At 62.4% G+C, this 57,671-nt stretch carries 50 protein-coding genes (2 of these 50 cut by a window edge); 12 read left to right on the plus strand and 38 right to left on the minus strand.

Going from position 1 to position 57,671, the window contains the following annotated elements; genetic code table 11:
* Positions 1–721: the 5' portion of a cobaltochelatase subunit CobS gene (cobS, locus tag BLW80_RS07745; RefSeq protein WP_068729504.1), read on the minus strand. Its footprint begins 287 nt before the window's first position; only the first 721 of its 1,008 coding nucleotides appear in the window; its start codon is at positions 719–721; its stop codon lies beyond the left edge, outside the window.
* Between the two features lie 297 nt (positions 722–1,018).
* Here cobS and BLW80_RS07750 point away from each other — a divergent pair, with 297 nt between their 5' ends.
* Complete coding sequence (locus BLW80_RS07750) at positions 1,019–1,669, plus strand: DedA family protein (protein WP_089267860.1); 651 nt, start codon at positions 1,019–1,021, stop codon at positions 1,667–1,669.
* Between the two features lie 139 nt (positions 1,670–1,808).
* Positions 1,809–2,771, plus strand: coding sequence for an acetyl-CoA carboxylase carboxyltransferase subunit alpha (locus BLW80_RS07755; RefSeq protein ID WP_093757526.1), 963 nt, complete (start codon positions 1,809–1,811; stop codon positions 2,769–2,771).
* Positions 2,772–2,783: 12 nt separating this feature from the next.
* Here BLW80_RS07755 and BLW80_RS07760 read toward each other — a convergent pair whose 3' ends face one another.
* Positions 2,784–3,731, minus strand: coding sequence for a GlxA family transcriptional regulator (locus tag BLW80_RS07760; protein WP_093757527.1), 948 nt, complete (start codon positions 3,729–3,731; stop codon positions 2,784–2,786).
* Between the two features lie 122 nt (positions 3,732–3,853).
* Here BLW80_RS07760 and BLW80_RS07765 point away from each other — a divergent pair, with 122 nt between their 5' ends.
* On the plus strand, positions 3,854–4,660 hold the full coding sequence (locus BLW80_RS07765) for an SDR family NAD(P)-dependent oxidoreductase (protein WP_093757528.1): 807 nt from the start codon (positions 3,854–3,856) through the stop codon (positions 4,658–4,660).
* Positions 4,661–4,809: 149 nt separating this feature from the next.
* On the opposite strand, the gene BLW80_RS07770 is transcribed toward BLW80_RS07765, so the two are convergent.
* Positions 4,810–5,748, minus strand: a complete 939-nt coding sequence (locus BLW80_RS07770; protein WP_089267776.1) for a peptidylprolyl isomerase — start codon at positions 5,746–5,748, stop codon at positions 4,810–4,812.
* Between the two features lie 369 nt (positions 5,749–6,117).
* On the opposite strand from BLW80_RS07770, the gene secA reads away from it, so the two are divergent.
* Both secA and BLW80_RS07780 read left to right on the plus strand, forming a co-directional pair.
* The gene (gene secA / locus BLW80_RS07775) at positions 6,118–8,964 is read left to right on the plus strand and encodes a preprotein translocase subunit SecA (RefSeq protein WP_093757529.1); all 2,847 of its coding nucleotides are present in this window, start codon (positions 6,118–6,120) and stop codon (positions 8,962–8,964) included.
* Between the two features lie 203 nt (positions 8,965–9,167).
* Positions 9,168–9,875, plus strand: a complete 708-nt coding sequence (locus BLW80_RS07780) for an MgtC/SapB family protein (RefSeq protein WP_093757530.1) — start codon at positions 9,168–9,170, stop codon at positions 9,873–9,875.
* Between the two features lie 30 nt (positions 9,876–9,905).
* Here the strand turns inward: BLW80_RS07780 and BLW80_RS07785 are convergent, their stop codons facing one another.
* Both BLW80_RS07785 and BLW80_RS07790 read right to left on the minus strand, forming a co-directional pair.
* The gene (locus BLW80_RS07785) at positions 9,906–11,414 is read right to left on the minus strand and encodes a L,D-transpeptidase family protein (RefSeq protein ID WP_093757531.1); all 1,509 of its coding nucleotides are present in this window, start codon (positions 11,412–11,414) and stop codon (positions 9,906–9,908) included.
* Between the two features lie 400 nt (positions 11,415–11,814).
* Complete coding sequence (locus BLW80_RS07790) at positions 11,815–12,471, minus strand: J domain-containing protein (RefSeq protein ID WP_089267780.1); 657 nt, start codon at positions 12,469–12,471, stop codon at positions 11,815–11,817.
* Positions 12,472–12,608: 137 nt separating this feature from the next.
* Between BLW80_RS07790 and BLW80_RS07795 the strand changes: the two genes are divergently transcribed.
* Positions 12,609–12,881 (plus strand): BolA family protein, encoded by a 273-nt coding sequence (locus BLW80_RS07795; protein ID WP_089267781.1) that lies wholly within the window; start codon positions 12,609–12,611, stop codon positions 12,879–12,881.
* A gap of 164 nt (positions 12,882–13,045) precedes the next feature.
* Here the strand turns inward: BLW80_RS07795 and BLW80_RS07800 are convergent, their stop codons facing one another.
* From BLW80_RS07800 to BLW80_RS07840, 9 genes are all read right to left on the minus strand, one after another.
* The gene (locus tag BLW80_RS07800) at positions 13,046–13,273 is read right to left on the minus strand and encodes a formate dehydrogenase subunit delta (protein WP_068729526.1); all 228 of its coding nucleotides are present in this window, start codon (positions 13,271–13,273) and stop codon (positions 13,046–13,048) included.
* Positions 13,245–14,102 (minus strand): formate dehydrogenase accessory sulfurtransferase FdhD, encoded by an 858-nt coding sequence (fdhD, locus tag BLW80_RS07805; protein WP_093757532.1) that lies wholly within the window; start codon positions 14,100–14,102, stop codon positions 13,245–13,247. The genes BLW80_RS07800 and fdhD overlap by 29 nt, the downstream gene beginning before the upstream one ends.
* Before the next feature lie 15 nt (positions 14,103–14,117).
* The gene (fdhF, locus tag BLW80_RS07810; RefSeq protein WP_093757533.1) at positions 14,118–17,027 is read right to left on the minus strand and encodes a formate dehydrogenase subunit alpha; all 2,910 of its coding nucleotides are present in this window, start codon (positions 17,025–17,027) and stop codon (positions 14,118–14,120) included.
* An 11-nt stretch (positions 17,028–17,038) separates the two neighbouring features.
* Positions 17,039–18,610, minus strand: coding sequence for a formate dehydrogenase beta subunit (locus BLW80_RS07815; protein ID WP_093757534.1), 1,572 nt, complete (start codon positions 18,608–18,610; stop codon positions 17,039–17,041).
* Positions 18,607–19,098: a formate dehydrogenase subunit gamma gene (locus BLW80_RS07820; RefSeq protein ID WP_089267785.1), complete on the minus strand. Its 492-nt coding sequence runs from the start codon at positions 19,096–19,098 to the stop codon at positions 18,607–18,609. Before BLW80_RS07820 ends, BLW80_RS07815 begins: the two co-directional genes overlap by 4 nt.
* A 178-nt stretch (positions 19,099–19,276) precedes the next feature.
* Positions 19,277–20,176: a LysR family transcriptional regulator gene (locus BLW80_RS07825; RefSeq protein WP_068729536.1), complete on the minus strand. Its 900-nt coding sequence runs from the start codon at positions 20,174–20,176 to the stop codon at positions 19,277–19,279.
* A 277-nt stretch (positions 20,177–20,453) separates the two neighbouring features.
* A complete protein-coding gene (locus BLW80_RS07830; protein ID WP_068729538.1) occupies positions 20,454–20,660 on the minus strand; it encodes a hypothetical protein in 207 nt (68 codons plus the stop codon).
* Positions 20,661–21,131: 471 nt separating this feature from the next.
* Positions 21,132–23,129, minus strand: coding sequence for an O-linked N-acetylglucosamine transferase, SPINDLY family protein (locus tag BLW80_RS07835; RefSeq protein ID WP_093757535.1), 1,998 nt, complete (start codon positions 23,127–23,129; stop codon positions 21,132–21,134).
* 194 nt (positions 23,130–23,323) lie between these two features.
* Positions 23,324–24,853 (minus strand): porin, encoded by a 1,530-nt coding sequence (locus tag BLW80_RS07840; RefSeq protein WP_093757536.1) that lies wholly within the window; start codon positions 24,851–24,853, stop codon positions 23,324–23,326.
* A 194-nt stretch (positions 24,854–25,047) separates the two neighbouring features.
* On the opposite strand from BLW80_RS07840, the gene BLW80_RS07850 reads away from it, so the two are divergent.
* On the plus strand, positions 25,048–25,746 hold the full coding sequence (locus tag BLW80_RS07850; RefSeq protein ID WP_244528041.1) for a MarR family winged helix-turn-helix transcriptional regulator: 699 nt from the start codon (positions 25,048–25,050) through the stop codon (positions 25,744–25,746).
* Between the two features lie 42 nt (positions 25,747–25,788).
* Here BLW80_RS07850 and BLW80_RS07855 read toward each other — a convergent pair whose 3' ends face one another.
* From BLW80_RS07855 to BLW80_RS07905, 11 genes are all read right to left on the minus strand, one after another.
* Positions 25,789–26,931: an alpha/beta hydrolase family protein gene (locus BLW80_RS07855; RefSeq protein WP_244528042.1), complete on the minus strand. Its 1,143-nt coding sequence runs from the start codon at positions 26,929–26,931 to the stop codon at positions 25,789–25,791.
* A gap of 228 nt (positions 26,932–27,159) precedes the next feature.
* Positions 27,160–27,504, minus strand: a complete 345-nt coding sequence (locus tag BLW80_RS07860; protein WP_244528043.1) for a Rieske (2Fe-2S) protein — start codon at positions 27,502–27,504, stop codon at positions 27,160–27,162.
* The gene (locus tag BLW80_RS07865) at positions 27,494–28,198 is read right to left on the minus strand and encodes an ABC transporter ATP-binding protein (RefSeq protein ID WP_068729545.1); all 705 of its coding nucleotides are present in this window, start codon (positions 28,196–28,198) and stop codon (positions 27,494–27,496) included. The genes BLW80_RS07860 and BLW80_RS07865 overlap by 11 nt, the downstream gene beginning before the upstream one ends.
* Positions 28,191–29,003: an ABC transporter ATP-binding protein gene (locus tag BLW80_RS07870; RefSeq protein ID WP_093757539.1), complete on the minus strand. Its 813-nt coding sequence runs from the start codon at positions 29,001–29,003 to the stop codon at positions 28,191–28,193. Before BLW80_RS07870 ends, BLW80_RS07865 begins: the two co-directional genes overlap by 8 nt.
* A complete protein-coding gene (locus tag BLW80_RS07875) occupies positions 29,003–30,049 on the minus strand; it encodes a branched-chain amino acid ABC transporter permease (RefSeq protein ID WP_093757540.1) in 1,047 nt (348 codons plus the stop codon). The genes BLW80_RS07870 and BLW80_RS07875 overlap by 1 nt, the downstream gene beginning before the upstream one ends.
* The gene (locus tag BLW80_RS07880; protein ID WP_170849610.1) at positions 30,046–30,918 is read right to left on the minus strand and encodes a branched-chain amino acid ABC transporter permease; all 873 of its coding nucleotides are present in this window, start codon (positions 30,916–30,918) and stop codon (positions 30,046–30,048) included. Before BLW80_RS07880 ends, BLW80_RS07875 begins: the two co-directional genes overlap by 4 nt.
* 201 nt (positions 30,919–31,119) lie before the next feature.
* Positions 31,120–32,274: an ABC transporter substrate-binding protein gene (locus BLW80_RS07885; RefSeq protein ID WP_093757541.1), complete on the minus strand. Its 1,155-nt coding sequence runs from the start codon at positions 32,272–32,274 to the stop codon at positions 31,120–31,122.
* Positions 32,275–32,353: 79 nt separating this feature from the next.
* Positions 32,354–33,556 (minus strand): xanthine dehydrogenase family Fe-S subunit, encoded by a 1,203-nt coding sequence (locus BLW80_RS07890; protein WP_093757542.1) that lies wholly within the window; start codon positions 33,554–33,556, stop codon positions 32,354–32,356.
* Positions 33,553–34,386 (minus strand): FAD binding domain-containing protein, encoded by an 834-nt coding sequence (locus BLW80_RS07895; RefSeq protein WP_093757543.1) that lies wholly within the window; start codon positions 34,384–34,386, stop codon positions 33,553–33,555. Before BLW80_RS07895 ends, BLW80_RS07890 begins: the two co-directional genes overlap by 4 nt.
* Positions 34,383–36,764, minus strand: coding sequence for a xanthine dehydrogenase family protein molybdopterin-binding subunit (locus BLW80_RS07900; RefSeq protein WP_093757544.1), 2,382 nt, complete (start codon positions 36,762–36,764; stop codon positions 34,383–34,385). The genes BLW80_RS07895 and BLW80_RS07900 overlap by 4 nt, the downstream gene beginning before the upstream one ends.
* Before the next feature lie 51 nt (positions 36,765–36,815).
* Positions 36,816–38,093: an amidohydrolase/deacetylase family metallohydrolase gene (locus BLW80_RS07905; RefSeq protein WP_093757545.1), complete on the minus strand. Its 1,278-nt coding sequence runs from the start codon at positions 38,091–38,093 to the stop codon at positions 36,816–36,818.
* A gap of 161 nt (positions 38,094–38,254) precedes the next feature.
* Between BLW80_RS07905 and BLW80_RS07910 the strand changes: the two genes are divergently transcribed.
* Positions 38,255–38,749, plus strand: coding sequence for a MarR family winged helix-turn-helix transcriptional regulator (locus BLW80_RS07910; protein WP_244528044.1), 495 nt, complete (start codon positions 38,255–38,257; stop codon positions 38,747–38,749).
* A gap of 78 nt (positions 38,750–38,827) precedes the next feature.
* Here the strand turns inward: BLW80_RS07910 and BLW80_RS07915 are convergent, their stop codons facing one another.
* The 13 genes from BLW80_RS07915 to BLW80_RS07975 form a co-directional block, all read right to left on the minus strand.
* Entirely contained in the window at positions 38,828–39,163 is a 336-nt protein-coding gene (locus BLW80_RS07915) for a 2Fe-2S iron-sulfur cluster-binding protein (protein WP_093757546.1), read from the minus strand.
* Entirely contained in the window at positions 39,160–40,881 is a 1,722-nt protein-coding gene (locus tag BLW80_RS07920; RefSeq protein ID WP_093757547.1) for an FAD-binding protein, read from the minus strand. Before BLW80_RS07920 ends, BLW80_RS07915 begins: the two co-directional genes overlap by 4 nt.
* 83 nt (positions 40,882–40,964) lie before the next feature.
* The gene (locus BLW80_RS07925) at positions 40,965–42,128 is read right to left on the minus strand and encodes a M20 family metallopeptidase (protein WP_244528046.1); all 1,164 of its coding nucleotides are present in this window, start codon (positions 42,126–42,128) and stop codon (positions 40,965–40,967) included.
* 43 nt (positions 42,129–42,171) lie between these two features.
* Positions 42,172–43,755: a GMC family oxidoreductase gene (locus tag BLW80_RS07930; protein ID WP_093757548.1), complete on the minus strand. Its 1,584-nt coding sequence runs from the start codon at positions 43,753–43,755 to the stop codon at positions 42,172–42,174.
* A 203-nt stretch (positions 43,756–43,958) separates the two neighbouring features.
* Positions 43,959–44,129 carry a cbb3-type cytochrome oxidase assembly protein CcoS gene (gene ccoS / locus BLW80_RS07935; RefSeq protein WP_089267801.1) on the minus strand — a complete coding sequence of 57 codons (171 nt, stop codon included), beginning with the start codon at positions 44,127–44,129 and terminating at the stop codon, positions 43,959–43,961.
* A gap of 8 nt (positions 44,130–44,137) precedes the next feature.
* Positions 44,138–44,638, minus strand: a complete 501-nt coding sequence (locus tag BLW80_RS07940; RefSeq protein ID WP_093758164.1) for a FixH family protein — start codon at positions 44,636–44,638, stop codon at positions 44,138–44,140.
* 11 nt (positions 44,639–44,649) lie between these two features.
* On the minus strand, positions 44,650–46,098 hold the full coding sequence (ccoG, locus tag BLW80_RS07945; protein ID WP_093757549.1) for a cytochrome c oxidase accessory protein CcoG: 1,449 nt from the start codon (positions 46,096–46,098) through the stop codon (positions 44,650–44,652).
* A gap of 100 nt (positions 46,099–46,198) precedes the next feature.
* A complete protein-coding gene (ccoP, locus tag BLW80_RS07950; protein ID WP_093757550.1) occupies positions 46,199–47,074 on the minus strand; it encodes a cytochrome-c oxidase, cbb3-type subunit III in 876 nt (291 codons plus the stop codon).
* Positions 47,075–47,080: 6 nt separating this feature from the next.
* Complete coding sequence (locus BLW80_RS07955; RefSeq protein WP_068729582.1) at positions 47,081–47,245, minus strand: cbb3-type cytochrome oxidase subunit 3; 165 nt, start codon at positions 47,243–47,245, stop codon at positions 47,081–47,083.
* A gap of 12 nt (positions 47,246–47,257) precedes the next feature.
* The gene (gene ccoO / locus BLW80_RS07960; RefSeq protein WP_093757551.1) at positions 47,258–47,992 is read right to left on the minus strand and encodes a cytochrome-c oxidase, cbb3-type subunit II; all 735 of its coding nucleotides are present in this window, start codon (positions 47,990–47,992) and stop codon (positions 47,258–47,260) included.
* A gap of 9 nt (positions 47,993–48,001) precedes the next feature.
* On the minus strand, positions 48,002–49,633 hold the full coding sequence (gene ccoN, locus BLW80_RS07965; protein WP_093758165.1) for a cytochrome-c oxidase, cbb3-type subunit I: 1,632 nt from the start codon (positions 49,631–49,633) through the stop codon (positions 48,002–48,004).
* A 133-nt stretch (positions 49,634–49,766) separates the two neighbouring features.
* The gene (locus BLW80_RS07970; protein ID WP_093757552.1) at positions 49,767–50,477 is read right to left on the minus strand and encodes a Crp/Fnr family transcriptional regulator; all 711 of its coding nucleotides are present in this window, start codon (positions 50,475–50,477) and stop codon (positions 49,767–49,769) included.
* A 329-nt stretch (positions 50,478–50,806) separates the two neighbouring features.
* A complete protein-coding gene (locus BLW80_RS07975; protein ID WP_244528048.1) occupies positions 50,807–52,060 on the minus strand; it encodes an ATP-grasp domain-containing protein in 1,254 nt (417 codons plus the stop codon).
* Positions 52,061–52,235: 175 nt separating this feature from the next.
* Between BLW80_RS07975 and BLW80_RS07980 the strand changes: the two genes are divergently transcribed.
* From BLW80_RS07980 to BLW80_RS07995, 4 genes are all read left to right on the plus strand, one after another.
* Positions 52,236–53,450: an MFS transporter gene (locus tag BLW80_RS07980; RefSeq protein ID WP_093757553.1), complete on the plus strand. Its 1,215-nt coding sequence runs from the start codon at positions 52,236–52,238 to the stop codon at positions 53,448–53,450.
* A 62-nt stretch (positions 53,451–53,512) separates the two neighbouring features.
* The gene (locus tag BLW80_RS07985) at positions 53,513–54,166 is read left to right on the plus strand and encodes an ABC transporter ATP-binding protein (protein ID WP_093757554.1); all 654 of its coding nucleotides are present in this window, start codon (positions 53,513–53,515) and stop codon (positions 54,164–54,166) included.
* Positions 54,163–56,625, plus strand: coding sequence for an FtsX-like permease family protein (locus BLW80_RS07990; RefSeq protein WP_093757555.1), 2,463 nt, complete (start codon positions 54,163–54,165; stop codon positions 56,623–56,625). The genes BLW80_RS07985 and BLW80_RS07990 overlap by 4 nt, the downstream gene beginning before the upstream one ends.
* On the plus strand, positions 56,615–57,671 hold the 5' portion of the coding sequence (locus BLW80_RS07995) for a lipocalin-like domain-containing protein (RefSeq protein WP_093757556.1). The gene runs 29 nt beyond the window's last position; 1,057 of the gene's 1,086 nt are visible here — the first part of the coding sequence; it begins with the start codon at positions 56,615–56,617; its stop codon lies beyond the right edge, outside the window. Before BLW80_RS07990 ends, BLW80_RS07995 begins: the two co-directional genes overlap by 11 nt.

The raw sequence follows: 57,671 nt of genomic DNA on the forward strand, positions 1-57,671 counted from the left end.
TGGCCTTCGCCAGCACGATCTCGACTTCCTCGTCATGCGCCAGATAGTTCAGCGTAGTGACGATCGACCAGCGGTCCATCTGGCCCTGGTTGATCTGCTGGGTGCCGTGATAGAGGCCCGACGTGTCACCGAGACCAATGGTGTTCGCGGTCGCGAACAGGCGGAACGCCGGATGCGGCTTGATGACCTTGTTCTGGTCGAGCAGGGTCAGGCGGCCGGACACTTCCAGCACGCGCTGAATGACGAACATCACGTCCGGACGGCCGGCGTCGTATTCGTCGAACACCAGCGCGACATTGTGCTGCAACGCCCAGGGCAGAATGCCGTCACGGAATTCGGTGACCTGCTTGCCGTCGCGGACCACGATGGAGTCCTTGCCGACGAGGTCGATACGGCTGATGTGGCTGTCGAGGTTGACGCGCACGCAGGGCCAGTTGAGGCGGGCAGCGACCTGCTCGATATGGGTCGATTTGCCGGTGCCGTGGAAGCCCGTGACCATCACGCGACGGTTGCGCGAGAAGCCGGCGAGAATGGCAAGCGTGGTGGCGCGATCGAACCGGTAATCGGGATCGGTGTCCGGCACATGCGGATCGGATTCGGAAAAGGCAGGCACTTCGAGGTCGGAATCGATGCCGAACAATTTGCGCACCGACACCATCTTGTCGGGAATGCCAATCAACGCGTCGGTCTTTTCTTGCAGTTTGGTCGAGGCGGCGGTCATCAATCCTCCGTGGTCCCGGATATCCCGAAACCAGTCTAGTAATGGCTGCGGATGGGGTGCTTTGTGGAACGTATCAGAGAGCCGCGGCTGGACAAAGCCCAGCTCTTCATCAAAGTTCCCGAATGTTATCATCGAGATAGGTTCTAACGGCAATTTTTGGAAGTCTGCCCTGCGAATCAGCCGATGCTCCGGGTCGATCAATTTGCAGCGGTATTTGGGGATCGAACGGCGCGGCCGGCCATTTCAATCATATATGCTGTCAGTTGGCTGAGGCACCCCGCGCTGGATCGGAATTTCGTGACGTCCTTCATCGATTCCCTGACCCATTTTGTCGCCGCGCATGCCTGGCTGGGCTACCTCACTATTTTCCTCGCTGCCTTGCTGGAAGCCGTGCCGGTGCTCGGAACATTCATCCCAGGCACCACGGTCATTCTGGCGCTGAGCGCCCTGATTCCGGCAGGCGACCTCGATCTCGTGGCGGTGCTGGCGGCCGCCGTGGCGGGCGCCGTGCTCGGCGACGGGAGCGCATTCTGGATCGGGCATGTCCGGCAACGACAACTGCTCGACGCGTGGCCGCTTTCGAATTATCCGGGCGTGGTGGCGCAGAGCGAGGCCTTCTTCCATCGCTTCGGCACGCTGGCCGTGTTCCTCGGCCGCTTCGTTCCACCCATCCGCGCTTTCGTGCCGGTCACGGCCGGAGCATTGGGGACCGCACCGGCGAAATTCTATGCCGTGAACATCCCCGCAGCATTGCTCTGGGCGCCGGCGCATGTGTTGCCCGGCGTGCTCGCAGTGTCGGTGCTGGACCGCTATGGCGGCATCGCCGGCCTCGAAGGTCAGGCCAAGCATTACTGGATTCAGGCCGTGATCGTGGCGGCCGTGCTGGCCGGCGCCACCATCTGGTGGTGGCATCGCCGCAAGCGCAACACAGCAATGGAAACGTCATAAAAAGGCGCTTGAACGTTGAAATATCTCTTTGATTTTTCAAAGTAAATGACACCTTCGCGGCTTGACTTGCAGCCCCGATTGACTTGAAAAGCCTGCACCGGCAGTTTCGCCCGCCGTCCGTCCTTCCCATATCCAGTGAATGTCCGAACCCATGCGCAGCTATCTCGACTTTGAAAAGCCCGTTGCCGAGCTGGATTCCAAGATCGATGAATTGCGCACGCTGGCCGCCAGCGGCAGCGACATCGGTGAAGAGATCGTGCGCATCGAGGACAAGGCCGTCGCCGCGCTGCACGAGCTCTATGCGAACCTGACGCCGTGGCAGAAGACCCAGGTCGCGCGGCATCCGCAGCGCCCGCATTGCATGAATTACGTGGAAGCGCTGATCACCGAATTCACGCCGCTCGCCGGCGACCGCAAGTTCGGCGAGGATGAAGCGCTGGTGGCCGGCTTCGGCCGTTTCCGCGGCGAGAGCGTTTGCGTGCTCGGCCAGGAAAAGGGCAACACCACCGAGAGCCGCCTCAAGCATAATTTCGGCATGGCCCGCCCCGAAGGCTACCGCAAGGCAGTTCGCCTGATGGAGATGGCCGACCGTTTCAACATTCCCGTGCTGTCGCTGGTCGACACCGCCGGCGCCTATCCTGGCATCGGCGCGGAAGAGCGCGGCCAGGCGGAAGCCATCGCACGCTCCACCGATGCCTGCCTCGGCCTCGGCGTGGCCAACGTCGCTGTGATCATCGGCGAAGGCGGCTCGGGCGGCGCCATCGCCATTGCCACCGCCAACAAGGTGCTGATGCTGGAACACGCTATCTACAGCGTGATCTCGCCGGAAGCGGCATCGTCGATCCTGTGGCGCGACTCATCCAAGGCGCAGGAAGCCGCGACCAATATGAAGATCACGGCGCAGGATTTGCTGCGCTTCGGTGTGATCGATTCCATCCTGAAAGAGCCGCCGGGCGGCGCACACCGCGACCCCGCCGCCATGATTGCCATCACCGGCGACGCCATCGCCCAGGCCTTCAACGACATGCGCGGCATGGACGCGGCGACTATTCGTCAGCAGCGCCGGCAGAAGTTTCTGGATATCGGCCGCAAGATCGGCTGAGCTGACGTTCTCTCACGCGTCCATCTGAGACCGCGCGTTTCGGCGGATCACCTGCGGCGGCTGGCCATAGGCGCGCAGAAATGCGCGGCGCATGCGGTCACGATCGGCAAACCCCGTCTGCTGCGCGACGGTGTCGATGGGATGCCGGCTCTGCTCCATCATCAACCGCGCGGCCTCTAGCCGCAGATGCTCGACGGCCTTGGCGGGCGATTGGCCTGTCTCGGCGTGAAAGGCGCGGCTGAACTGCCGCGGGCTGAGATTTGCGGCATCGGCGAGGTCATTCACCGTCAGCGGCTTCTGCAGATTGTCCCGCGCAAAGGCAAGCGCGTTCTGGATGCGATCCGATTTCGGCGCCAATTCCAGCAACGCCGAGAACTGCGACTGACCGCCGGCACGGCGGTGATACACGACCATCTTTTTCGCGATGTTGCGTGCGACGTCCTCGCCGAGATCAGCCTCGACCATCGCCAGTGCGAGATCGATGCCCGCGGTCATGCCGGCCGAGGTCCAGACCGGACCGTCATTCACGAAGATGCGGTCTTCATCGACCCTCACTTTCGGAAATTGCTTCTGCATGTCGCGCGCATAGAACCAGTGCGTGGTTGCGCGCCGTTGATCGAGAATGCCAGCTTCGGCGAGCACGAAGGCGCCGATACAGATGGACGCAACACGCCGCGCATGTTTGGGCGCCTGTCGCACGAAATCGATCAGGCCGGGCGTCGCGGATTCGACCGTCAGACCGCCGGCAATGATCAGCGTGTCATAGGCATCAGCCGCATTGAACGGTTCGGTGGTCAAACTCATGCCCAGCGAGGTGCCGACCTGACCGCCCCGCTCCGACAATACGTGCAGATCATAGGTGGGCGGATCAGTCAGCATATTGGCCAGTTCAAAGACCGACATCGCCGCAATGCTGATGGGCGAGCATCCCGGAGAAACAACAAGGCCGATGCGCTGCATGTGTTCGCTCCCTCAGAACAGAACGTCCTAAAACGCCGCTTATATGACATTTAAGACATGTCCGCGCAAGACTAGGTTTCCTGACACGGCCGCTGCGGCCGAGAGCATTCAGGAGAACGACAATGACGAATTCACATCAGGGCACGGCACTGATTACGGGCGCTTCCACGGGTATTGGCGCCGTCTATGTGGACCGGCTGGCCAAGCGCGGCTACGACCTCATTCTGGTGGCGCGGAACCAGGACCGCCTGGCGGCCCTCGCCAAGCAACTGACCAGCGAGACCGGACGCTCGGTCCGCACGCTGGCCGCCGATCTCGGCAACAAGGCCGATCTGGCAAAGGTCGAAGCTGTGCTGCGCGACGATGCGAGCATTACGATGCTGGTCAACAATGCCGGCGTCGGCGCGGTGGCACCGTTGCTCAATGCCGATGTCGACAAAATGGAAGACATGATCACGCTGAACGTCACCGCACTGACACGGCTGACCTATGCCGCCGTGCCCGGCTTCGTCGCGCGCAACAAAGGCAAGATCATCAACATCTCATCGATCGTCGGCATCGCCGCGGAGATGCTCAATGGCGTCTACGGAGCGAGCAAGGCCTATGTGCTCAGTTTCAGCCATTCGCTGGTGCATGAACTGGCCGACAAGGGCATCCGCGTGCAGGCAGTGTTGCCGGGTGCAACGGCCACGGAGTTCTGGGACATCGCGGGCTTCCCGCACCAGAATATGGATCAGGCCATCGTGATGCGCGCCGACGACATGGTCGATGCTGCATTGGCTGGCCTCGACCAGGGTGAGCTCGTCACCATTCCGGGCCTGCAGGACGGCACGAACTGGACCCGCTTCGAAGCAGATCGCCGCGCCCTCTCGACCAAATTCGGTCATGCGACGCCAGCGCCGCGCTATCGGGTGACCGTGCCGGCATAGACGTTGTCGGCTCGGCCGGAGATTATCTTGCCAAGCCCGGCAACTAAAACTCTGTCATGCCCGGGCTTGTCCCGGGCATGACAGCGTATGTGTTACAGGCAGCAAAAAGCCCGCCCTCTCGACAGAGGGCGGGCTTTTCGAGTCCAGAATTACTTCTTTGCCGGAGCCATCTTGCTGTCGGCCGGCTTGGGCGCGTCCTTGGCAGCAGGCGCGGCGGGTGCCGCCGGAGCAGGCGTTGCGGCGGCCTGATCGATACGCTCAACCTTCGCACCTTCACGCAGCTTGGTAACGTAGTCGGCCTGCGCCTTGCGCACGACATACTGTTCGATCTGCGGCTTCACCTGGTCGAATTCCGGCGCCTTGCGGTTGCGCTTTTCCTCGACCTTGATGATGTGCCAACCGAACTGCGACTTCACGGGGTCCGAGATCTTGCCCGGCTCCAGCGCGAAGGCGACGGCGGAGAATTCCGGCACCATCTGGTCCTTGGTGAAGAAACCCAGATCGCCGCCATCGGCCGCGCCCGGATCCTTCGACTTCTTCTTGGCGAGTTCGGCGAAATCGGCGCCCTTCTTCAGCTCGTCGGCGACCGTCTTGGCCTCGGCCTCGCTCTCCACCAGGATGTGGCGGGCATGGACTTCGGCTTCGCCGGTGATCTGCTTGGCCGCGTCCTCATAGACCTTCTTCATGTTGTCGTCGGTCAGGGCTTCCTTGCCTTCGACGGCCAACAGGTTGTCCATGAGCAGACGGTTACGGGCGAAGGCCAGCTTGGACTTGAAGTCCTCACGATCGGCGATCTTCTTGTCCTCGGCGGCCTTGGCGACGATCTTCATATCGATCAGGAACGACAGCACATTGTCCTTCCGGGTCGCGGGATCCATCTGGGCGAGGCTCGGACCGAGCTCCTCCTCGGCAATGGTGACGTCGCTCTGGCGGATTTCCTGGCCATTGACCTTGGCGAGGACCGGATTGGCGTCCTGCGCGTAAACCGGGAAACTGGTGAGAAAGGCCACCGCAACGGCGCCGGTCAGGGCAGCCAGGGTGCGGCCCGGGCGCAGGCCCGGCGTCAGGGCGAGCGATACGAAGGTCATGGAAAATCCTTATCTCGGATAAGAGCCTGTTGGGGACGGCGGACACTCTCCCAAACGTACCGTCTTGGCAACGCGAAAACTCTGTCAAAATGATGAAATCCTTGAGAGGTTCGCGCCGTTGACAACCCCCCATACGGGCCATATCTCTCCCCGACCGGGCCGGTGGCGAAGGCGCGATTTCGGCCGCGCCGTGGTCATTGAACCCCTGATTGCCCTGCTCCCACTCATCTCCCGGGGTCTTGCTTTTTTGGCACTCCCGCACCGGGGTCCAGACAGCAATCCGCCACAGACTTTGGATATGACGAGGCTGGGCGACCGCTGCACCATTCCACGGCCCTCGGGCCGCATTGCTAAAGACAGGATTTCGTGATGATCGGCGCGCTCGCCCGCAAGTTCTTCGGCTCTGCCAACGACCGCCGCGTCAAGGGATATCAATCGCGTGTTGCCGCGATCAACGCGCTGGAACCTGAGGTCGCAGCGCTGTCGGACGATGCGCTCAAAGCGCGCACCGCCGAGTTCAAGGCACAACTCGAAGCCGGCAAGACTCTCGACGATCTCCTCGTTCCTGCTTTCGCGACCGTTCGCGAAGCCGCCAAGCGCACCCTCGGCCAGCGTCACTTCGACGTGCAGCTGATCGGCGGCATGGTGCTGCATGAGGGCGACATCGCCGAGATGAAGACCGGCGAAGGCAAGACGCTGGTCGCCACCCTCGCCGTCTATCTGAACGCGCTCGCCGGCCAGGGCGTGCATGTCGTGACCGTCAACGACTACCTCGCCAAGCGCGACAGCGGCTGGATGGGCCAGATCTACAGCTTCCTGGGCCTCACCACCGGCGTGATCGTTCACGGCCTCGACGATGCCGAGCGCCAGGCGGCCTATGCCTGCGACATCACCTACGGCACCAACAACGAATACGGCTTCGACTATCTGCGCGACAACATGAAGTACCGCCTGGAGGACATGGTCCAGCGCAAGCACTTCTATGCCATCGTCGACGAAGTCGACTCGATCCTGATCGACGAAGCGCGTACGCCGCTGATCATCTCCGGCCCGCTCGACGACCGCTCGGAATTCTACAACACCATCGACACCTTCCTGCCCAAGCTCGAAAAGGTCATCGACTTCGAAGTCGACGAGAAGCAGCGCACCGTGACGCTGACCGAAGCCGGCATGGAGAAGATCGAAACCCTCCTGCGCGATGCCGGCCAGCTCAAGGGCGAGACGCTGTATGACGTCGAGAACGTCTCCGTCGTGCATCACATCAATCAGGCGCTGCGCGCCCACTCGCTGTTCAACCGCGACAAGGACTACATCGTCCGCGACGACGAAGTGATCATCATCGACGAGTTCACCGGCCGCATGATGCAGGGTCGCCGTTATTCGGAAGGCCTGCACCAGGCGCTGGAAGCCAAGGAACACGTCACCGTCCAGCCGGAAAACCAGACGCTGGCCTCGATCACGTTCCAGAACTACTTCCGCATGTACAAGAAGCTGGCCGGCATGACCGGTACGGCGCTCACCGAAGCGGATGAGCTGTTCGACATCTACAAGCTCGAAGTCGTCGAAGTGCCCACCAATGTCGGCATCGGCCGCATGGACGAAGACGACGAGGTCTATCGCACCCAGGACGAGAAGCACGCCGCCATCCTCGCCGAGATCGAGCGCGCCAATGCGCGGATGCAGCCGGTGCTGGTCGGCACCGCGTCGATCGAAAAATCGGAAGTGCTTGGCGAGTATCTGCTCAAGAACGGCTACAAGCTGATCGACTTCACCAAGCCGAAGGCGATGGACAAGCTCTATGCGGCCGCGCGTTCCGGCAAGCCGGCGAAACTGTTCGCGGTGCTGAATGCGCGCTTCCACGAGCAGGAAGCCTATATCGTCGCCGAAGCCGGCGTTCCCGGCGCCATCACCATTGCCACCAACATGGCCGGCCGCGGTACCGACATCAAACTCGGCGGCTCGGTCGAGATGCGCGCGCAGATCGAAACGGCCGAGATCGCCGACGAGGCCGAGAAGGCCGCCAAGATCGCCGAGATCAAGGCCGAGATCGAGCGTTTCCGCGAGATCGTGCTGAACGCCAAGGAAGTGGTCGAGATCGAGCCCGCCAAGGGCAGCAAGCCGGCCAAGACCGTCGAGAAGCCCGGCGGCCTCTACATCATGGGCTCCGAGCGCCACGAGTCACGCCGCATCGACAACCAGCTCCGCGGCCGCTCCGGCCGTCAGGGCGACCCTGGCCGGTCCAAGTTCTTCCTGTCGCTGGAAGACGATCTGATGCGCATCTTCGGCTCGGATCGTCTGGATACGATGCTGACGCGCCTCGGCCTGAAGGAAGGCGAAGCGATCATCCATCCGTGGATCAACAAGGCGCTCGAGAAGGCCCAGCAGAAGGTCGAAGCGCGCAACTTCGACATCCGCAAGAACCTGCTGAAATATGACGACGTGCAGAACGACCAGCGCAAGGTGATCTTCGAACAGCGCGTCGATCTGATGCAGAACGACAGCGTCGCCGAGACCGTCAACGATATGCGCCGCGCTTTCGTCGAGGACCTCGTCACCAAGCACGTGCCGGAAAACCAGTATGCCGAGCAGTGGGATGTGGCCGGCCTGAAGGAAGAGCTCAAGCGCGTGCTCGATCTCGATCTTCCGGTCGACGACTGGGCCAAGGAAGAAGGCATCGCCGACGAGGAGCTGCTCAACCGTATCGAGCAGAAGGCCGACGAGCACATGGCCGCGAAGGTCGCCCAGTGGGGCCCCGACGTGATGCGTTACGTCGAGAAGACGATCCTGCTGCAGACGCTGGATCATCTGTGGCGCGAACATCTGGTGATGCTGGATCACCTGCGTCAGGTCATCGGCCTGCGCGGCTACGGCCAGCGCGATCCGTTGCAGGAATACAAGGCGGAAGCCTTCAACCTGTTCGAGGCGATGATCGCCAATCTGCGCGAAGCCGTCACCGCACAATTGATGCGCGTCGAAATCGTGCCGCCGGACGTGCAGCCCGAACTGCCTGTCATGGAAGCCCACAAGCTCGACTACAACACTGGCGAAGACGAAATGGCTTTCGCCAATGCGGCGCTGGCACCGATGGGCCAGCAGCAGCCCGCCGTCGCCCGCGACCCGAACAACCAGGACACCTGGGGCAAGGTCGGCCGCAACGAAGATTGTCCCTGCGGCTCCGGCAAGAAGTTCAAGCACTGCCACGGGCGGTATGCGTAAGCTGACCACCGGGTCGATCGCGAAGCCATCTGAAATCCCTCCCCGTTCGGGAGGGATTTTTCTTTGGGCTGTTGGTTCCACGCATTCACGCAGCCAAGCACTGCGCTGGACGACGCTGACGACGATTGGACAACGCGTCGCAGAGGACTAGCCTGTTTCATCGTGCCGACACGAGCGGCCGCAGGAATGAGGGGGGCGTGCCGATGATGTCCAATTCCGAAATGCTGATCCGCCTGATCTCCGCCGCAGCGCTCGGCAGCCTGATCGGCTTCGAGCGCGAGCGGCTGTTATGGGCTGCGGGCATCCGCACGCATATGCTGGTCTGTGTCGGCTCCTGCCTGATCATGCTGGTCTCGCAATACGGCTTCTCCAACATCCTGCTCACGCAATCCAATGTCGTGCTCGATCCATCGCGCATCGCAGCGCAGGTGGTGTCCGGCATCGGCTTTCTCGGCGCGGGATCAATCCTGGCGCGCGGCGAGATCGTCAAGGGACTGACCACGGCGGCAAGCATCTGGACGGTGGCGGCGATCGGGCTTGCGGTCGGCGGAGGATTGTATCTCGCGGCCGGCGCATCGACGGTGATCATCCTGATCATCCTCGTCGGTATCAAGCCGCTCGAGGAAGCCTATCGCTCGCGCAACCAGACCTGCATGCTGAAGGTGGAAGTCGAGAACAACGGCCTGACGCCGGAATTACTGCGCGAGACGTTGTCGCTGCGCGCCGGCCAGGTGAAGCGCTTCCTTGTGGAAAGCCGCGATCCCCAGGGCACCGACCAGCTCTCGATCCTGCTCAGCAAGGTGTCGTCACAGGATATCGCGAGCTATCCTTCGAAGCTGCAGGAGCTCGACGGCGTGCGTCAGGTGAGTATTGTCAAACGCGTCAGCGACCACGGCGCCAAACACACCTGAGCGATAGGTCTGCAGGAAGAGCGACGCGCCTCAGCGCATCGCCGAGAAGCGATCCGTGAACGAATTCGCGGACACGACCGGGGCTGCGCCTGACAGCGCGGCTGTGCCGGCGCCGCCGCCGGAGGCTGGCGTGGATGGTTCGGCCGACAGCGTCGGCTTGAGCGGCGGGCGTGGGGTGGCGACGAGCGGTGCGGGTGCGGCGGCCGGCTTCGCTGCAGCTACAGAAGCAGGCGTCGCAGGAGCAGCCGACGGGGCGGCCTTGCTGGCGACGGCCTTCGGCTTTGCGGCCGGTGTCGGCACGGGAGCCGCTGGCGCCGTAGTTGCGGTCGCGGTCGTTTCCGAGCCGCCGATGCCGACCTTCTTGGCGAGATTGCTGAAGAAGCCGCCGTCCGACGAGGCCGACGCGACACGCGTGGAGGGCGCAGCGACGACGGGTTCTTCCGACGCTGCGAACAGCGAGGCCGAATAGGACGTCGAGGCCGCAGCATTGGCCTTCGGCGGATTGACGTGCGGCGGGATCGTGCCCGGTGCGCGCGAATAGGCGGCAGTCTGCACGCCCGGCGGCTCCGGATCCGACAGGCCGGTGGCGCCATCGGGCAGTTTGGAGGCGAAGACGCGGTTCATGCCGCCGTCGATATCGGGACGGCGCTGCGCGACCGGCGTGCCCTTGGCAACCAGTTCGGCAATCTTCGCATCATCCTGCGCCTGCTTGGCGCTGACGGCATCGGCGATCTCGGACGGGATCTGGTAGACCGGGCACTTGGCCGAGGCATTGAACACCAGCGGCTTGGTCGATCCCGCAGGCGCGGCCGGATCGAACACATACTTGTTCTCGCAGAACTCGACCTTCGGCTCCTGCCGCGTCACTTCGAAATGATCATAGCCCTGCTTGATCATCTTCCAGAACGGCATGTTCGGGTTGTTGCGATGCTTGGCCATGTTGACCGGCGTCATCTTGAACGGGAACGCCGCGAACTGGAACGAGCGCTGTCCGCCGAAGAAGGACTCACGACCCAGCGAATAGATCTCGGCGATCTGTTCGTCGGTCATGGCGAAACAACCGCGCGACGAGCAATCGCCATGCACCATCAACTGCGAACCGGTGCGTCCCAGCGACTTGTCGAAGGCGTTGGGGAAGCCGGTATTGAACGAGAGATAGTAGGACGAGCGCGGATTCATCTGCGCCGGCGTGATCGCATAGAAACCTTCCGGCGCCTGACGATCACCTTCCTTGACCTTGGGACCGAGATCGCCGGACCAGCGGCAGATCGGATAGGTCTTCAGCAGCGCGAACTGACCGGAGCGGTTCTGCTTCCAGACTTCGAGTTCGGCTTCCTGCTTGAACACACGGACCAGCATCGGCGACTGCAGGTCCATGTCCTTTTCAGTCATCTCGGCGACGAGCTTGGGCGGGACGGGCTGGTTGGCCTTTGCGTTACTGGCGAGCGACATGTCTTCGCCGTTGCAGCCGGCCAGCACCACGCCTGTCGCAAGTACGACCGACGTCAGCAGCGCGCGAACAAGCGAGCGATGTTTCAAAGCCAAGCTCCGCAGCCGACGGGACGTCGACACCCCAAGGAATAAAGACAAATGAGCCCTTATTCGTACGCAAATATTAGCCTTAAGGCCCCTTGCTCGCAAGGCAACTGGCCGTGAGCAACAGGTTCCGTTCCGGCGATGGTCAACAGAGATTGAAGATCTCAGGCCGGGCGGAATTGCGGCGGTATCTGGCGGGAAGGCGAATTAAGCAGGCGGCGATGGGTTATGCTTAATAGTTTGGCAGCGCTCTCGACCCTCATGGCCGGGCTTGTCCCGGCCACCTACGTCTTTGTTCACTCGCCGCCAAAGACGTGGATGCCCCGGCACATCCAGCGAAGCTCGCTTCGCGCTGGCCGGGCACGACGAACATTGGCAAGGGCGTGGACAATCTCGGAGCGCCTCAGGAGCCCCGGACCACGGTCTTCAAGTAGTTGTAAGCCTTGATGATTTCGATCAACCGGTCCTCGGTGGAGCGGTCGCCGCCATTGGCGTCGGGGTGGTGCTGCTTCACCAGCGCTTTGTACTGCGCCTTGACGTCGTCCAGCGTCGCGCTGGGGCCGAGACCCATGACTTGCAGCGCCTTGCGCTCGGCATTGAAGATCTTGCGGGTTTCTTCCTTGATCGGCTGCTGCGGCTTGCGGGCCCGGCCGCGCCCCATACCCATGCCGTTCATCTCGTTGAACATGGCAAACGGATCGATCGCGCCGTCGAGGTCGGGCTGCCCGGCCTTGGTTTTGTCCGCAGAGCCGTTGGCGCCCATCTTCCAGGTCGGACGATGGCCGGTCAGCGCGTCCTTCTGGTACTTGGCGACCGCGTCCGGGGCCATGCCCTGGAAGAAGTTGTAGCCCTGATTGTATTCGCGGACATGGTTCAGGCAGAAGTGCCAGTATTCCTTGTCCTGCGCACGGCCCTTGGGCGCGCGGTGCGGACCCTTGTTCTTGCACTCGGGCCACTCGCACATAATAGCTTCTTCGCGCGCAGCGGCCTGCTGCTTCGCGCTCAGCTTGTTCGGCTTGATACGGATGCTGTCGAAGAATTTGGATGAGTCGATGGGCATGGCTGACTATGACAACGCAATGCAAAAAGCTTCAAGTCTTGACATTCCGATTACCTCATTCGGCGCCCTGCGCCGCACCAATATGGTCGCCACATCGTGATTGACCATGAGTGGGGCGAACCGCTAAGCCGGCCATCATGACCATGAAAGATAACATCACAAAGAAGCTGACAGAGGCTTTCGCGCCCCTCAGCCTCGACGTTTCAGATGAATCGCATCTGCATGCCGGTCACATGGGCCACCGCCCGGAGGGTGAAACCCACTTCAGGGTCAATATTGTGTCGGAGGCCTTCGAAGGGAAGAGCCGGATCGACCGCCATCGCATGATCAACGAACTGCTGGCGGCGGAACTCGCGGGAACGGTACATGCGCTGGCGCTGAAACCGCAGACACCGAAGGAAGCGGGCTAGGCTTTGCCGTAGTCCTCAACGCCGTCCTTCCGGGGCGCGAGCTCCGCTTGGCGATCGCGAACCGGGAATCTCAGCATGGGCGTCTCCGACAGCGCCATGTCCAGATTCCGGGTTCACGTGCACGAAGACGCGCCCGTGCCCGGAATGACGAGTGTGGGTTGGTCCTACTTCTTCAGCGACGCGATCGCCTCAAGGACGTTCGGCTTCAGCCCGGCGCCGCCCGCATCCAGATGTTCGAAGATCTTCTTCCGCATGCGCGGATCCCAGAACTTCTTGATGTGCTCGGCAATGCCGGCCACGGCGTGATCGTGGCCCTGGCTGTTGAAGAAGTCGCCGATCTGGTTGGCCATATAGATCAGCCGGTCAGGCGACGTCGATGTGTGGGTGTCCATGCTCTTGCCCTGATGCATCCGCGGTGACGCCGTGCTGACGCACGCGATGCTGATGTGTGAAAACTTCGAACCCGTCGCTGCGCGCGATCGCGGCCAACGTAATGCCTGCGGCTTCCGCCATACGGATGGCCAGTGCGGTGGGGGCCGAGACCGACACCATGAGCGGCGCGCCGATAGCAGCCGTCTTTTGCACCATCTCGACAGAGACGCGGCTGGTCAGCAGCACGATGCCCTGCCCTGCATCGACCTTGGCCTGCGCCAGCGCGCCGGCCAGCTTGTCGAGCGCATTATGACGGCCGACATCCTCACGCAACGCGACGATGCCGTCGGCCGGCGTCCAGAACGCCGCGGCGTGCACGGCGCGGGTCTGGATGTTGACCTTCTGCAGCGGCGACAGCGTCTCCATCGCCGCCATGATCTGGTCGAAGGAGAACACGCCGCCGGGCGCGACGATGGCCGCCGGCTTAACGGCTTCCGAGATCGAGTCGATGCCGCACAGACCGCAGCCCGTCGGCCCTGCAATCTGCCGGCGCCGCGCGCTGATGCTCTCGGCCTTCTCGCCTGCGAGCCACATGCGCAGCTCAACGCCATCGTCGAATTCAACAGCCTCGAAACTCTCGATCTCGTTGATCGAGGTGACCACGCCTTCGCTCAGGCTGAAGCCATAGGCGAAGTCGCGATAGTCCTGCGGCGTCCCCATCATGACGGCATAGGTGCCACCATTATAGGTGATCGCCAGCGCGGTCTCTTCCGGCACCGCGCGCAACCCCTCGCTGACGCCGGACTGGCGCCAGATCTTGCGGGGGACTGAGCGAACCGGCTCGTGCATGTCTGGTCTCCAGACCTACTCCGCTGCTTCCACGACAGGCATGGCGATCCGGCGCGACTGGCGAGCCTGCTCGTCATATTCCTTCTGCCACTCGGACGGACCGTTCGAGGGCGAGATCTGCACCGCCGTCACCTTGTATTCCGGGCAATTGGTCGCCCAGTCCGAGAACTCGGTGGTGATGACGTTGGCCTGCGTGGTCGGGTGATGGAAGGTCGTATAGACCACGCCCGGCGCCATACGCTCGGTTAGCAGCGCACGCAACGTCGTCTCGCCGGCGCGGCTCTGCAGCTTCACCCAGTCGCCGTCGCGGATGCCACGTAGTTCGGCGTCATGCGGATGCAGCTCCAGACGATCCTCTTCATGCCAGACCACATTCTCGGTGCGCCGTGTCTGCGCGCCGACATTGTACTGGCTGAGAATACGGCCGGTGGTGAGCAGCAGCGGGAAGCGCGGCCCGGTACGCTCGTCGGTGGCAATGTATTCGGTGAGCATAAACTTGCCCTTGCCGCGCACGAAGCCGTCCATATGCATAATCGGCGTGCCCAGAGGCTGCTTCTCGTTACACGGCCACTGCACCGAACCAACCTCCTCCAGCTTCGCATAGGAGACGCCGGCGAAAGTCGGCGTCAGCGCCGCGATTTCGTCCATGATCTCCGAGGGGTGGTTATATTTCATCTCATAGCCGAGTGCCTTGGCGAATCCCAAGGTCACTTCCCAATCCTCAAGACCATTCTTCGGCGACATCACCTTGCGGACGCGCTGAATGCGACGTTCGGCATTGGTGAAAGTGCCGTTCTTCTCCAGGAAGGTGGAGCCCGGGAAGAACACGTGGGCGTAGTTGGCGGTCTCGTTCAGGAACAGGTCGTGGACGATGACGCATTCCATCGCCGACAGCGCCGCGACCACATGCTTGGTGTTGGGATCGGACTGCAGGATGTCTTCGCCCTGCACGTAGAGGCCCATGAAAGTGCCTTCGGTGGCGGCATCGAACATGTTGGGGATGCGCAGGCCCGGCTCACTGTTGAGCTTGACGTTCCACATCGCTTCGAACTGCTCGCGCACCGCATCGCCAGAAATGTGGCGATAGCCCGGCAGCTCGTGCGGGAACGAGCCCATGTCGCAGGAGCCCTGCACGTTGTTCTGGCCGCGCAGCGGATTCACGCCGACGCCGGGACGGCCGATATTGCCGGTCGCCATCGCGAGGTTCGCGATCGCGATTACGGTGGTCGAACCCTGGCTGTGCTCGGTGACGCCGAGACCGTAATAGATCGCACCGTTGCCACCGGTGGCGAACAAACGGGCGGCGGCGCGCAGCTCCTTCGGATCGACGCCGGTCATGATGGCGGTGGCTTCGGGGCTGTGGTTCGGCTGCGCGACGAAGGCCGCCCAGTCCTCGAACTCGCTCCAGTCACAGCGCTCGCGGATGAAGGTCTCGTCGGCGAGGCCTTCGGTGACGATGACATGGGCCAGCGCGGTGAGCACCGCGACATTAGTGCCGGGCATCAGGGGCAGATGGTGCTGTGCCTCGATATGGGCCGAGCGCACGATATCGGTTTGGCGCGGATCGACCACGATCAGCTTGGCGCCGGCGCGCAAACGCTTCTTCAGGCGCGATGCAAACACCGGATGGCCATCGGTCGGGTTGGCGCCGATGATCATCACGACATCGGTATCTTCCACCGAGTCGAAATCCTGCGTGCCGGCCGAGGTACCAAAGGTCGAGGACAGGCCGTAGCCGGTCGGCGAATGGCAGACGCGCGCGCAGGTATCAACGTTGTTGTTGCCGAAGCCGGCGCGGATCAGCTTCTGCACCACGAAGACTTCTTCATTGGTGCAGCGCGACGAGGTGATGCCGCCGATGGAGTCTTTGCCGTATTTGGCCTGGATGCCCTTGAACTTCTTGGCCGCGAAATTGAAGGCCTCATCCCATGACACTTCCTGCCATGGATCGGTGATCTTCTCGCGGATCATCGGATTGAGGATGCGCTCCTTGTGGTTCGCATAGCCCCAGGCGAAACGGCCCTTGACGCAGGAATGGCCGCGATTGGCCTTGCCGTCCTTGTACGGCACCATGCGCACCAGTTCCTCGCCGCGCATTTCCGCCTTGAAGGTACAGCCGACGCCGCAATAGGCGCAGGTGGTCACAGCGGAGTGCTCAGGCTGGCCGATCTCGATCACGGCCTTCTCGGTCAGCGTCGCGGTCGGGCAGGCCTGCACGCAGGCGCCGCAGGACACGCATTCCGAACCCAGGAAGCTCTCGCTCATGCCCGGCGAGACGCGGCTCTCGAAGCCGCGGCCGGAGATCGTCAGCGCGAAAGTGCCCTGTACTTCTTCGCAGGCGCGGACGCAGCGCGAGCAGACGATGCACTTGGAGGGGTCATAGGTGAAGTACGGATTCGACTCGTCCTTTGCCATCCAGTGATCATTTTCGCAGGCTTCCGGCGAATTGTGATTGTGCTTCGGGCCAGACTTCGCGAACACATGGTTCTCGCCGTCATAACCGTAACGCACGTCGCGCAGGCCGACGGCGCCGGCCATGTCCTGCAACTCGCAATCGCCATTGGCGGCGCAGGTGAGACAGTCGAGCGGATGGTCGGAGATATAGAGCTCCATCACGCCCTTGCGCAGCGCCGCGAGCCGCGCATTCTGGGTATGAACCACGAGGCCTTCCATGGCCGGCGTGGTGCAGGAGGCAGGCGTGCCCGCGCGGCCTTCGATCTCGACGAGACAGAGACGACAGGAGCCGAAGGCATCCACCATGTCGGTGGCGCAGAGTTTCGGAATCTGCGTACCCATCTCCATGGCGGCGCGCATGATGGAGGTGCCCTCGGGCACCGAGACGCTCTGCCCGTCGATGGTCAGCGTGACCATCTTTTCGGACTTCGAACGCGGCGTACCAAAATCGATTTCGTGAACGAGCGACATGTGTTGCTCCTTTACTCTGCGGCCTGAAGGCGCGATGGCGCCGGGCCGAAATCATCAGGGAAATGTTTCAATGCGCTCATCACCGGATACGGCGTGAAGCCGCCCAGCGCGCAGAGCGAGCCGAACTTCATGGTGTTGCTGAGGTCCTGCAGCACGGCGATGTTCTCGGCAACGCGTTCACCGCGGCGGATCTTGTCGATAGTCTCGACGCCGCGGGTGGAGCCGATGCGGCACGGCGTGCACTTGCCGCAGGATTCGATGGCGCAAAATTCCATCGCGAAACGCGCCTGCTTCGACATGTCGACGGTGTCGTCGAACACCACGATGCCGCCATGGCCGATTAGGCCGTCGCGCTTGGCGAAGGCCTCGTAGTCGAACGGCGTGTCGAACAATTCGCGCGGGAAGTAGGCACCGAGCGGACCACCGACCTGCACCGCGCGCACGGGCTTACCCGTAAACGTGCCGCCGCCGATATCATCGACGAGCTCACCCAGCGTGATGCCAAAGGCGACCTCAAACAACCCGCCGAACTTGACGTTGCCGGCAAGCTGGATCGGCATCGTGCCACGCGAGCGACCCATGCCGTAGTCCGCATAGGCCTTGGCGCCGCTGTCGAGAATGAACGGGATCGCCGCAAACGAGAGGACGTTGTTGATGACCGTCGGCTTGCCGAACAGACCTTTATGGGCCGGCAGCGGCGGTTTGGCGCGGACGATGCCGCGACGGCCTTCGAGACTCTCAAGCAGCGAGGTCTCCTCGCCGCAGACATAGGCGCCGGCGCCGACGCGGACTTCGAGATCGAATGCGTGCGCCGAGCCACGAATCTTGTCGCCGAGATAACCGGCGCGCTTGGCGGCAGCGATACCCGCATTCATCGCCTCGACGGCATGGGGATATTCCGAGCGGATATAGATGTAGCCCTTGGTTGCCCCCACAGCGATGCCGGCGATGGTCATGCCTTCGATCACCACGAAGGGATCGCCTTCCATGATCATGCGATCGGCGAAGGTGCCGCTGTCGCCCTCGTCCGCATTGCAGACGATGAATTTGCGATCGGCCTTGGTATCGGCCACCGTCTTCCACTTGATGCCGGTCGGGAACCCGGCGCCACCGCGGCCACGCAGGCCGGATGTGGTGACGTCGGCAATGATGCCAGCACTATCCAGCGTCAGCGCGCGGGCGATGCCCTTGTAGCCGCCATGCGCGATGTAATCCTCGACTGACCGGGGATCGACGACGCCGCAGCGCACAAAGGTCAGACGCGTCTGCTTCTTGAGCCACGGAATCTCCTCCGCGACACCAAGACGCAGCGCGTGAGGGCCGTTTGCGACCATCGCATCGAGCACCGACGCAACGTCTTTCTCTTCGACCGGCCCAAAGGCGACACGGCCTTCCGGCGTCGCGACTTCGATCATCGGCTCCAGCCACAGCAATCCGCGCGAACCGGGGCGAATGATCTCGATTGCAAGCTTGCGCTTTTGAGCCTCCGCTTCGAAGGCACTGACGAGTTCATCGGCGCCGACGGAAACGGCGGCCGCATCGCGCGGAATGTAGATCTTCAGAGTTTTATCAGACGATGTCATCGCTGTGCCTCCGCGACCAGCGCATCGATGCGCTTCTCATCGAGGCGGCCAACCAGACGGCCATCGAGCATCGCCGATGGCGCCGTGGCGCAGAGCCCGAGGCAATAGATCGGCTCCAACGTAACACGCTGATCCGCCGTCGTGTTTCCAAACTTTACACCCAATTTCGCTTCCGCGCGCGCAGCCAGCGCGTCGCCGCCGGCCGCCTGGCAAGCCTCGGCCCGGCAGATCTTCAGCACATGCTTGCCAGCCGGTTCATGCCGGAAGTCGTGATAGAAGGTGAACACGCCATGGACCTCGGCGCGCGATAGGTTACGCGCCAGCGCGATCATCGGGATTGCCGCCTCTGGCACATAACCAAAGGCTTCCTGCATCGCATGCAGAATCACGATCACGCCGCCTTCCACATGGGACAGGCTCTCGATGATCTCGGTGCCTCGGTCGGCACTCCAAGGCTCATAAGCATTCGGCTCGTAGGCTGCGTTCATCCCGGTACTCAATTGATCTTATGACTGGAGAACCAATCAAAATTGGAATCGATCCAAAGATCAATAAAGCTGTCTCATGCTGCGATACGGAAACGGTATCGACACCCGGCGAAATCGATGAATTTGAAATGGTTAGCTTGGTTGCAGCGCAGCAATTGCAGCACCCGAAACGAAGGTCTTACGCCTCCAGCGACGGCGCAACCTCCCGGGCGATCTGGACCAGAGTCGCCACCAGCGGGGTCATGGGATCGCGCTGGGGCACCACGAGGCCGACGCCATAATTCACCACGGGATCGACGATCGGGATCATGCGCACCGAGTCGTTGGCGGTCAAACCCAGCGTCTCCGCCAGCTTGGCCGGCATCACACTGGCCCAGCGGCCGGTCTTCACATGTGTATAGAGCACGATGATCGAATTCGACGTCAGCATCGGCATCGCCTCGGCGCCGACCGACTTCAGGGCACGATCGATGATGCGCCGGTTCTGCATGTCGGGGGTCAGCAGGCATAGCGGCACCTGGCCGACTTCGGACCAGGTGACACTCTTGCGATCGCCGAACATGCTGTCCGGCGAGGTCAGCAGCCGGTAGCTTTCTTTATAAAGCGGGATCGAACGCACTTTGCCGAGCGGTTCGTTCTCGATGTAGGTGAGGCCCGCATCGACTTCGAGATTTTCAAGCAGACCGAGCACGGCCGTGGAGGTGCAGGACACGATGCGAAACCGCACATCGGGATGCCGCGCACGAAACGGCGTCGTCAGTGAGGCGACCATGCCGAGCACCGTAGGAATTGCGGCGATGCGGATCTCGCCGGATAGACTGTCCTTGAGGCCGTTGATTTCCTGCTTCATCGCGCGAGCATCGCCGACGATGCGGCGTGCCCAATCGAGCGCGCGTTCGCCTTCCGGCGTAAACCCCTGGAAGCGCGAGCCGCGCTGCACCAGCATCACGCCGAGCATGTCCTCGAGCTGCTTGAGGCTGGTGGACATGGTGGGCTGCGTCACGCCGCAAGCTTCCGCGGCGCGGCCGAAATGCCGTTCCTTCGCCAGCGACAACAGCAGTTCAAGTTTTTCGATCAAGGGACGCCCCGCTCCGACCACATCATTTTTGCCGAGGTGCGGCGCGACGATCGCGTGTGTGGCCTTCGGTGTCCGCCCTCGGGGCAAAGCATATGGTGCGGAGCCGCCTTGCCGCAACCATCGCAGCAACGCAGACAGAGATCAGCCCCGGCCAAGCTTCCCGCTTCAAGATAGAATCTGGTTGGGGTCTTTGGGGCGGTCTGCTTCGTCGCGGGGTCCAAGGCCCCGGCGACGACAGCAAACGGCAAGTACGATCAGCCAGAAGGCTGATCCGAGATCAACCCAGGCGGCTGATCTGCTCTTCGGTCACGACACGCTCGATGTTCTCGGACTTGCTCTTGATCCGGTAACGCGGGCGACCATCGGCTTCGATCGGAAGGCGAGAGGTGATGGTGTAGATGCTGCGTTCCTTGATGGTGGAACGGCCCTGCGGCCCCTGCAGCTGGTGGTGAACGTCCTCATTAATTGCGTAGTTATGCGCCATTATTCATACTCTCCACGATGAGCGGCTTTTAGCCACAACTTGCTCAAAAAGCAAGAAATCTCTAGCAATTTCGGTCAGATAGCTCGTCAGTCCTGATATGCAACGATGGGCAACAGGTCATAATTTGGATGTCTCTGCGACAGATTCCATCTCATGCTGCCGATCTGGTCAGCAGCAATTCTGCCGTTTTCAGAGGGGGTTGGACTGATTCAAGGGCGTGCCGGCATGACACAGTTCCCGCGCCCTTTCCGCGTTAGCAATAATCCTGGAATACCAGCGGGCCACTCGAAACTGGCCCCAAAAAAGCCGAAAAACCACCGGCAGGGCATTGCCGGTGGTTTCGGAGATTTACAGCAGAGTGCGCGAGTCTCCTCGAAGACTTAGGGCCGTCAAAAATTTGCCGGCTGCGCACGAAAATATTACATGAGCCAGAATGTTGAGCGCAATACCTGATTTGCTCAATCAAATATATTATTGGCCGCTATCGTTAGCGGGAAACATGATGTGGGCTGGCGCCAGCCCTGCCCGGGCCCGTTCGGCCATTTTGCGAAATGCGGTTTCGATATCACGCGCCAGACGCCGGGTGTCGAAGGCCGGCATGTTCAGACGATTGGCCGATAACTTCTCCCGGATCGACGACAACCGCTCGGGATTTTCCGCCAGCTCGACCGCCATACGCTCATAGTCATCTCGCTTCGCCGCAATCAACTCCGGCACACCCAGATTCTGCAGAAGACTCGCGGCAACCCGCCCTGCAAAGGTTTCTCCACGACACGTCAGCAACGGCAATCCAGCCCATAATGCGTCGCTCGCTGTGGTATGCGCATTGTACGGCAACGTATCGAGAAATAGATCCGCACAACGATGCCGCGCCAGGTGCTCGGCCGGCAGCATGCGCGCGGCAAACACCAGACGCGCGGGGTCGATGCCCCGCAATTCCGCTTCGCGGCGCAGATTCGCCACAGCCGCAGCGCTGTCCTCCAGCAGCCAGAGAACGCTGCCGTCAACGGCTGAGAGGATCCGCATCCAGCTGTCGAAGACATCGGGCGTGATCTTGTAGGCATTGTTGAAGCAACAGAACACGAAGCCCTGCGCAGGCAAACCGACCTCCGCGCGCGCGAATGCACGTACCGATATCTCCCGGCGATCGTCATTGGCCTGATAGCAATTCGGCAGCCAGACCACCTTCTCGCTATAGAATTGCCGGTGCTCGGGCGGCAGGACGTGCTGATCGGCGAGGATGTAATCCATGAAACCCGCGCCGAGCGTGCCGGGAAAGCCGAGATAATTGACCTGCACCGGCGCGGCCCTGCGCGCGAATACACCGGTGCGCTGCTCGCCGAAATAGCCGTTGAGATTGACGAGGATGTCGATGCGCTGCGCACGAATGGCGTTCACCGCCTGCGGATCGCTCAGTGTGGAGATATCGACGATCCCATCCACGGCGCCAGCGATGCGTCGCCTGATGTCGCTGCCGTCGTCATACCCGTTGTCGATGGCGAAAATCTCGAATGCGTTTTTGTCGTGCTGCTCCAGCACACCGACCAGCAGCAGCGAGGTCGCCTGCTGTCGAAATTCACCGGACAGATAGCCGACGCGAATTTTTGCATTCGGCCCGGTCGGGGAAGCACGCAGCGGTAGAGCTTGCATGGGAAAACGCGAGGCGTTGGTCAGTTCGGCGCAGCGCTGCAGGCTGCGTTCCGAAGTGGCCACGCCTTGCCAGCCAAACGGCTCGGCGGCCAGTTTGCCGGCTATGAGATCAGCCTCGATCTCCGCAATCAGCCCATTCGCGTCATGCCAGTCGCAGACCAGCATCTTCTGATGCAGCAAGTTGCCTTTCAGCAGCGGCATGTCCGGATTGAGTTGGCATGCGCGGCCATAGGCCTCCACCGCTTCTGCCGGCATCCGCATCTGCCCAAAGATGTAGCCGCGACCAAACCACGCTTCTGCCAGATCGGGCTGCAAGGCGAGCGCCGACTCGCAAGCCGCGAGGGCCTCGTCATAGCGCTTCAACTCCGCCAGCGACTTGCTTTTGTTGAAGAAGGCTGCGGCATAGCGCGGGTCGAGCGCCAACGCGCGATCGAAGTCAGCCAGCGCGGCGGGGTAGTCGCGCAGATCGTTCAGAACCGTGCCACGGTTATTTAGCGTTTCGGCATTGCCGGGATTGAGCGCCAGCGCTTCGGTGAAACGAAGCAGCGCCTCATCCGGCCGGTTCAGCGCCTTCAGCACCAGGCCGTAATTGTAGAATGTGGCATCTGATGTCGCATTGATGCGGAGGGCTGCCTTCAGATGCGGTTCGGCTTCCGCATGGCGCTTCAGCGCGACCAGGACGATGGCCAGAATGTTCAGCGCCGGGAAATGCTTTGGATCCTTGCGCAAGAACTTGCTGAACCCGCGCTCGGCCTCCTGGAGGCGGCCCTGCTGGAAGGCAGCGAATGCGCTTTGAAACAGTTCAGCTGGAGACGCCATGGTTCTTCGGACTTCTGGCTTTGCGGCTTGCATGGCCGGGGCCACGCCGTCCGGTATAGACACCCGCCTCCGCGGCGTCGAGAACGCCGCTCGAGCGAACGAAGTCGGGTGAGGCTCCATAAAACCAAAAACCCCCGGCAGTTTCCTGCCGGGGGTCTTTGTTTCAAAGACTGGTCGTCGTGAGACGATCAGAATTAGAAGGAGCGCAGGATCTGCACCGAACCGTTGTAGAGGTTCTGATCGGCGGTGTTGAAGACCGTACCGGCCGGCTTGCCCGACATGCCACCAGCGGTGGTGGTGTAGGTGCCGTTCAGGTTCTGATCGAGACGGCTGTAGGTGAACTGAGCCGACAGGGTCAGGTTCTGAACCGGGGTCCAGGCGGTACGGGTGCCGATCTGGGCGAGACCCAAGTCGAAGTTACCCGTGCCGGCGAACACACCCGCACGAGCGGCAGCAGCCGACGACGAGTTGAAGCCCGGGCCACCGGTGCTGACACCAGTGAAGGCGGCCATCATCAGGTCGTTGCCGGAGCCATACGAGATGTGGCTGTAGTTGCCGAACAGCGACGTGCGCCATGCCGGGTTCCAGTAGTGCTCGTAGAAAGCGCTAACTTCCCAAGCGGAGCTCTGGATGATCTGGCCGTTGGTGGCGTAAACGCCGTCCAGAACATAGCCGAAGCCGAGGCTGTTACCATCAACCTTCGCGTAGCGGCCGCCACCCGAGGTATCGGTCGTGCCACCGAAGACGTACTTGGCTGCGCCCTTGCCGTACGATGCTTCGATCTTCAAGCTGTCGCCTGCGCCGGTGGGCAGGTTCTTGAATTCGACCGCACCGCTCACAGCGAAGCCGTACTTGTCATCGGCGTGACCGGTAGCTTCGGTCGTGCCGTAGAAGCCCGGAGTCGCAGCGTGCATTGCAGCAGCGAAGTGCAGGGTGCCCCAAGCCTGATCGAGGCGGATGTTGCCGACGATGTCAGGAATGTGGTTGCCGCCGTAGGCGTTGCCCAGGAAGGTGTTCGACGTCGTGCCGTAGAACGCACCGGTGAACGAGGGAGCGCCCGGACCGACGATGAAGCCGTTGGTATTCCAGAGGCCGGCGTTGCGGTAGGCCGAAGCGTTTTCGATCGAGATCGTGCCCGACACGCCGTTACCGAAGGAGGCGGTGTAGGCCAACTGCGGGATACCGGTCGCGTTGTTCGAACCAGCGTTGAAGCCCGACGAGATGTACGGCTTGGCGAGCGCCCACTGGGGATCGAACTGCGAGACGGCCTTACCGAAGGTGAAGCCGGCGAACTGGATGAACGCGTAGTCGACTTCGGTGTAACCGCCAGCGATCGATTCACGATCCTGGAGGAAGTCGAACTGGATGTTCGCGTAGGTACGAACCACGCCGTATTCGGTCGCGGTGCGGGTGTCCGTCGTCAAGTTGACGCGTTCACGGGTCGAGAAATAGTTCTTGGTCCAGAGATTGTTGCCGCCGGCACCACCCTGCCAGAACGGAACGTCGTAGGTGCTGCCGTTGAACGCAACGTCCAAACGGATCGCGCCGCCGATCTTGATGCAGGTGTCGGTGCCCGGGATGTAGTAGAAGCCTGCGCCGTAGAGCGAGCAGATCTTCACGTATTCCACTGCCTTGGCCTTCACCGGAAGATCGGCTGCCTGAGCTCCGCCGATGGCGATCAGACCCGCCGCCGAGCCGAGGATAAGGCTCTTAATCATCGTCATGTTAAACCTCCAAGTTGTCCAAAAGGGAAGGTTCCGGATCTGCCAGGCGCGAACGCCCGAAGATTTAGTCCCCCAAGTCCCCAAACTAACCGCTCAAATACTTCGCGCTTTCGGAAACACCCGCATAACGCGAGGCACTCAAGCGAACTACTTCAACGGGACGACTGAGGGTTTCCCCATCGCCGGAACTGAGAATGCCTGCGCAATTCTTAGAAGCAAAATACTTTATGAACTCAGGTAACTTTATCGCGATGCAGTGTGGTTTCCCGGCAACACACGAAATCGTGGTTTGCACGTCACAATTCACTGATACAATTATAGAATTCTGGGAAGTGTGGGACGATGGAATGGCCGGCGGGGCAGTGGTGACTATGCGTGGGGGATCTGCGGGCTGGAACGAAAATGAGCTTTCGATTTGGGTGACCGGCCAGAATCAGGAGATCATCCGACAGTTCATCTGGGACATCGCGTCGATCAACGTTCATCTTGAGGGAATCCGCCAGTTCTGGGCCAAGGAGCTCGGCATCAGCGGACCGCAATGGATGATCCTGATGGCCGTCAGCGACCTTGATCGCGGCAACGGCGTGCCGGTCAAGGATGTGTCCGCCATGCTCCACGTCGACCCCTCCTTCGTCACCACCCAATCCAAAATGCTCGAGAAGAATGGCTTCATGCGGCGCGTCGCGTCCCGCGAGGATGCCCGCGTCGTACTGATGTCGCTGTCCGAAAAGGCCAGCAAGAAAATCTCCGCGCTCTCAGCTCGTAGGGAGTCGCTCGGGGATTTCATTCTCAGCGATTTTGACGAGCAGGCCTTGAAGGAGATCGGACAGCACATGTCCCGGCTCAAGAGTCGCCTCGAAAAAGCGACACTGATGCTGGAAGTCGAGAGCTGACCATCGCCGGGTGAGTGGCGGATCAATCGACCCCGCCGCGCCCTACTTCGTTCGTGAGTCCAGACGATCGACAATCCAGTCGAAAATGAACTCGTTGCCCACTGTCGGAATATCGATCTGAGCGGGCGGGGCCACCGTTTCCGACGCGCGGAAGATCTTCAGTTCGATGTCGAGGCCGTTTTGTTTCATGACGCGGCAACATTCCGTGACGTGATCGACATCGAGCCAGTCGCGCTCGCCCATGGCAACCAGGACCGGGCATTTGATATTGGCGGCAACGCTGCTGCTGTTGAAGCCCTCGATTTCACTCGGACAGCCCAGACCTGCGCGGCCTGAAATGCGGCTGGCAATAAACGCGCGCTCGTGAAGCTCCCAGATTCCGGCATCGCAAACAGCTGCTGCAAAGCGGTCGTCGAGATTGGCGCCGCGCGTCGCAAAGGCAGCTCCCAGGCCGTCTCCGAAGATCGCAATTCGCTCCTGATCGATATCGCTGCGGTCAGCCAGGAAATCGACCCAGCCGCTGATCGCCGTTTCGACCTCATACCGACAAGGCGACCCGATCATCTCCTGGCTATAGGATTGACCGGGCAAATCGACGAGCAACAGCGAGAGACCGCGTTCCAGCGCGTAGCTGGGCACCCTGTGCAGATGCTCTTCCTTGTAGTGGCCCTGCCCGACGACGCAGAGAACGACCGGCAGCGGCCGCGTCACGCGCGGCGCAGGAACGAAGTATCCCTGCAACACACCGTCCCGCCACGGGATCTCGACGACCTCGCCGGCAGGCGTTGCATGCTGCACGTAAAGTCGGGCACAATCCTGCATTAGGGCGATGGCGGCGCCTTGCCGCGGATCGCTGCAAGCGAGCATGACCTGAGCGGTGCGATAGTAGTTGGCCGCGCGCAGCCAGTTGCTCAGCGCCGTCGGGATGTGGCCGCTGGCCAGCGCCTCCGCGGCGCGCTCACGGTTGATATCAGCCGCGCTATACCATTCGCGATACCAGCTCTCGTCATCGCGCGGATTGATACGCTCCGCCGCCAGGAAACATTCCGAAACGGTACTTCCGCCTTCCTGCGCCGCGCGCAGCACGCGCAAGAACTGCAGCGAAAAGTCTTCATGGCCAGGCCATTGCTGCCAGCCGCGCCCCTGCGACGATGGGATGGCCCTGCCGAAATCGATAATGGTCACATCCCTGGCCCTTGACGGAGATCGCTTGAAAGATCGACGAGAAGCATGGGTCTTGCGCCCATTTGTGTACTGCCAGACACACTCAGGAGTCCGACTTTTCAGCAGTATTATCCGCGCTTTACGAGGGGGCAAGCATGATTATTATACCGCAACTGCACCAATTGAATGCTGCAGCGCCAACGAATTCTGCATCCAGGCCCGATGCCGCGTAACTCGCGCGAAGGCTTGTTACTTCGGGACGACGGCCTGTGCATCGACCCAGATTTGCGCATCGCTTTCACGCACCGGATAGCGTCGCAAACCCCTGCTCGGCCAACCCGGCGACATGCTGCCGTCTGCCAGATCGAACCAGGCCAGATGGCGCGGACAGTGCAGCCGGCCATCGGCGACGCGGCCAAGGCTGAGATCGGCCTGCTCATGTGGGCAGGCGCGCTCGCAGGCGTAGATCGTCTCACCATCCTGCACGATGAGCACACCGAGGCCGGCCACGTTGACGCAAACGATCGTCTGTTCGGTCAGGCGCTCGCGTGAGCAAACCGCGACCCATCGGGCGGGATTGTCGTCATCCGCCAAGATAGGCCCGTCGCACATGCTCGTTCTCGATCAGCTCCGCTCCCGCGCCGGACAGCACGACACGCCCAGACTCCAGCAGATAGGCATGATCGCACATCTCGAGCGCGGCGAAGGCATTCTGCTCAACTAGCAAAACAGTCGTGCCGGCATCGCGGATCGCGCGGATGATCGCAAAGGTGCGCTCGACGATGTTGGGCGCGAGACCGAGCGAGGGTTCATCGAACATCACAAGGCGCGGGCGCGACATCAATGCACGGCCGATGGCCAGCATCTGCTGCTCGCCGCCGGACAGCGTGCCAGCTGCCTGCTTGCGTCGCTCTGCGAGGCGCGGGAATTCGCCATAGATGCGGTCGCGGTCAACAGCGACTTCGCTCGTGTCCGAGCGCAGATAGGCGCCCATGTCGAGATTTTCGGCCACCGTCATATGCGGAAATACACGACGCCCTTCCGGGCAATGCGCGATACCCTTTGTGAGCACCCGCTGCGCGCCGATGCCGGTGATGTCTTCGCCGTCGAAATGCAGACTGCCGGAGCGTGATGGCACGAGGCCCGAGATAGCACGCAGCGTCGTGCTCTTGCCGGCGCCGTTGGCGCCGATCAGTGCCACGAGCTGGCCAGCCTTGACCGAAAGCGAAATGCCCTTGAGGGCCGAGATCTGGCCATAGGCGCAAACCATGTCACGGATCTCAAGCATGGACTGCGACCTCCTTGACCACATCCTTCGCGCTCTGACCGAGGTAGGCTTCGATCACCGCGGGATTCTTGCGGATTTCGTCGGGCGGTCCCTCAGCGATGATGCGGCCGTAATTCAGCACGACGATGCGATCCGACACGCTCATCACCATCGGCATGTCGTGCTCAACCAAGAGGATCGTGACGCCACGATCCCGGATATTGCGGATCAGTTGCACGAAAGTATGTGTCTCCGACGCGTTCATGCCGGACACAGGCTCGTCGAGCAGCAACATCTTCGGCTGCGCGGCGAGCGCCAGCGCGACACCGACGAGACGCTGCTCGCCGTAGGACAGCGAGCCCGCAAGATCGTTGGCGCGCGCTTCCAGCCCGATCCAGCGCACCAGTTCGGCGGCACGGGCGCGCTGCGCTTTCTCCGATGCGCGGGCGCGCGGCAGGCCGAGAATGGCTTCGGCAAGGCCAAGCTTGCCTTTAAGCTCCCCTTGGCGATGCAGGCCGATCAGGACGTTGTCGTAGACCGTGTCGTTGGGAAACACGCTGGTGCGCTGAAAGGTGCGGATCAGCCCGAGATCTGCGATTTCATGCGGTTTCTTGCCCTTGAGGTCCGCGCCGCAATAGTTCACCGCGCCCTTCGTGGGCGTGAGAAAGCCGGTCATGACGTTGAAGGCCGTGGTCTTGCCGGCACCGTTCGGCCCGATCAGGCTGACGATCTCACCTTTGTTGACATGGAAGTTCATGTCCGAGATCGCGACAAGGCCGCCAAAATGGACCGCGACATGTTCAATGCTGAGGACTGTCTCGGCCATCACGCGTGCTCCTCGGCGGTGCGTTCGGAGACGGCGATGGACGCCCGTCTGGTTCCGCCGGCCCGGGCTAAACCGAGTTTCGCGGCAAGCGACGGCACGATGCCGCGCGGCATGACGAACAGGATGACGATCAGCACCACGCCATAGGTGATCCACTGTGCCTCCGGCGGCATGATCGGCCGTAGGAACACCGGCAGCAGACCGAAAATCACGCCACCGACGACGGGCCCGGCCAGCGAGCCCTTGCCGCCCGACACCACCATGATCACCATAGTCACCGTCGAGATGAAAGCGAAGACGTCGGGATCGATGATACGGATGTAATGCGCGTAAAGGCTTCCCGCCGCGCCGGCGATACCGGCAGAGATCACGGCAGCCAGTGTCAGCGTCTTGGTAACGTCGATACCGACGGCGACAGCCAACGTCTCGTTCTCCATCAAGCCGCGCATGGCGCGGCCGTAGTGCGAATGAACGAGGCGCGAGATCAGGAAATACGAGATCGCGGCGACAGCGAGCACAAGATAGTAATTGTGAAACTTGGTCTTCAGCACGAGATAACCAAGCCCCGGCAGACCAATGGTGATCGACGGGATATTGGTCAGCGCCAACGGGCCCTGCGTCAGCTCGACCCAGTTCAGCGCCACCAGCCTGACAACTTCGGCGAACGAGATCGTGACGATGACGAAGTAAGCGCCGCGCACGCTGAAGGACAGGCGTCCGACCAGATAGCCGCAGAAGCCCGAAATGAGGATCGCCAGAAAGAAGCCCGCAATCGGCGGCCACGGCACGTGGACGATATGGAAATCACCGTAGATCGGCACATCGAATCCCAGCGATGTCAGCGCGCTGACATAGGCGCCGATGCCGAAGAAGGCGATATGGCCGAGGCTGAGCTGTCCAGTAAAGCCGAGCAGCAGATTGAGGCTCATGGCGCCGATGATGAAGATGCCGGTCGTAATCAGCGCGTTGAGCAGATACGGATCCGTCAGCCACATCGGTACGGAGGAGAAGAAAGCGAGACAGAGGAGCGTGACGATCTGCTTCATCCGACGCGCTCCGCCCGTGCAAACAATCCTGTCGGCTTGAAGATCAGCACCATGATGATGATCAGGAAGCCCATGGCATCGCGATAGCCCGACGACACGTAGCCGGCGCCAAGCTCTTCCGCCAAAGCGAGAATGAAACCGCCGATGACCGCGCCGGTAATGTTGCCGAGACCGCCGAGAATGACGATGGCAAAGGCTTTCACCGCGGCGAGATCGCCCATCTGCGGGAACACGACATAGACCGGACCGAGCAAGGCGCCGGCAGCGGCCGCAAGGCTCGAGCCAATGGCAAAGGTCGAGGTGTAGATCAGGCTGACATTGACCCCCATCAGCGCGGCGGTGTCGGAATCCTGGAAGGTCGCGCGCATTGCCTTGCCGAGTTTGGTGAGATTGATCAGCGAGTAAGCCAGCACGATCAGCAGCGCGGCGGCGAACAGCACGAACAAGCGAAGCCAGGACACGGACACAGGTCCGATCACCAACGGCGCGTCAGGAAACGGATTGTCGATCGACTTGGCAACGCCACCCCAGATCCACAGCGCGCCAGACTGCATCGCGATCCAGGCACCGATCATCACCAGCATGGTAGTGTCGATATCGGCGCCGCGCAGCGGCCGCAGCAGCGTGATCTCGATGACGGCGCCCAGCAGCCAACCAGCGACGATCGCCACCGGCAGCGCCACGAAGAAATTCAGCCCGAGCTGATGCACGACAATGAACATCATATAGGCGCCGAATGTGTAGAGGATGCCGTGGGTGAAGTTCACCACGTTCATGATGCCGAAGATCAGCGTCAACCCGATGCCGAGCAGCGCATAGGTGCCGCCGAGCACAAGCATATTGACGAGGTGTTGCAGGAGCTGGTCCACGAGCGGCCCTAAAGGTTCGAGTATGGTGCTAACCTCTCCCCGCCTAACGAAGCTTTGCTTCGCCGGGCGGGGAGAGGTCGGAGCCGAGCGACAGCGAGGCTTCGGGTGAGGGGGAGCCAGTGTTTCACTCGCAAGTGCCCCTCACCCCACCCCTCTCCCCGCAAGCGGGGAGAGGGAGCTCACTGCCGGAGTTCGTCTGGATCACAGATCCTTCATCACGATCTTGCCGCCGGAGATTTCGACTAGATAGACGTTCGGGAAGCTCTGGCCGCTCTCCTGACCTGCAGGGCCCGACTTCTTGAACACGATGTCGCCGTTCAGGCCCTTGACGTCGATCTTCCAGAGCGCATCCTTGATCGCTGCCGGCTCGGCCTTGCCGGCCTTCTCGATGGCCGCCGCGATGGTGCGGATGCCGTCATAGCCACGGAAGCTCTCGGTGCAGCCGGCGAAATCGAAGCCACGCTTCTTCCACTCATTGATGAAATAGGTGGTAGCTTCCGGGTTCGGCGTCTTTTCCGGCATCCAGGGCAGGAAGGTCGTCAGATGCATGGTGTCGTTAGCAGCGGCACCGGCCTGCGCGATGATCTGGTCGGGGTTCTGCGAACCGCCGGTGGTGATGATCCGCTTCTTCAGGCCGAGCGCCGCCGCCTGCTTGAAGATCAGCGTCAACTGATCGACCGCAGCCGTGATGATCACCGTCTCGGAGTCGGTCGCCTTGATCTTGGCGAGCTGGGCGCTCATGTCCTGCGCCGATTGGTCCATGGTCTCGACCAGGCCGATGGTGATGCCCTTCTCCTTCATCATCTTGCTGAAGTCCTCGGCGGTGCCACGGCCCCAGTCATTGTTGATCACAAGAAAATCCACCTTCTTCAACGCCAGCTTGTCGACGATGTTCTTGAAGGCGGCCGCTTCCACGAAAGACGGCGGCGAGATGCGGAACACGTAAGGATTGCCCGAGGTGGTGATCTTGCTCGCCGACGAGGTCTCGACGACCATCGCGGTTTCGTATTCGACGAGCTTCGGCATCACGGCGAGGGTGAGGCTGGAGCCCCAGGCGCCGAGCATGACTGGCGTCTTGTCGCGCGTGATCAACTTCTCGGCGACGGCAGCAGCTTCGGTCGGATTGCTCTTGTTGTCTTCGATGACGAGTTCGATCTTCTTGCCGAGCAGGCCGCCCTTGGCGTTGATCTCGTCGGCGGCGATCTTGGCGCCGTTAACGACATACGTGCCCGACGCGGCAAAGGCACCGGTCAGCGGTTCGTTGACGCCGATCTTGATGGTTTGCGCAGTCGCAGCACTGCTCAGGAAAGCAATTGCCAGGGCCGTCGCCGAAGCTGCCTTGATGGTCCGTATCATGTGGTCCTCCAGTGTTACGCTGATGAAACTTGCGCAGTCCAAACCTCGCCGTTCGCATGTCCAAGCGAACGTCGATCTCTCACGCTGATCCTCCGCGCCCGGAGAGACGGCGAACGACATGCATCGCGCGCTCACGCAGGAGACCGAGGATCAACGAAACACCATTCAGATCGGCTGCCGCTGACGGCGCCGACGTCACATCGCCCGACAGGCGGCGATCGAGATTGCCGGCAAATTCCGCAACCAGCCGGCCCGCGAGATCGCGCACCAACCCGCTGCGACCGACCTGTGCCAGCATGCCGGTGAGGCTGTAGCCGATGGAAAGCTCCACACGCGTCGCCGCGCCGTCATCCTGCGGCACCAGCCGGTAACGGATTTCGCCTTGCGTGGTGGAGCGGCTGCGCTGGTCGCTGCCTATGCCGAGAATGCGGCCGGAGAGATTGGCCTCGTCGCGCTCGACGCGGGCGGCGCCTTTAAAATTGGCGGAGATCGGCCCGATCTTGACGCGGATCGCGCCTTCGACCCGCTCGGGTCTGGGCGTGCCCACCAGCGTGGCGCCCGGCAGGCACGAGGCGACGGCCGCGATGTCATCGAACAGTGCAAAGACTTTTGCAGGTGCATGCGCGACCGTGAATTGCTGTTCAAGTGTGGTCGATGGCGTGAAGTCTGGAATGTCCAGCGGTGCGACGGCGGCAGCCGGTTCGGATACAGCAGGCTGCGCGGGCATCGGCTTCTGGGAGCTGACACAGGCTTCGTGCCCTGACCCTGCCGGTCCCAGCACCTTGCGGCCAGCATCCGGCTCCGGCGCGATATCGCGCGCGCGGCGCTCTGTGATGACCGACTGCACGGCGCGGACAATGCCGACATATCCAGTGCAACGGCAGAGATTGCCTGACATGCCGATGCGGATCTGCTTCTCGTCAGCATCCGGCAGGCGCTTCACCAGATCGCGTGCGGAGACCAGCATACCCGGCGTGCAGTAACCGCATTGCAAAGCATGTTCGCGCGTGAAGGCCGCACGCAACTCCGTGGCAATCTCGTCATCATCAAGACCTTCGATGGTGGTGACGTCAGCGCCGTCGCAGGCCACCGCATAAGTGATGCAGGAGCGCGTCGGTATGCCATCGACCAGGATAGTGCAGGCACCACAGACGCCATGTTCGCAGCCGAGATGCGTGCCGGTGAGATCGAGCGTGTCGCGCATCATGTCGGCGAGACTCGTACGTGGCTCGACGTCCCTCTTCACGGCGCGAGTGTTGACGGTGAGTTCGACCGAGTTCATGCCGCGGCCTCCGCAACAGCGCGGCGCAGAATGGTGACGTGAATATGCCGGTCGGCGGCATCGCTCATGCCGGCCTTCGACAGCAGGGTGTCGGCGACGCGCGCGTCGAAGCGCGACTTGAAATCGCTGGTGATACGCCCGCCGAACAGTTCTTCGGCATTCTCAACGATGATCGGCGCGGCTTCGACTGCGCCAATGACGATACGTGCCTTGCCAGCTTCTGGATTGATCAGCACCGCGCCAATGGCATGGGCGAACTCGCCCGTCTTGCGGCAGCTCTTCACATAGCCCCAGCGCGCGGAGGAAGACATCACTGGCACGCGCACGGCTTCCAGCATCTCGCCGGGCTGCAGCACGCTTTCCAGCGCACCCAGCATGAAATCCTTCATCGCAACACGCCGCACTCCGCTTGCACTACGCAGCGACAGCGTCGCGCCAAGTGCGGCGAAAGTGGAGACCCAGTCCGCGGACGGATCGGCATGGCTGAGCGAACCACCGACGGTGCCGCGGTTGCGCACCGCGCGATAGGCGATGGCGGAGGCCACGCGTTGCATCGCGCCGCGGGTGACGTCGGGAATGCGGCCATCCTCGATATCGGCATGGGTGACGCAGGCGCCGATCACCAGCTCATCGCCGGCGACTTCCACATGCTTCAGCTCGGCGAGGCCGGTGATATCGACGATGGTGTCGGGAGCCACCAGACGCAGATTCAGCATCGGCCCGAGCGACTGGCCTCCGGCCATGATCTTGATCACACCATCGCCAGCCATTGCGGCTAAGGCCGAGGCGACGTCGCGCGGGCGCTCATAGGCGAAAGGTGCCGGCTTCATGCGGCGGTCCTCTTCGCATCGCGCGCTGCGAGAATGCCCTGCAGCACGCGGCGCGGCGTGATCGGCGACTGCAGCATCTCGACGCCGAGACCGCGCAGCGCATCGTTCACCGCATTGCCGATCGCCGCCGGCGGCGCGATGGCCCCGCCTTCGCCGATGCCCTTGACGCCGAACTTGGTGTAAGGCGACGGCGTTTCCATGTGATCGAGCCACGGCATCGGCACTTCGGTCGGACCGGGCAGCAGATAATCGGCCAATGTCGTATTGAGCGGCTGACCGGCGCGATCGAACGGCATCTCCTCATACAGCGCTGTGCCGATGCCCTGCGCGAGACCGCCATAGATCTGGCCATCGACGATCATCGGATTGACCAGCACGCCGCCGTCTTCGACGATGACGTAATCGAGAATTTCCACATCGCCCAGATCGGGATCGACGGCGACGGTGACCGCATGGGCAGCATAGCTGAACGTGCCACTGTCACGCTGCGGCTTGTAGCCGGAGGTCGCTTCCAGCCCGCCGGGGTCGACATCGCCGGGCAGATCCTGCGGGCGGCGATACCAAGTGTGTGCGATTTCCTTCAGCGTCACGCTGCCATTGGGTCCGCGGATCTCGCCATCCACCAGCACCACATTGGCTTCGTCGACCTGCAGCAGCTTGGCGCCGATCTTCTTGGCGCGCTCGCCGAGTTCGTGGCACGCCGTCGCCACCGCGCCGCCGGCCATCACCATGCAGCGCGAGCCCCAGGTACCGGTCGAATAAGGCGTCATCGCCGTGTCGCCATGCACGACGCGGATTTTAGCGACATCGACGCCGAGCATTTCGAACGCGACCTGCGACAACGTCGTCTCGAGGCCCTGACCGTGCGAATGCACGCCAACCTTCAGTTCGAGTCCGCCATCCGGCGTCAGTCGCGCGGTGGCCTGTTCATGGCCGGGCACCATGGGAATGCCCCAGCCGGAATAGACCGAGGTGCCATGCGCAGCCTGCTCGCAATAGATCGAGAGGCCGACGCCGATCAGGCGTCCATCGGCCTCGCCTTTGCGCTGCCGCGCACGGATGCCATCGATATCGATCTGCGCGACAGCGCGTCGCAGCGCCTCGGGATAATCGCCGCTGTCGAAATGCTTCTTGGTGATGTTGTCGAACGGCATCTGCTCCGGTCGCACCAGATTGCGCAGCCGGACGTCGCCGGGCTCAAGCCCTGCTTCCGCCGCGACGAGATCGAGCATCAGCTCCAGCGCGAAACACACGCCAGTGCGGGCGACGCCGCGATAGGGCAGGATCGGACATTTGTTGGTGGCCACCGAATAGGTGCGGCAGCGATAGGCCGGCATCTGATAGGGGCCGGGCAAGATGCTGACCACCTGCGCCGCTTCGAGGCAGGCCGAGAACGGGTAAGACGAATAGGCGCCGGAATCGACCGTGGCTTCGCAATCGATGCCGCGCAGCGTGCCGTCGCGATCGGCATAGACGGTGATCTTGTAGTGATGCTCGCGGCAGTTGGAACTGGCGACCAAATGCTCGCGGCGATCCTCGATCCAGCGCACCGGGAAGCCGCGCTTCATGGTGAGCCATGACAGACAGACTTCCTCCGGCAGCAAGATGCCCTTGTGACCGAAGCCGCCACCGACATCCGGCGAGACGATCCTGATCTGTCCTTGATCCATCTCAAGGCAATCGGACAACCCGTTGCGCACAATGTGCGGCATCTGACTACCCGTATAGAGCGTGAGCTGATCGAGACGATGATCGAACGTCGCGATGACACCCCGACCTTCGAGCGGCGACATGCATTGCCGCGCGGTCGAGATTTCGCGCGTCACCTTGATCGGTGCGTCGAGAGCGCTGGAAATATCGAGTTCGAAGAAGCTTTCGAGAAAGACGTTGTCGCCCCAGTGCTCATGCACCAGCGGCGAGCCGGGCTCGCGCGCCTTGAGCATATCGTAGACGGCGGGCAGCTCTTCGAGATCGAGCGTGACGGAGGCCGCGATATCCTCAGCCTCGGCGCGCGTGGGCGCAACGCACATGGCAACGAGCTCGCCGACCTGACGAATTTTATCGGTGGCCAGAATGGGTTGGTCGGACGGCTTGAAGCCGGCCAATCCCGTGATCGCGCGGATCGGCTTGATGCCGACAAGATCGGCGGACGTGAACACCACATCGCGATAGCGCTCGGGAATATGGATCGCCCGGATTCGCGCATGCGCCAGCGGACTGCGGACGAAAGCGACGTCCTGCAATCCCGCTAGCCTGATATCGCCGACGAATTGCCCACGCCCGCGCATGAGGCGATCGTCCTCCTTGCGCGGTACGCGCGCGCCGACGCCCTGCTTTGAAGCAGGGGCGACGGGCGAGATATCTCGCTCATTGCGCATCGACGAACTCCCGGCGTCTTCCGGATTGACTAGCGAACTGGCTTGCAAAGCTCAGGCCGCAACGGCCTGAGGAAGGATCGGAGCGATCGGATCGAAGCGGGTGCCCGCGCGCAGGCAGAAGGCCGGCTGCAGCAGGCCGTTCGCAATCACGTCGGTATTCTCGTTGTCGCGCAGGATGTAACGACCGGGCTTTTCGACGAGCACCGAAACGTCGGCATCCATGCCGACCTTGAGCGAGCCGATCTTGTCGGACAGGCCGATCATCTTGGCCGGGTTCGACGTCACCATCGGCACCACCTGTTCCAGCGTTAGGCCGAGCGAAATCATCGAGCTCATCGCCTGCACCAGGCTGAACTTGGCCTGGCCCTTGAACGGATGGTTCTCGTCATCCTCGTGCTCATCCGGCGTGCCGGCAGGCGCAGGCACCTCGGTGTTGTAACCGTGGATGTCGGCGCCGAGTGTGTTCGGCACGATGCCGGCGGCAATCGCCTTCTTGGCGAGGCGATAGGAGAAGTGGCTGCCATGGCCGACATCGATCTTGAGGCCACGATCGATCGCGGCCTGGATCACCGGATGCACTTCACCTTCGCGATTGACGAAACCGCCGGGATGCCGCGTGAACGGATGCGCCAGAACATCGCCTTCCTTGAGCAGCGGGATCACACGCTCCAGAATTGTATCGACGTCTTCGCCGTTGTTGCCCGATTCCGGCAGGCCCCAGAGCTGGCCGAAATGCACATACACTGGCAATTCCGCGCGCTTGCCGATTTCGGCCGCCATTTCCATCACGCGAATGCCCCAGCGCGCGAAGCCGCCGATTTCCGCATGGGCCTTGATGCCGCGAACGAGATCGCGATTGGCCACCGCCGATTTCACGGTCGCGTCGATATCGACGCCATCGGGGCTGTAGAGGTTGGGATAGAAATGCCCTTCGAGACCGCCGACGAGATAAGCCGACAGGAACGCGTAAACGCGCGATTTCGCGGGCTCGGCTATAAAATGACGAAAGCCCGGCAGCGTCATGCAGGACGGACCGCCCTGATCGATCAGCGTAGTGACGCCGGACTGCACGCCGACCATATCCGGCTGCATGCCGAAACGGCCACTGACATACTGATAGACGTGCGCATGAGTATCGATCATGCCCGGCAGCACCAGCTTGCCGGTCACATCCACCACTTCCTTCGCGCTGGTCGGCAAAATATCGGACTGCACGGCGGCGATCTTGCCATTGCGAATGGCGACATCCTTGATGCCGTCAACACCGGCGGCGGGATCGATAACACGACCACCGCGCAGCAGCAGGTCGAATGAGGCGGTAACGGACATGGCGGTCTCCTTGCGTTCCGGCGGACATTAGAGATCCACCAAAATACGAAGCATACTTCGTATTTTACAAAAGCAAAGTCCGTGCCATAAACATTGCGATGCGGTAGTTTTTCAACGCGCTCGCACCATACGAGCCGTAGCCGACACAAGGAGAGACTGCGTTGCCCCAGGCCAAGCCGCGCCGTGACAAGCCCGTCCACAAGCCCTGGCCGCTGGCCCAGCGACCGGGATTTTTGATCAGACGGCTACACCAGATCCATGTCGCGCTGTTCCAGGAAGCCTGCAGTGCCTTCGAGATGACGCCACTCCAATACAGCCTGCTGTCCGCATTGGCGGCGCGGGGAACGGCCGATCAAACCAGCTTAGCTGCTGATATTGCTCTGGATCGCACGACCACGACCGGCGCGCTGAAGCGACTCGAAGCACGCAGGCTGGTCGAGCGTCCGGTCAGCGACGACGACCGCCGCGCCCGCGTCTGCCGGCTCACACCGGCCGGTGCCACACTGCTGAACAAGATCGAAGCCGCCGCTCGCGACGCACATCGCGCGACCCTGGGCAGCCTCTCGAAGACGGAGCAGGCCACCTTCATCGACCTGATGCAGCGCATCGTCGCAGAGAATGCCAGCCGCAATGCAGCGCCTGATCTCGCGGAATGAGGGTGCTCACAGCAAGTTTCGCCAGATTAGAACGGCTATAAATTAATCAGCCTGATCGCCACGCAGGCAGACAATTATTCAGGACCGCAGCATCAGCCGTTCATCAGGCGGTGCGATTTCGGTGACGAGATCGCGGATCAGCGCTTTCTTCGGCAGCGGCGCCAGCGTCGTCATTCCCTCTTTGAGCCGAACCGTGCAGGCGTAATCAACCTTGCCGTCGATCAGCATCATGCATTCCTTGCACGCATTGGCATTGATGCAGGAGAAGCGAAACGCCAGCGAGGGATCCATGCTGCGGCGCACCGCGCGCAGGCCGTCGAGGATGGACTGGCCGTGCTCGAAGGGAATATCGAACATGTCCTGATGCGGTACTTCGCCGAGAGCACCGCGCTGAATGCTGAGTGTCGCCTTCATGCGACAGCCTTTCCGATGGTGGGCACGACCTTGCGCAGGGTCATGTCGCTGCCCGACAGTGCCACGACTTGGTTGACGCTCCACCCAACATCCAGACCGAGATGATCGTCGCGCTGATGGGCGCCGCGGCTTTCGGTACGCGCCAGCGCCGGTATGGCAACCGATTGCGCGACAGCGAGCATGTTGCGCAGGTCGAGCCAGTCGGCCAGCACGGGATCGAAGCTTTCCGCTGACGCGAACGGCGTATCGCCGATATCGGCCTTCAATTGCGCGATCTGAGAAATCGCCGAGCGCAATTTCGCATCGGTGCGGAACGGGCCGACATCATCGGCCATCACGGCCTGTAACTTCACGATAACCGCCGCGGGGTTTGGCGCATCGCGCTTGCTGGCGCTGCGCAGCAGATCGATGGCCGGCCTTGCCGCATCGGCTGACCACATCGACATGCCCTGCTTCGCGCGCTCTGCAGCACTGCGGCCTGCACGCGCGCCGAATACAAAGGCCTCGGTGATCGCATTGCCCGACAACCGGTTGGCGCCATTGGCGCCGCCGACCGCTTCACCACAAGCGAACAGCCCGGGCACGCCGGTCGCCATCATCTCGTCCACATGAATGCCGCCCATATGATAATGCGCGATCGGGGCAACCTCGACAGGACGCTGCGCGAGATCGATGCCGTTTTCGGCGAGCCGATCCACCACCGGCCCGAATGCCTTGCGGATTTCAGCTTCGGGCACATGCTGGAAGCTGAGATAGGCGCCGCCGGCGGGGCTGCCGCGGCCGGCTTCGACCTCCTTGGTGATCGCATAGGTGGCGAGATCACGCGTCAGCACATAGGTGCCGTCGCTGCGCGCGTCCTTGGTCGCATAATCCGTTTCGAATTCGCGCATTTCGGAATTGAGCAGCTTGCCGCCGAGCTTGTAGCGGAACGGGTCCCACATGATCGGATCCATGCCGACGAGGCGCGGCGCGAGATGACCGATGGGGAAGAACTGCACGAACTCCATGTCGATCAGCTCGGCACCTGCGCGCAAGGCAAGCGCATAACCATCGCCGCCCATATTCGACGATGCGCTGTTGCGCCGATAGAGCCCGGTGAGCCCGCCTGTCGCGATCACCACCGCCTTCGCCGCCAGCGTCACCGCCTGCCCGGTCGGCAGATGCAGTGCCGTCGCGCCGCAGGCTTCGCCATCACGCAATGCGATATCGACGATAGTGAGATCGCCGATACGCCGGATGCCGCTCGCATTGTTCAGCTGCGTACGCAGCGTCTTCGACACCGCGGGACCGGTGGAGAGAAAGTCCACATAGGCACAACGCGGCCGATCATGGCCCGGCGCCTGCGCCTGTTTAATATGCCCGTCCTCGCGCGCCCAGCCGACCTTCCACGCATCCATCTCGCGCAGCCGCTGCGGACCGTCCTCGCAGAGCAGTGCAGCGAGCCGCTCGTCGCAGAGCCCGCGGCCCGCCGCGAGTGTGTCGGCGAAATGATGTTCCCAGTGATCCGGCGTCTGCTCGCCCAAGGCGGCTGCGACCGTCATCTGCGCCATGACCGTGGCACCGCCGCGCCCGATCAGGCTGCGATCGGCGAGGATGACTGACGCACCAGCCTTCGCTGCTTCCAGCGCCGCATACATGCCGGCACCACCGGCGCCGATCACGAGAACATCGGCTTCGAGATGGATGGGAACCGAAGTATTGGGAGAAGGTGATGTCATGGTCAGGCGAGTGTCTCTTCAAACAAAGGCGTTGTCGGCAACCATCGTCGTGCCAGAACCATGCCACGCGGCATCTCTCGTCGTCAGATCTCCGTGCGCAGGATCGCCCGCGCCAGTGTCTGTGCACGCGGAACGATGCTCTCGATGTCCAGCCACTCCAGGTCGGTATGGACATTGCCGCCGACCGGGCCAAGACCGCAGAGCGTCGGCGTGCCGACGCTGGCGGTGAAACCGGAATCTGCACAGCCGCCGGCAAATTCGCCGGTCAACGTGGTGAGGCCCGAGTCGACAGCGGCCGCCTGATAGGCTTCGAACATCGCCTTCGCCGCAGCGTCCTGCACCAGCGGCAGGAATTCGCCGTTGATATGCAGCTTTGCCGTCGTGCCCGGCACGGTCGACGTCGCAATAATCTTCTCGATGGCGCCCATGATGGTCGCGCGGTCCGCCGGATCGATGTAACGGAAATCGATCTCGCCTTCGGCATGCGGCGCCGTGGTGTTGACCGACTGTCCGCCGGACACCAGGCCGACATTCAGCGTGATGCCCTTGTCCATATCGGTCAGCGCATGAATCTGCACGATCTTGTGCGCGAGTTCGCCGATGGCACTGATGCCCACCGAGAAATTGTTGCCGGAATGCGCGGCCTTGCCGAATACCTCGAAGCGCATGAACACGCCGCCCTTGCGGCCCGTGGTGATATTGCCGGTCGGACGTCCCGGTTCCGAATTATAGACGGCGCGCGCCGCACGGCCCTCGCGCTCGATGATCGGCCGCGACGAGCGCGACGCGATCTCCTCATCGCCGGTGATCAGCAGCTTGATGGGGCACGGCGCAGCATCGAACTTCTTTAGCGCGGCGGCCACGAATACGTTGATGACGACGCCGGCCTTCATGTCGGCAACACCAGGCCCATGGGCCAGATTGCCTTTAATAGTGAAGGGGCGCTTGGCGACTTCGCCCTTGGGAAACACGGTATCGCGATGGCCCATCAGCAGGATCGGCTTTTCGTTGCTGCCGGGTTTGGTGATCAGCCCATGCACGGCATCGCCATAGACATCATGAGGCTCGCGCCAGGTTTCGATGCCGTATTCGGCGAAGTGCTGTTCGAAACGAGCGCCGACGGCATCGACACCTTCCTTGTCGAAGGAGCCGGAATCGATGTTCACGACGTCGCGCAGCAGGTCGATCATCGGCTGCTTCTGGGACGCGAGCCAGTCGATGATCTGGGTTTCGGTAGTGTTCAACATGAATTGTCCTTCGGTCACTCTTGAGCGCTTGCGTTGCGCGTTCTTACTTCGCCATCGCCACGACGGGCGACGCTACATTCGACCTGCGCATCATCATGCGCGCAATGGCTTCGCCGATCACCACCGTGGTGAAATGAGTGTTGGCGCGGCAATCCGACGGCATGATCGACGCATCGGCAATGCGCAGACCCTTGAGGCCCTTCACGGTGCCATCCGGATTGACCACGCCACCCGTGTCCTTGAAGCCGGTCATGCGGCAGGTGCCCGCAGCGTGCTGGATGTCGCCGGTGTCACGGCGCAGCACGGCTTCAAGCTCGCGCGTCGGCAGAGCCGCTGCCTGCGGCAGCGTCAGGTCGGTATCGGTGAGGCGGATCCAGTCAGCGATGCCGGCGAGCGCCGGCTGCGTGGTGATCACGGCAAGCCGCTTCACGGCATCGACCATCCGCAGCATGTCGCGGGGGTCTGCCAGCATGTTCTCCTCGACGATCGGGTCGATCGACGCATTGATGGAGGCAAGCTTCAGCGTTCCGCGCGAGAAGGCGTTGAACAGGCCGGCACCGATGGCACCAGGATTACCGATGCCGCGATGATTGAACGCGATCAGAATCATGTCGCGCTTGCCGCCGTCAGCAAGTCCCGACGAATAGGTGACGCAGCAATTGGTGTGGCGGGTGTCCTTGTCCTTCGGCGCAACGGCGTCCTGCAGCTTGATCGTGGTGCGGAATAGCGGGTGGTCGAAGAAATTCCGGCCGACGGGCAGATCGCACTCGACAGCGATGCCCATGTCCTTCAGCTCGTCCGCCGGACCGATGCCCGAGCGCAGCAGGATCGCCGGGCTGTGGATCGAGCCGCCACATAGCACGATCTCGCGCGCGCTGATTTCCTGCGTGCCCTGCCCTTCGATGTGAACGATCACGCCGGTGGCCTGACCGTCCTTGATCACAACGCGGTCGACCAGCGCATGACCGCGGATTTCGAGATTGGCGCGGCCGCGCGCCGGTTCGAGATAGGCTTCATTGGTGGAGATGCGACGCAGATCGCGGCTGTTGATCGGATAGCAGGCGACGCCTTCGCCATCCGGCCCGTTAACGTCGTCGCACCACGCATAACCCGAGGCCAGTGCTGCATCGCGCAAGCCCTTGTCGATCGGCCCCCATGTCGCCAGTGGCGCACGGTAGACGGGCAGCGGACCGCCGCGGCCGTGGCCGGGCCTGTCGCCAAAGTCCAGATCATCCTCGATCACCGAGAATAGCGGCATGACTTCCCTGGCTGACCAGCCGGTGCACCCCAGCGACGCCCATTCGTCGAATGCGTCGGCGACACCGCGGATCGCGATCTGGCCGTTCATCATCGACGAGCCGCCGAGACCCTTGCCGCGCCAGTAGAAGCGCTGGTCCTGCCCGGCAACGCGACGCGAATGCAGCTGCGGCCACTGCCACTTTTCCTGGAATTCGCGCTGGTGAATGATCGGGATCGGGTTCGCTGTGGTGACTTCCCACGGCGCATCCGCCGCGCGCCAGTCGAGCCCGGCTTCCAGCAGCAGCACGCGCGTGGCGGGATTTTCGGAGAGCCTGGCAGCCACGGCAGCGCCGGCAGATCCACCGCCGACGACGATCACATCATACATAGTGCTTCATTTCTTTCTGCTGCGGCGCCCTACGCCGATCTTGTCCGGCCGAACGCGTGCAAAATCCGTTCCCGCCAGTATGCGCCCGGTGCACAGCAGACGCCAGCACGCACGCTGCAGAGGCAACGCGCGGCAAAGGCATGGCGGTTGGAAAAATATGGCCACAAGTTGTGGCGGTGATGGATTGAACGGAAAGAACCGCCTCAGAGGGGATCGCCAGGCTTCTTCGCCGGCGGATCCTCATCGAGAATCGCGCGCCATCCCGCACCTTCCAGATCCTCATACTGTCCGCTTTTCAGCGACCACATGAAGGCCCAGAGGCCGAGCAACCCAAGCGCGAGCGCCAGCGGCACGAGGACGACGAGGGACTGCATGGTTGGACCTATTTCAGCACGAGGCGGTTCTTCGACAGGAACATGCGCTGTCCGCCGGCCTCGCCTTCAAGCACCAGATCCCACAGTCCCGGCGCAAGTTCGGCGACCTTGCCGCGATAGACCACGCCTCCGGCCCCGATCAGCTCAACCGGCCGGTCCGCGCGACGATCGGCCGGCCGCTCCAGCCGCCCGGTGAAACTCAGCCCCGTGATCGGATTGCCGTGACGATCGCGCGCTTCGACACGGACCGCGGCATCACCTGCAGCATCGCGCTCGACATGCGCGCTGACCTTCCAGCCGCGACTGCTCTGGCCGCGCGCGGCCTCGATCTCGTTGCCGTAAGCGAGGCTCGCTGTATAGGGACTATCCACTTCGACACCCGGCAGCGTCTCCAGCGCGAATTTCATCATGACGACATTGACGCCGATGATCATGCCGAAAAACAAAACCAGGCAGATCAGGACAAACCGGCCGGTGATCGGACGAGGTGCGGCAACGGCGGCGCTCATGCTGTTCTCCTTCACGGTGCAACGAAATGATCGGTCGCCGACGCCATGTCATCATGGGCGGCATCGGTGACACGCATCACGAGCGGGAGCGACTTCTCGGAATTGATTGCCGCGGGCGCCGTCACCAGTACGCGCAGCTCGGTGGTCTGGTCGCGGCCAAGCACGATCTCCGGTCGTCCCGAGGACGCGGCATCCATGCCCACGACATGCACCGTGGCATTTGCCGGCCCGTTGACATCGAGCGTGACCACGCGGCCGGCGCCACGCTTATTCAAGAGGCGCACTGTATAGGCATTGCGGATCGAGCCGTCGCTGAGGCGCACCGCGACCGGATTACGATCATGCAACACGTTGATGTCGAGCAGCGAACGCGTCAGCAGCGCATAGAGCATGACGGCACTGACGACGGCAATGAGACTTGCATAGACGATCGTGCGGGCCCGGATGATGCGATAGATTTCGGACTTGCCCGCCTTGCGCCTGGCAATGTTGATGTCGGTGTCGTAGCCGATCAGCCCGGTCGGCCGGCCGATCTTGCTCATTACGCCGTCGCAGGCGTCGATACACAACCCGCACTGGATGCAATCCATCTGCAAGCCATTGCGGATATCGATGCCGACCGGGCAGACGTTGACGCATTGATAGCAATCGATGCAGTCGCCTGCGGGTTGGCCGAGCGCGCGCAGCTCGGCCGCCTTCTTCAACGAGGTCCGCTGCTCACCGCGATCGGTCTTGTAGGTGACGTTGAGCGCCCATTCGTCGGTAAGGGCCGCCTGGATGCGAGGCCACGGGCACATATAGAGACAGACCTGCTCGCGCATCCAGCCCGCCAGGGTGTAGGTTGTCGCCGTCAGGATCGCGATCCAGATATAGGCCAGCGCCGGCGCCTGGAACGTCACGAGTTCCCTCACCAGCGTGGGCGCATCGTTGAAATAGAGCACCCAGGCGCCGCCGGTCCACCATGCGATCAGGAGCCAGATCGAATGCTTCATCGTCAGTTCGACGACACGCTGCAGCGTGAACCCTTCGGCCTCCTTCTTCATCCGCTCACGGCGGTCGCCTTCGATCAAACGCTCGACGGCGAAAAACAGGTCGGTCCAGACTGTCTGCGGACAGAGATAACCGCACCAGACGCGACCACCGATGGCATTCATCAGGAACAGCGTGAGGGCGGCAAGGATCAGCAGGCCAGTGAAGAAATAAACTTCCTGCGGCCACAGCTCGATGAAAAAGAAATAGAAGCGGCTGTTCGGCAGGTCGACCAGCACCGCCTGATCGGGGGCACCGGGACCGCGATTCCAACGCACGAAGGGCAGCAGATAATAGATGCCAAGGCAAACCGCCATCAGCGCCCATTTGACGTTGCGATACCTGCCGGAGACCTTCTGCGGATAGACTTTCTTCTGCGCCGCATAGAGCGGGCCGTAGTCGAATTCCTCGGGTGCAACGGGCTTGTTCATGGAGGTCACTCTCGTCTTTGGAATGACCCTAGACTTCGCCGGTGCGATGCAATTGATGTACGTCAAAGGCACGCGCGGGATTGGCCGCGCGCGCTATGACTTATTGTCCACCCCCCAGCGAATGGACATAGATCGTCAGTGCCTTGATGGTCGCCGGATCGAGACGGCCGATCCACGCTGGCATCACGCCGTTGCGGCCATTGGTGATGGTCTCGACGATGGTCGCCTCGTCCGAACCGTAAAGCCATATATTATCGGTCAGGTTCGGCGCCCCCATGTCGGGATTTCCCTTGCCGGCGTCGCCGTGACACGAGGCGCAGTTGTCGGCGAACAGCTTCTGGCCAGCATTGGCGTCGTAACCCTTGGCCGTCGGCAATCCAGACAGTGAGCGCACGTAGTTCGCAACCGTCTCGATCTCCGGCTTCTTCAACATGCCGTCGCGGCCAAAGGCCAGCATCGATCCTTCATGCGATTCCGCATGGGCGGAACGCGCGCCGAACTGGATGGTCTTCTCGATCTGCTCCAGTGTGCCGCCCCACAGCCAGTCGTCATCGTTCAGATTGGGGAAGCCCTTGGCACCGGTCGCACCAGTGCCGTGACACGGCGCGCAATTGTCACCGAACACCACACGGCCTCTGGCGCGCCCCAGTGCCAGCAGCGCCGGATCCTTCTCAATTTCCGCGAGCGGCGCAGCGCCGAGCGTCGCCATCTTGCCTCCGCGGATCTTCTCGAGATTGGCGAGATCGACAGCGACATCCGCGCGTGACGAATAGCCCATGACGCCCGTCGCGTAGCTCTGCACCAGCGGCCAGGACGGATACACGACCCAATAGCCGATCGCCCACACGATGGTGAGATAGAAAGTCATCACCCACCAGCGCGGCAGCGGCGTGTTGAGTTCTTTGATGCCATCCCAGGAGTGACCTGTGGTGGTCTTGCCAGTGGCCTTGTCGAATTCGACTTCGTGATCGCTCATGATCTGTCAATCCTCTCGCAAGGGCTGACGCGCGGCTGCGTCAAACATCGCCTTGTTGCGGGGCCACAATGCGTAGGTCAGAATTGCAATGAAGATTCCGACAAAGACCGGCGTCCAGAATGTGAGGACGAGGTTCGACGCGAAGTTCTCGACGGTCAGGATTGCGCGCATGCTTCCATCTCCTCAGCGGAGGTTTGCTTTTTCGTTGTAGAGTTTGAAATCGACCAGCGTGCCCAGCATCTGCAGATAGGCCACCAGTGCGTCCATCTCGGTGGGCAGCCCCGGCTTGCCATCGAAGTTACGTGCCACCGATTTCGGATAGCGCTTGAGCAGCGCGTCGGTATCGCCATTGTCGGGATCGGCCTGGGTCTTCAGGTCCGCCACCGCATTGGTGATCTGATCGTCCGTATAGGGCACACCCACCGCGCGGTTGGTGCGCAGATGATCGGCGACGTTCTCGGTGCTGACGGGCGTCTCGGCCAGGAACTTGTAGGACGGCATCACCGATTGCGGCACGATGGCGCGCGGATTGCTCAGATGCGTGACGTGCCATTCATCGGAATACTTGGCACCGACGCGGGCCAGATCCGGCCCCGTGCGCTTCGAGCCCCACTGGAACGGATGGTCATACATGCTCTCCGCCGCGAGCGAATAGTGCCCATAGCGTTCGACCTCGTCACGCAGCGGCCGCACCATCTGCGAATGGCAGAGATAGCAACCCTCGCGGACATAGACGTTACGCCCTGCCAGTTCGAGCGGCGTGTAAGGCCGCATGCCCTCGACGGCTTCGATGGTGCTCTTGAGATAGAACAAAGGCGCAATCTCGACGATGCCGCCGATGGCGATGACGAGAATGATACCCACGATCAAGACGATCGAGTTCTTCTCGAAGATTTGGTGCCGACTCCAGAACGACATGATTGATCCTCACTCAGCCGGCTGCAACGTGGCGCCAGGGCTCGACAGCGCGCCCTCTTCCGCCTCGCCGACGCGCACGGTCATCCACAAATTCCAGGCCATGATCAGCGCACCGATCAGGAACAGCCCGCCGCCCGCTGCACGGATGATGTAGAACGGGTGCATCGCTTCGACGCTTTCGATGAAGGAATACTCGAGGAAGCCCAGCGACGTGTAGGCACGCCACATCAGACCCTGCAGGATGCCCGACACCCACATCGCGGAGATGTAGAGAACGATGCCGAGCGTCGCGATCCAGAAGTGCCACTCCACCAGCTTGAGGCTGTAGAGTCCCTTGCGATTCCACAGCCACGGCACCAGGCAATAGAGCGCGCCGAAGGAGACGAAGCCGACCCAGCCGAGCGCACCGGAATGCACGTGACCGATGGTCCAGTCCGTATAGTGACTGAGCGAATTCACCACCTTGATGGACATCAACGGACCTTCGAAGGTCGCCATGCCATAGAACGCGACCGACACCACGAGCATGCGCAGCACCGGATCGGTGCGCAGCTTGTCCCACGCGCCGGACAGCGTCATCAGGCCATTGATCATGCCGCCCCAGGAGGGCATCCACAGCATGATCGAGAAGGTCATGCCGAGCGTCTGCGTCCAGTCGGGCAGCGCCGAATAGTGCAGGTGATGCGGACCGGCCCAGATATAGAGGAAGATGATCGCCCAGAAGTGCACGATCGACAGCCGATAGGAATAGACCGGCCGCTCGGCGCGCTTCGGAATGAAGTAATACATGATGGCGAGGAAGCCGGCGGTGAGGAAGAAACCCACCGCGTTGTGGCCGTACCACCACTGGAACATGGCATCCTGCACGCCGGCCCACGCGACATAGGACTTGGAGCCGAAGACGGAGACGGGCAGCGCCGGGTTATTGCCGAGATGCAGCACCGCGATGGTGATGATGAAGGCGAGATAGAACCAGTTGGCGACGAAGATATGCGGTTCCTTGCGCTTCACGAGCGTCATCAGGAACACCAGCAGATAAGTTACCCAGACGATGGTCAGCCAGAGATCGGCGTACCATTCCGGTTCGGCATACTCCTTGGATTGCGTGACGCCGAGCAAATAGCCGGTGCCGGCAATGACGATGAAGAAATTATAGCCGAGCACGACGAACCACGGCGCAAGATCGCCAGCGAGACGGGTACGGCAGGTCTTCTGCACCACGAAGAACGAGGTCGCGATCAGCACGTTGCCGCCGAAGGCAAACACCACCGCCGACGTATGCAGCGGCCGCAGCCGGCCGAACGAGGTCCAGGGCAGATTGAAGTTCAGGTCCGGCCACGCCAACTGCATGGCGATCAGCAGACCCACCGTGAAGCCGGCGATGCCCCAGAACACCGAGGCCGCAGCGGCGAACTTGATCGGTCCGAAATTGTAATTCGGCCGCCCGTCGATCTCCTGCGGTGGCAATGCACCGCGCTCGAAATAACGATTGAGGATGACGAACACGGAGGCCAGGCTGGCGAAGCCGGCCAGCGTCACGTGGAAGGCATAGGCCGCATCTTCCGCCTTGGCCGCTGCGATGATGGAGAGAAATACGGTGGCCACAAGGATCACGGTCAGACCGGCCTCTCCGATCGTCATCCACTTCACGCTGTCAGTCTGGTTCGTCATGATGATTCTTCCCCGAGCACGCACCCATCAATCACGGCGGCCCGCTCAGTGAATTGATTGAAATCAAAGTTGGGGGAAGCTCGCTTGCTGGCTGCGCGAGGCGTCAGGCGAGAGCGGGAGCCGCGACGGATTCGGTGTCCAGCAGCCGGATGCGGCCCGGCAGAATCTCGATCGTGCCGCGGCGTTCGAGCTTGGCCAGCGTCCGGCACACGGTCTCGACGGTGAGGCCGAGATGATCGGCGATATCGCGTCGGCTCATCGGCACCGGAAGCGGATCGACATCGCGGCCGAGCCGTACCAGCCGGTCACGCCAGCATGTCAGAAACACAATCAGTTTCTCTTCAGCCACGCGGCGGCCCAGCGAAAACATCTTGTCATGTGCATCGGCGATCTCGGCCGCCATCAGCGTGACGATCTCGTTCAACACATAGGGCCGGTGACTGGCGAATTGCGCGAATTTCTCACGCGGGATTTCCCAGACCACTGCAGGACCGATTGCAGCGGCGGACACTTCATGATGCCCCTGCGTTGCGATCTCGAGGATGTCGCCCGGCAGCGCAAAACTTGTGATCTGGCGACGATTATCGCATTCAGTCCTGTAGATGCCGACCACACCCTCGACCACGCTGAAGCATTTGCCGGCCGACGCTCCCTGCGTGAACAGGACATCCTGCGAAGTGTAGGGCACCCGCTCGCCCAGGGCCATCAACTGGCGCAGATCGGCGGCGCCCAGATGAGACAGGAAGCCGCCCGGCTGCGCAGCAGCATTCGCACAAGGCGCAGCGAACGACGATGCAGCCATCAGCTTTGTCATGCGCTCCCCGGGTTTCGTTGGCCTCGCGGAAGTGCGGGGCACTTTTGGATAACCGGATCCGCGCGGCACACATTGATACACATCAATCGCTTCTTACCTCTCCCCGCATCTTGCGCGGGGAGAGGTCGGGTCGCGCGCATCGCGCGTGATCCGGGTGAGGGGCGGCGCACTGCAGCTGCCGCCTAGCAAGACCTATCGAATCGAAGAAGCGGAGATGGCAGTGGCTGAGGTGCCACGCCCCTCACCCCACCCCTCTCCCCGCACAGAGCGGGGAGAGGGAGCCGGCCGCGTCTGTCGCAACTATTCAACTCTAACGCGGCCGGATGAAACTAAAACATCTCGCTTTCGATGGCCGCAACCGTCCCGGCATCGAGCAAATGCGCACCCCAGCCGCGTTTCGCCAGCACATGCGACAGCCCCGGAGTCATCAACAGCAGCAGCGCGGTCATGACCAATGGCACGGCGCTGAGCCAGTCGATGCGCACCGGCGTGAGCTCTTCGGTACTGCCGGCATAGTCGCCACGGCGACACCAGATATCGCGGCAAATGCGTAGCAGATCGCACCTGTCGCCGCCGCGCTGCGCGCTGCCGAGCAGCACCTGCATGGCCTGATGCGTGACGACGCCCTCGCGCGTTGCCCGCGCGACCGCCGGAGTCTCGCCCAGCGAGACGCGCAGCAGCAGATCGACCAGATCGACGCCGGCGAGCCAGGCCGCCATCGGCTCGACCAGCCGCGGATTGCAGTCGATATAGAATGGCCCGCTGTCATCGTCCGGCATGATGAAGTCGATTGACAGCGCGCCGTGCCAGGCGAGATGCCTACCGATGGCCGCGAGATCGTCGCGCACGCGATCACGCCGCACGCTGCGCTTGATGGCATCGCCGCCGCCGGCGCCCTCCATGATCTGACGAGTGGCGTGAAAGCCGACCAGCTCGCCGCGGCAGAACACGCCCTGCGCCTTCTCGGTCGCGCCCGCGGCGTGGGCCTGCACCAGCACCTCGCCGGCAAGGCCGTTGCCGACCTCAAGCTCTCTCATTGCCAGCGCGAGGTCAGCATCATTGCGCACCATCCAGACGCCGCGGCTCGCGGTGCCGATGGCGGTCTTGATCACGCAGGGAAAGCGGAGATCGGTACGAAGCGTATCGGCGCTTGCGACGATCTGGGTCTCGGGTTGCGGCAATCCAAGCTCGCTCAGCATACGGCTGAAATCGGCCTTACTATGCGCCGCCCGGTAGCTCGCGAAGGACGGCAAGGCCAGGCCGGCCAGCGGCCTCAGCCGCTCCTGCACTTTCGCGAATAGGAAGCCCTGTTCGTGGATTGGCAGTAGTACGTCATAGTCGCCTGTCGCCAGCAGGCCTTCGATGAACCGCAGGAAGCCCGAGGGATCGTCCCTCATTCCCGGGCAGCGGTGATATGTGCGGACAAATCGCGAGAACCGCGCCAGCCCGGCAGCGGCGGGATCGCAGACATCCACCACATGGCCGGCGAGGCCGAGCACGGTGACAGCCTCCCGCGCGGAGGTACTGGTGCCTTCCGACAGCAGGATCCGCAGCGGCTTAAAATTCGGGCTGTTCGTCATCATGCTCAATCATGTCGCATTCCCGGGCCGTGGTCGCGTTTCCCACTGCTGCCCTGCACGGGCCGCAACACCTGCATGTCGCAGTGCTGATAGACATTAACCTGCTGAGAACGTAGGCATAGCGCACCTTTTCGAGGCTGTAACAAGCGGCCATCAGCCGCCTTGGGTGGAAACGCATATGGTCGATATCCCGGCCTCGACCTCGCATCTCGCGTCGCGTGACCAAGTCCCTTCGGCGACGCGGACGCTGACGGCGATTTCCACCGCGCATTGGGTCAGCCACTTCCACATCTTCGTACTGCCAATGCTGTTCCCGTTCCTGAAGGACCGGCTCGGCGTCGGCTATATCGAACTCGGCTTCGCCCTCACCACTTTCGCTGTCGTCTCCGGCCTCACCCAGGCGCCGATCGGCTATCTCGTCGACCGCATCGGCGCGCGCAAGATCCTGATCCTCGGCGTCATGCTCGGCGGCTGCGCGCTGATCGCGCTCGGCCTGTTGCTCAGCTATCCCGCGCTGATCGTCTGCGCCGCGCTGCTCGGCCTCGCCAACAGCGTCTATCATCCGGCCGACTACGCCATCCTCGCCGCGCATATGGACGAGTCGAAGATGGGCCGCGCATTCTCGATCCATACCTTTGCCGGCTTCATCGGCGGCGCAGTCGCGCCTCCCCTGATGGCGGCACTGCTGGTTGGTATCGGCGGCCAGGGCGCGCTGATCGTCGCGGGAGCCATCGGCGTGGCGATCGCACTGATGCTGATCGTGGTCGGCATTCCCGATGCCGGCGCGATGGCTGATGGCGATGACGCCAAGGGCGCCGAGTCGCCCAAGGTCAGCATGATGACCCCGGCGATCCTGATGCTCACGCTGTTCTTCACACTGCTCTCGCTGTCGCAGAACGGCATCAACAGCTTCGGCATCGTCGCGCTGATGAACGGCTACGGCACATCGCTGTCATCGGCGAATATCGCGCTCACGGCTTTCCTCGCCGCCAGTGCCGTCGGCGTGCTTGCCGGCGGCTGGCTGGCCGATCGGACCAGACACCACAGCCGCGTCGCCGCCGTGTGTTTCACGATCAATGCCGCCATCATCTGCGCCATCGCAGTGTTCACGCTGCCGACGCCGGTGATCGTCGCGGCTATGACCACTGCAGGCTTCCTCGGCGGCGTGCTGACGCCGTCGCGCGACATGCTGGTGCGCGAGGCGGCCCCTCCCGGCGCTGCCGGCCGCGCCTTCGGCATCGTCTCGACCGGCTTCAATTTCGGCGGCATCATCAGCCCCATCCTGTTCGGCTGGTTCATGGACCACGCCTTGCCGCATTGGGTGTTCGGCGCCTCCGCCTGCTTCATGGCGGCAACGGTGCTGCTGGCGTTGGTGTCGGAGCGCAAGCGGTAACGGGTTGTCGTCCCGCCTGCGTGGGGGACGACGGGCAGCGATTCTGTTATGGTCTCCGCCGCATGCTCACGGTTCGCCATCTCACCAAATCCTATCGCTCAGCCCAGGAACAGATCGCCGTTCTGCGCGGCGTCGATCTCAGCGTTGCCGCCGGCGAGAGCGTGGCGCTGACCGGCGAATCCGGCAGCGGCAAGAGCACGCTGCTGCATCTGATCGCCGGCCTCGATGAAGCCGACAGCGGCGAGATCCAACTCGGCGACATCATCGTCACCGGCCTCCATGATTCCGCCCGCGCCGCCTTACGCCGCGATCGGCTCGGCCTCGTGTTCCAGCAGTTCAACCTGATCCCGTCGCTGTCGGTCGCCGACAATCTGGCGTTTCAGTCGCGCATCTCCGGCAAACATGACGCAGCCTGGCAACGCGAACTCACCGAGCGCCTCGGCCTCGGTGCGCTGCTCAAGCGCTATCCCGAACAGCTCTCCGGCGGCCAGCAACAGCGCGTGGCCATCGGCCGCGCGCTGGCCTCGAAGCCGCTGCTGCTGCTCGCGGATGAACCCACCGGCAATCTCGACGAGGATACCGCCGACGACGTTCTGAAACTGGCGCGCGATCTCGTGGCACGCACCGGCTGCGGTTTCCTGATGGTGACCCATAGCGAGCGTCTCGCGGCCACGCTGGATCACCGCATCCACCTTCATGCCGGATTGATCGCGTGAGACGCGCGCTCTGGATCCTTGCGGTGCTACTCAGCCACTGGCGCCGGCATCCGATGCAGTTCGCGACACTCCTGATCGGCCTGATCGCCGCGACCGCATTATGGAGCGGCGTGCAGGCGCTCAACCAGCAGGCGCGCACCAGCTATGACCGCGCCGCCGCGGCCTTCGGCGGCACGCGCACGCCGATGCTGGTCGCAACCAATGGCGGCGCGTTTTCGCAACAGCTCTTTGTCGATCTGCGCCGCGCGGGCTGGCCGGTCTCGCCCGTGGTCGAAGGCCGGATCTCCATTGGCGGCCGCTCGGTGCGCCTGCTCGGCATTGAGCCGGTGACCATGCCGATTGAAGCCAGCGCTGCGACGGAGATCAGCAGGACCGGCGTGCAGGCGTTTCTGACGCCGCCCGGTCAAGCGCTGATCGCGCCGGAAACGCTGGCCAGCCTCGGCCTCGCCGAGGGCGCGACGCCTGCGCTCAATAACGGAGCGCTGCTGCCACCCCTGAAACTGCAGCCGCAGCTCGCGCCCGGCGTGCTGGTGGTCGATATCGGCATCGCCCAGAAACTGCTGAAGATGCCGGATCAGATCTCGCGCCTGCTGATCGGCAGCGCCAAGGGTCCCCGCGCTTCGCTTGAAAGCGTCGCCGTCGATCGGTTGCGGCTGGTGCAGCCCGATGCAGAGACCGACCTCGAACGTCTCACCGACAGTTTCCATCTCAATCTCACCGCCTTCGGCCTGCTATCCTTCTTCGTCGGGCTGTTCATCGTCAATTCGGCCATCGGCCTCGGCTTCGAACAGCGCCTGCCGATGCTGCGCACCTTGCGTGCCTGCGGCGTCTCGGCGCGGCAGCTCAACAGTGTGCTGATCCTCGAACTCGTCAGCATCGCACTGATCGCCGGCGCCATCGGTCTCGTCTGCGGCTATTTCATCGCCGCATCGCTGCTGCCCGATGTTGCGGCCAGCCTGCGTGGGCTTTACGGCGCGCAAATCCCTGGGCAATTGACGCTGAAGCCGGAATGGTGGTTCGCTGGTCTCGCGATTTCCATCATCGGTGCGCTGCTGGCGGCGACATCGAGCCTGCTGAAAGCTGTCCACCTCCCCTTACTCGCCACCGCACAGCCCTATGCCTGGCAACAGGCACAGCATCGCTGGCTGCGGCTACAAGGCACGGGCGCATTGCTCGTATTCATCGCTGCCGGCCTCGCGCTCTGGCTGGGCGATTCACTGATTGCCGGCTTTTTCGTACTGGCGGCGCTGCTGCTCGGCGCAGCGCTCGCATTGCCGGTCATTCTCGGCATCGTCCTTGCCGGCGGTGAACGCAGCACGCAACGGCCGCTCGTCACATGGTTCTGGGCCGACAGCCGGCTGCAACTCTCGGGCCTGTCGCTGGCGCTGATGGCGTTGCTGCTGGCGCTCGCCGTCAATGTCGGCGTCGGCACCATGGTGGAGAGTTTCAGCCGGACCTTTACGGGCTGGCTCGACGGGCGGCTGGCGTCCGAGATCTATCTGAACGCGGCGAGCGAGAAGCAGGCGATCGAGATCAAGACCTGGCTGAAGACGCGCCCCGACGTGCAGGCCGTTCTGCCGGGCAGCCGCACGGACCTGCAGTTCAACGGTGCGCCGATCGAGCTGCTCGGCTTCGCCGATCACGCCACCTATCGCGATCAATGGCCGCTGCTGGATTCAACCAGCGATGCATGGGATCGCGTGCGCAGCGGCGACGGCGCGCTCATCAGCGAACAACTCTCGCTGCGCATGAAGCTCAAACCCGGCGGCCGTCTGGACGTGCCGACGCCGACCGGCACATGGCCGATGGAGATCGTTGCCGTGTATGCGGATTACGGCAATCCCAAAGGCCAGATCGGCGTGAGCATCGATGCGCTGGTCAAACATTTCCCTGATATTTCGCAGACCCGCATGGGCCTGCGCGTGGCCCCCGCGGCCGTGCCCGCGCTGATCGCAGCCATCCGTACGCGCTTCGGCCTTGATGGCCGCAGCGTGGCTGACCAGACAACGGTGAAAACGGAATCGCTTGCAATCTTCAACCGCACTTTCGCGGTCACCGCAGCGCTCAATGCCTTCACACTTGGCGTCGCCGGCGTCGCGCTCCTCACCAGCCTGCTCACGCTGAGCAATTCGCGTCTGCCGCAACTGGCGCCGCTCTGGGCCATCGGCATCACGCGCCGTCGACTGGCCGGGATCGAGCTGTTGAAGACGCTGTCGGTTGCCTTGATTACCTCACTGCTGGCGCTGCCGCTCGGCCTGCTGGTGGCGTGGTGTCTGATCGCCATCGTCAATGTAAAGGCCTTTGGCTGGCGCCTACCGTTCCATGTGTTTCCGCTGCAACTGGTCCAGTTGCTCGGCGTTGCCATGTTGGCCTCGCTGCTCGCAGCTCTGCTACCGATCCTGAAACTGCTGCGCATGCAACCGGCCACGCTGGCGAAAGTGTTCGCCAATGAGCGATAGCTTGCTCACACGTCGCAGCTTGATCGGCGCCGCCGCATTGCTCGGCCTCGGCGGTTTACGCGCATTCGCCCAAGGCTTTGCCGGCCTCGGCCGCGACGCCGAAGGTTTTGCGGCTGTCGTTCCGGGCCGCCCTCTCACCTTTCCGGCCGATCACGGCCCGCATCCGGATTATCGCATCGAATGGTGGTATCTCACCGCCAATCTCACGGACGCATCGGGCAATGCCTATGGCGCGCAGTGGACGCTGTTTCGTCAGGCGATGGCGGCGGGCGCGCAGGGCGACGGCTGGGCGACGCCGCAGATCTGGATGGGCCACGCGGCGGTGACATCCGCTACCGCGCATCATGCGGCCGAGAGTTTTGCCCGCGGCGGCGTCGGTCAGGCCGGCGTGACTGCGACGCCGTTCCGGGCATGGATCGATGCATGGGAGATGCGCGGCATCGAAGGCTTTAACGACATGTCGATCGCACCGCTCGACATATCGGCATCGTCAGCGGATTTCAGCTACCGGCTCCGCCTCGATGCACAGCAACCGCTGGTGCTGCAGGGCGACAACGGCTTCAGCCGCAAGTCGGAACGCGGCCAGGCATCGTATTACTACAGCCAGCCATATTTCACTGCATCGGGCGCGCTGACCATCGACGGCAAGGAGATTGCCGTCACCGGCCACGCCTGGATGGACAGGGAATATTCGAGCCAGCCGCTCGCTTCCGACCAAACCGGCTGGGACTGGTTCTCGCTGCATCTGCCCGATAACGCAAAGCTGATGCTGTTTCGTCTCCGGCAGAAAGATGGCGCGCATTATTTTGCCGGCAACTGGATCACCGCGGACGGAAAATCCGAGCAGCTTGCCCCAGGCGCTATAGACATGACGCCGACAGTCATGACGGAGATCGCCGGCCGCAGGATCCCGACGTCATGGAAGGTATCGATCGCATCGCGCGGATTACAGATCGCGACCTCGCCGCTGAATACCAGGAGCTGGATGACGACGAGCTTCCCCTATTGGGAAGGGCCGGTGAGCTTCACCGGCAGCCACAGCGGTA

The sequence above is a fragment of the Tardiphaga sp. OK245 genome (assembly GCF_900108575.1).
Taxonomy (GTDB): domain Bacteria; phylum Pseudomonadota; class Alphaproteobacteria; order Rhizobiales; family Xanthobacteraceae; genus Tardiphaga; species Tardiphaga robiniae.

What these genes read in the sequence shown, in the direction of transcription:
- BLW80_RS07800 (WP_068729526.1), bottom strand. Translation starts at nt 13,273, where the DNA reads ATGGACACCCACACATCGACGTCGCCTGACCGGCTGATCTATATGGCC.
- ccoO (WP_093757551.1), bottom strand. Translation starts at nt 47,992, where the DNA reads ATGTCGTTCTGGAGTCGGCACCAAATCTTCGAGAAGAACTCGATCGTC.
- BLW80_RS07955 (WP_068729582.1), bottom strand. Translation starts at nt 47,245, where the DNA reads ATGCGCGCAATCCTGACCGTCGAGAACTTCGCGTCGAACCTCGTCCTC.
- BLW80_RS07980 (WP_093757553.1), top strand. Translation starts at nt 52,236, where the DNA reads ATGGTCGATATCCCGGCCTCGACCTCGCATCTCGCGTCGCGTGACCAA.
- BLW80_RS07925 (WP_244528046.1), bottom strand. Translation starts at nt 42,128, where the DNA reads ATGTTGAACACTACCGAAACCCAGATCATCGACTGGCTCGCGTCCCAG.
- BLW80_RS07870 (WP_093757539.1), bottom strand. Translation starts at nt 29,003, where the DNA reads ATGGCCGAGACAGTCCTCAGCATTGAACATGTCGCGGTCCATTTTGGC.
- fdhD (WP_093757532.1), bottom strand. Translation starts at nt 14,102, where the DNA reads ATGCACGAGCCGGTTCGCTCAGTCCCCCGCAAGATCTGGCGCCAGTCC.
- BLW80_RS07915 (WP_093757546.1), bottom strand. Translation starts at nt 39,163, where the DNA reads ATGAAGGCGACACTCAGCATTCAGCGCGGTGCTCTCGGCGAAGTACCG.
- BLW80_RS07985 (WP_093757554.1), top strand. Translation starts at nt 53,513, where the DNA reads ATGCTCACGGTTCGCCATCTCACCAAATCCTATCGCTCAGCCCAGGAA.
- BLW80_RS07760 (WP_093757527.1), bottom strand. Translation starts at nt 3,731, where the DNA reads ATGCAGCGCATCGGCCTTGTTGTTTCTCCGGGATGCTCGCCCATCAGC.
- BLW80_RS07900 (WP_093757544.1), bottom strand. Translation starts at nt 36,764, where the DNA reads ATGCGCAATGAGCGAGATATCTCGCCCGTCGCCCCTGCTTCAAAGCAG.
- BLW80_RS07875 (WP_093757540.1), bottom strand. Translation starts at nt 30,049, where the DNA reads ATGAAGCAGATCGTCACGCTCCTCTGTCTCGCTTTCTTCTCCTCCGTA.
- BLW80_RS07850 (WP_244528041.1), top strand. Translation starts at nt 25,048, where the DNA reads ATGCCTGCGCAATTCTTAGAAGCAAAATACTTTATGAACTCAGGTAAC.
- ccoS (WP_089267801.1), bottom strand. Translation starts at nt 44,129, where the DNA reads ATGCAGTCCCTCGTCGTCCTCGTGCCGCTGGCGCTCGCGCTTGGGTTG.
- BLW80_RS07895 (WP_093757543.1), bottom strand. Translation starts at nt 34,386, where the DNA reads ATGAAGCCGGCACCTTTCGCCTATGAGCGCCCGCGCGACGTCGCCTCG.
- ccoP (WP_093757550.1), bottom strand. Translation starts at nt 47,074, where the DNA reads ATGAGCGATCACGAAGTCGAATTCGACAAGGCCACTGGCAAGACCACC.
- BLW80_RS07920 (WP_093757547.1), bottom strand. Translation starts at nt 40,881, where the DNA reads ATGACATCACCTTCTCCCAATACTTCGGTTCCCATCCATCTCGAAGCC.
- BLW80_RS07840 (WP_093757536.1), bottom strand. Translation starts at nt 24,853, where the DNA reads ATGACGATGATTAAGAGCCTTATCCTCGGCTCGGCGGCGGGTCTGATC.
- BLW80_RS07930 (WP_093757548.1), bottom strand. Translation starts at nt 43,755, where the DNA reads ATGTATGATGTGATCGTCGTCGGCGGTGGATCTGCCGGCGCTGCCGTG.
- fdhF (WP_093757533.1), bottom strand. Translation starts at nt 17,027, where the DNA reads ATGTCGCTCGTTCACGAAATCGATTTTGGTACGCCGCGTTCGAAGTCC.
- BLW80_RS07790 (WP_089267780.1), bottom strand. Translation starts at nt 12,471, where the DNA reads ATGCCCATCGACTCATCCAAATTCTTCGACAGCATCCGTATCAAGCCG.
- BLW80_RS07780 (WP_093757530.1), top strand. Translation starts at nt 9,168, where the DNA reads ATGATGTCCAATTCCGAAATGCTGATCCGCCTGATCTCCGCCGCAGCG.
- BLW80_RS07830 (WP_068729538.1), bottom strand. Translation starts at nt 20,660, where the DNA reads ATGGCGCATAACTACGCAATTAATGAGGACGTTCACCACCAGCTGCAG.
- BLW80_RS07975 (WP_244528048.1), bottom strand. Translation starts at nt 52,060, where the DNA reads ATGATGACGAACAGCCCGAATTTTAAGCCGCTGCGGATCCTGCTGTCG.
- BLW80_RS07865 (WP_068729545.1), bottom strand. Translation starts at nt 28,198, where the DNA reads ATGCTTGAGATCCGTGACATGGTTTGCGCCTATGGCCAGATCTCGGCC.
- ccoN (WP_093758165.1), bottom strand. Translation starts at nt 49,633, where the DNA reads ATGACGATCGGAGAGGCCGGTCTGACCGTGATCCTTGTGGCCACCGTA.
- BLW80_RS07970 (WP_093757552.1), bottom strand. Translation starts at nt 50,477, where the DNA reads ATGACAAAGCTGATGGCTGCATCGTCGTTCGCTGCGCCTTGTGCGAAT.
- BLW80_RS07905 (WP_093757545.1), bottom strand. Translation starts at nt 38,093, where the DNA reads ATGTCCGTTACCGCCTCATTCGACCTGCTGCTGCGCGGTGGTCGTGTT.
- BLW80_RS07885 (WP_093757541.1), bottom strand. Translation starts at nt 32,274, where the DNA reads ATGATACGGACCATCAAGGCAGCTTCGGCGACGGCCCTGGCAATTGCT.
- BLW80_RS07795 (WP_089267781.1), top strand. Translation starts at nt 12,609, where the DNA reads ATGACCATGAAAGATAACATCACAAAGAAGCTGACAGAGGCTTTCGCG.
- BLW80_RS07890 (WP_093757542.1), bottom strand. Translation starts at nt 33,556, where the DNA reads ATGAACTCGGTCGAACTCACCGTCAACACTCGCGCCGTGAAGAGGGAC.
- BLW80_RS07755 (WP_093757526.1), top strand. Translation starts at nt 1,809, where the DNA reads ATGTCCGAACCCATGCGCAGCTATCTCGACTTTGAAAAGCCCGTTGCC.
- BLW80_RS07940 (WP_093758164.1), bottom strand. Translation starts at nt 44,638, where the DNA reads ATGAGCGCCGCCGTTGCCGCACCTCGTCCGATCACCGGCCGGTTTGTC.
- BLW80_RS07820 (WP_089267785.1), bottom strand. Translation starts at nt 19,098, where the DNA reads ATGAACGCAGCCTACGAGCCGAATGCTTATGAGCCTTGGAGTGCCGAC.
- secA (WP_093757529.1), top strand. Translation starts at nt 6,118, where the DNA reads ATGATCGGCGCGCTCGCCCGCAAGTTCTTCGGCTCTGCCAACGACCGC.
- ccoG (WP_093757549.1), bottom strand. Translation starts at nt 46,098, where the DNA reads ATGAACAAGCCCGTTGCACCCGAGGAATTCGACTACGGCCCGCTCTAT.
- BLW80_RS07765 (WP_093757528.1), top strand. Translation starts at nt 3,854, where the DNA reads ATGACGAATTCACATCAGGGCACGGCACTGATTACGGGCGCTTCCACG.
- BLW80_RS07835 (WP_093757535.1), bottom strand. Translation starts at nt 23,129, where the DNA reads ATGGCGTCTCCAGCTGAACTGTTTCAAAGCGCATTCGCTGCCTTCCAG.
- BLW80_RS07815 (WP_093757534.1), bottom strand. Translation starts at nt 18,610, where the DNA reads ATGACATCGTCTGATAAAACTCTGAAGATCTACATTCCGCGCGATGCG.
- BLW80_RS07770 (WP_089267776.1), bottom strand. Translation starts at nt 5,748, where the DNA reads ATGACCTTCGTATCGCTCGCCCTGACGCCGGGCCTGCGCCCGGGCCGC.